The 57,671-nt window shown below is 70.3% G+C and carries 54 protein-coding genes (1 of these 54 running past the window's edge); 24 read left to right on the forward strand and 30 right to left on the reverse strand.

Annotated elements, in window-relative coordinates; genetic code table 11:
• Positions 1-151 precede the first annotated feature (151 nt).
• Together NR111_RS08945 and NR111_RS08950 are read right to left on the reverse strand one after the other, a co-directional pair.
• The gene (locus NR111_RS08945; RefSeq protein ID WP_256820617.1) at positions 152-3,223 is read right to left on the reverse strand and encodes a leucine--tRNA ligase; all 3,072 of its coding nucleotides are present in this window, start codon (positions 3,221-3,223) and stop codon (positions 152-154) included.
• A gap of 122 nt (positions 3,224-3,345) precedes the next feature.
• A complete protein-coding gene (locus NR111_RS08950) occupies positions 3,346-3,861 on the reverse strand; it encodes a DoxX family protein (protein WP_206473921.1) in 516 nt (171 codons plus the stop codon).
• Positions 3,862-3,943: 82 nt separating this feature from the next.
• On the opposite strand from NR111_RS08950, the gene NR111_RS08955 reads away from it, so the two are divergent.
• From NR111_RS08955 to NR111_RS08965, 3 genes are all read left to right on the forward strand, one after another.
• A complete protein-coding gene (locus NR111_RS08955; RefSeq protein WP_096906394.1) occupies positions 3,944-4,459 on the forward strand; it encodes a MarR family winged helix-turn-helix transcriptional regulator in 516 nt (171 codons plus the stop codon).
• Complete coding sequence (locus NR111_RS08960) at positions 4,456-5,049, forward strand: SdpI family protein (RefSeq protein ID WP_256820618.1); 594 nt, start codon at positions 4,456-4,458, stop codon at positions 5,047-5,049. Before NR111_RS08955 ends, NR111_RS08960 begins: the two co-directional genes overlap by 4 nt.
• Positions 5,050-5,165: 116 nt before the next feature.
• On the forward strand, positions 5,166-5,735 hold the full coding sequence (locus NR111_RS08965) for a hemerythrin domain-containing protein (RefSeq protein ID WP_159147710.1): 570 nt from the start codon (positions 5,166-5,168) through the stop codon (positions 5,733-5,735).
• Positions 5,736-5,795: 60 nt separating this feature from the next.
• On the opposite strand, the gene NR111_RS08970 is transcribed toward NR111_RS08965, so the two are convergent.
• Both NR111_RS08970 and NR111_RS08975 read right to left on the reverse strand, forming a co-directional pair.
• Entirely contained in the window at positions 5,796-6,167 is a 372-nt protein-coding gene (locus tag NR111_RS08970; RefSeq protein WP_256820619.1) for a hypothetical protein, read from the reverse strand.
• The gene (locus NR111_RS08975) at positions 6,164-6,574 is read right to left on the reverse strand and encodes a YidH family protein (protein ID WP_154831006.1); all 411 of its coding nucleotides are present in this window, start codon (positions 6,572-6,574) and stop codon (positions 6,164-6,166) included. Before NR111_RS08975 ends, NR111_RS08970 begins: the two co-directional genes overlap by 4 nt.
• A gap of 68 nt (positions 6,575-6,642) precedes the next feature.
• Between NR111_RS08975 and NR111_RS08980 the strand changes: the two genes are divergently transcribed.
• Positions 6,643-7,641 (forward strand): bile acid:sodium symporter family protein, encoded by a 999-nt coding sequence (locus NR111_RS08980; RefSeq protein ID WP_154831007.1) that lies wholly within the window; start codon positions 6,643-6,645, stop codon positions 7,639-7,641.
• A gap of 33 nt (positions 7,642-7,674) precedes the next feature.
• On the opposite strand, the gene NR111_RS08985 is transcribed toward NR111_RS08980, so the two are convergent.
• The 4 genes from NR111_RS08985 to NR111_RS08995 all read right to left on the reverse strand — a co-directional run bounded on the left by NR111_RS08985 (position 7,675) and on the right by NR111_RS08995 (position 9,706).
• Positions 7,675-8,247 carry a VanZ family protein gene (locus NR111_RS08985; RefSeq protein ID WP_256820620.1) on the reverse strand — a complete coding sequence of 191 codons (573 nt, stop codon included), beginning with the start codon at positions 8,245-8,247 and terminating at the stop codon, positions 7,675-7,677.
• A gap of 84 nt (positions 8,248-8,331) precedes the next feature.
• The gene (locus NR111_RS08990) at positions 8,332-8,688 is read right to left on the reverse strand and encodes an alpha/beta fold hydrolase (RefSeq protein WP_206473916.1); all 357 of its coding nucleotides are present in this window, start codon (positions 8,686-8,688) and stop codon (positions 8,332-8,334) included.
• Entirely contained in the window at positions 8,616-8,855 is a 240-nt protein-coding gene (locus NR111_RS18825; protein ID WP_244294415.1) for a hypothetical protein, read from the reverse strand. Before NR111_RS18825 ends, NR111_RS08990 begins: the two co-directional genes overlap by 73 nt.
• Before the next feature lie 152 nt (positions 8,856-9,007).
• Positions 9,008-9,706 carry a type 1 glutamine amidotransferase domain-containing protein gene (locus NR111_RS08995; protein ID WP_154831009.1) on the reverse strand — a complete coding sequence of 233 codons (699 nt, stop codon included), beginning with the start codon at positions 9,704-9,706 and terminating at the stop codon, positions 9,008-9,010.
• A gap of 902 nt (positions 9,707-10,608) precedes the next feature.
• On the opposite strand from NR111_RS08995, the gene NR111_RS09000 reads away from it, so the two are divergent.
• Positions 10,609-10,938 carry a hypothetical protein gene (locus NR111_RS09000; protein WP_163376692.1) on the forward strand — a complete coding sequence of 110 codons (330 nt, stop codon included), beginning with the start codon at positions 10,609-10,611 and terminating at the stop codon, positions 10,936-10,938.
• A 120-nt stretch (positions 10,939-11,058) separates the two neighbouring features.
• Positions 11,059-11,616 (forward strand): GNAT family N-acetyltransferase, encoded by a 558-nt coding sequence (locus NR111_RS09005; RefSeq protein ID WP_096906401.1) that lies wholly within the window; start codon positions 11,059-11,061, stop codon positions 11,614-11,616.
• A 36-nt stretch (positions 11,617-11,652) separates the two neighbouring features.
• Here the strand turns inward: NR111_RS09005 and NR111_RS09010 are convergent, their stop codons facing one another.
• Entirely contained in the window at positions 11,653-12,105 is a 453-nt protein-coding gene (locus NR111_RS09010; protein WP_244294417.1) for a MarR family winged helix-turn-helix transcriptional regulator, read from the reverse strand.
• A gap of 72 nt (positions 12,106-12,177) precedes the next feature.
• On the opposite strand from NR111_RS09010, the gene NR111_RS09015 reads away from it, so the two are divergent.
• Positions 12,178-13,422 carry a cytochrome P450 gene (locus NR111_RS09015; RefSeq protein ID WP_154831011.1) on the forward strand — a complete coding sequence of 415 codons (1,245 nt, stop codon included), beginning with the start codon at positions 12,178-12,180 and terminating at the stop codon, positions 13,420-13,422.
• Positions 13,423-13,444: 22 nt separating this feature from the next.
• On the opposite strand, the gene NR111_RS09020 is transcribed toward NR111_RS09015, so the two are convergent.
• Complete coding sequence (locus NR111_RS09020; protein WP_067720244.1) at positions 13,445-13,729, reverse strand: branched-chain amino acid transporter permease; 285 nt, start codon at positions 13,727-13,729, stop codon at positions 13,445-13,447.
• 47 nt (positions 13,730-13,776) lie between these two features.
• Positions 13,777-14,481, reverse strand: a complete 705-nt coding sequence (locus tag NR111_RS09025) for an AzlC family ABC transporter permease (protein WP_256820621.1) — start codon at positions 14,479-14,481, stop codon at positions 13,777-13,779.
• A gap of 84 nt (positions 14,482-14,565) precedes the next feature.
• Between NR111_RS09025 and NR111_RS09030 the strand changes: the two genes are divergently transcribed.
• Positions 14,566-14,997, forward strand: coding sequence for a VOC family protein (locus NR111_RS09030; protein WP_256820622.1), 432 nt, complete (start codon positions 14,566-14,568; stop codon positions 14,995-14,997).
• 43 nt (positions 14,998-15,040) lie between these two features.
• Here the strand turns inward: NR111_RS09030 and NR111_RS09035 are convergent, their stop codons facing one another.
• The gene (locus tag NR111_RS09035) at positions 15,041-16,297 is read right to left on the reverse strand and encodes an MFS transporter (RefSeq protein ID WP_256820623.1); all 1,257 of its coding nucleotides are present in this window, start codon (positions 16,295-16,297) and stop codon (positions 15,041-15,043) included.
• A gap of 76 nt (positions 16,298-16,373) precedes the next feature.
• A complete protein-coding gene (locus NR111_RS09040) occupies positions 16,374-17,006 on the reverse strand; it encodes a YqgE/AlgH family protein (protein ID WP_256820624.1) in 633 nt (210 codons plus the stop codon).
• Between the two features lie 97 nt (positions 17,007-17,103).
• Here NR111_RS09040 and NR111_RS09045 point away from each other — a divergent pair, with 97 nt between their 5' ends.
• Positions 17,104-18,516 (forward strand): MFS transporter, encoded by a 1,413-nt coding sequence (locus tag NR111_RS09045; RefSeq protein WP_256820659.1) that lies wholly within the window; start codon positions 17,104-17,106, stop codon positions 18,514-18,516.
• On the opposite strand, the gene NR111_RS09050 is transcribed toward NR111_RS09045, so the two are convergent.
• From NR111_RS09050 to NR111_RS09065, 4 genes are all read right to left on the reverse strand, one after another.
• The gene (locus NR111_RS09050) at positions 18,451-19,749 is read right to left on the reverse strand and encodes a hypothetical protein (protein WP_256820625.1); all 1,299 of its coding nucleotides are present in this window, start codon (positions 19,747-19,749) and stop codon (positions 18,451-18,453) included. The two genes, NR111_RS09045 and NR111_RS09050, sit on opposite strands and share 66 nt — an antisense overlap.
• Positions 19,750-19,784: 35 nt before the next feature.
• A complete protein-coding gene (locus tag NR111_RS09055) occupies positions 19,785-21,068 on the reverse strand; it encodes a glycosyltransferase 87 family protein (RefSeq protein WP_206473908.1) in 1,284 nt (427 codons plus the stop codon).
• Positions 21,065-22,588: a CCA tRNA nucleotidyltransferase gene (locus tag NR111_RS09060; protein WP_374210707.1), complete on the reverse strand. Its 1,524-nt coding sequence runs from the start codon at positions 22,586-22,588 to the stop codon at positions 21,065-21,067. Before NR111_RS09060 ends, NR111_RS09055 begins: the two co-directional genes overlap by 4 nt.
• Positions 22,589-22,995: 407 nt before the next feature.
• Positions 22,996-23,328, reverse strand: a complete 333-nt coding sequence (locus NR111_RS09065; RefSeq protein WP_206473907.1) for a putative quinol monooxygenase — start codon at positions 23,326-23,328, stop codon at positions 22,996-22,998.
• A gap of 228 nt (positions 23,329-23,556) precedes the next feature.
• Between NR111_RS09065 and NR111_RS18695 the strand changes: the two genes are divergently transcribed.
• The 8 genes from NR111_RS18695 to NR111_RS09105 all read left to right on the forward strand — a co-directional run bounded on the left by NR111_RS18695 (position 23,557) and on the right by NR111_RS09105 (position 34,665).
• Entirely contained in the window at positions 23,557-24,882 is a 1,326-nt protein-coding gene (locus NR111_RS18695; protein WP_256820626.1) for an NUDIX hydrolase, read from the forward strand.
• On the forward strand, positions 24,879-27,506 hold the full coding sequence (locus NR111_RS09075) for a hypothetical protein (protein WP_256820627.1): 2,628 nt from the start codon (positions 24,879-24,881) through the stop codon (positions 27,504-27,506). Before NR111_RS18695 ends, NR111_RS09075 begins: the two co-directional genes overlap by 4 nt.
• Positions 27,503-29,362: a murein biosynthesis integral membrane protein MurJ gene (locus tag NR111_RS09080; protein WP_256820628.1), complete on the forward strand. Its 1,860-nt coding sequence runs from the start codon at positions 27,503-27,505 to the stop codon at positions 29,360-29,362. The genes NR111_RS09075 and NR111_RS09080 overlap by 4 nt, the downstream gene beginning before the upstream one ends.
• A gap of 89 nt (positions 29,363-29,451) precedes the next feature.
• Positions 29,452-31,131, forward strand: a complete 1,680-nt coding sequence (locus NR111_RS09085; protein ID WP_256820629.1) for a protein kinase family protein — start codon at positions 29,452-29,454, stop codon at positions 31,129-31,131.
• A 42-nt stretch (positions 31,132-31,173) separates the two neighbouring features.
• Positions 31,174-31,845: an RNA polymerase sigma factor SigM gene (sigM, locus tag NR111_RS09090; RefSeq protein ID WP_374210705.1), complete on the forward strand. Its 672-nt coding sequence runs from the start codon at positions 31,174-31,176 to the stop codon at positions 31,843-31,845.
• 138 nt (positions 31,846-31,983) lie between these two features.
• Positions 31,984-32,916 (forward strand): thioredoxin-disulfide reductase, encoded by a 933-nt coding sequence (gene trxB, locus NR111_RS09095; RefSeq protein ID WP_069389400.1) that lies wholly within the window; start codon positions 31,984-31,986, stop codon positions 32,914-32,916.
• A 57-nt stretch (positions 32,917-32,973) separates the two neighbouring features.
• A complete protein-coding gene (gene trxA / locus NR111_RS09100) occupies positions 32,974-33,318 on the forward strand; it encodes a thioredoxin (RefSeq protein WP_067720180.1) in 345 nt (114 codons plus the stop codon).
• A 156-nt stretch (positions 33,319-33,474) separates the two neighbouring features.
• Positions 33,475-34,665: an N-acetylmuramoyl-L-alanine amidase gene (locus tag NR111_RS09105; RefSeq protein WP_120285658.1), complete on the forward strand. Its 1,191-nt coding sequence runs from the start codon at positions 33,475-33,477 to the stop codon at positions 34,663-34,665.
• Between the two features lie 89 nt (positions 34,666-34,754).
• Here the strand turns inward: NR111_RS09105 and NR111_RS09110 are convergent, their stop codons facing one another.
• From NR111_RS09110 to rpmH, 9 genes are all read right to left on the reverse strand, one after another.
• Positions 34,755-35,423, reverse strand: coding sequence for a hypothetical protein (locus NR111_RS09110; RefSeq protein ID WP_067720183.1), 669 nt, complete (start codon positions 35,421-35,423; stop codon positions 34,755-34,757).
• The gene (locus NR111_RS09115; RefSeq protein WP_206473903.1) at positions 35,420-36,538 is read right to left on the reverse strand and encodes a ParB/RepB/Spo0J family partition protein; all 1,119 of its coding nucleotides are present in this window, start codon (positions 36,536-36,538) and stop codon (positions 35,420-35,422) included. The genes NR111_RS09110 and NR111_RS09115 overlap by 4 nt, the downstream gene beginning before the upstream one ends.
• Positions 36,538-37,479, reverse strand: coding sequence for a ParA family protein (locus NR111_RS09120; protein ID WP_256820630.1), 942 nt, complete (start codon positions 37,477-37,479; stop codon positions 36,538-36,540). Before NR111_RS09120 ends, NR111_RS09115 begins: the two co-directional genes overlap by 1 nt.
• A 100-nt stretch (positions 37,480-37,579) precedes the next feature.
• Positions 37,580-38,296, reverse strand: a complete 717-nt coding sequence (rsmG, locus tag NR111_RS09125) for a 16S rRNA (guanine(527)-N(7))-methyltransferase RsmG (RefSeq protein ID WP_206473979.1) — start codon at positions 38,294-38,296, stop codon at positions 37,580-37,582.
• Between the two features lie 207 nt (positions 38,297-38,503).
• Entirely contained in the window at positions 38,504-38,992 is a 489-nt protein-coding gene (locus NR111_RS09130) for a R3H domain-containing nucleic acid-binding protein (protein ID WP_206473902.1), read from the reverse strand.
• 129 nt (positions 38,993-39,121) lie between these two features.
• Complete coding sequence (yidC, locus tag NR111_RS09135; RefSeq protein WP_206473901.1) at positions 39,122-40,312, reverse strand: membrane protein insertase YidC; 1,191 nt, start codon at positions 40,310-40,312, stop codon at positions 39,122-39,124.
• 17 nt (positions 40,313-40,329) lie between these two features.
• A complete protein-coding gene (gene yidD / locus NR111_RS09140; RefSeq protein ID WP_187353839.1) occupies positions 40,330-40,581 on the reverse strand; it encodes a membrane protein insertion efficiency factor YidD in 252 nt (83 codons plus the stop codon).
• A 41-nt stretch (positions 40,582-40,622) separates the two neighbouring features.
• Positions 40,623-40,985 carry a ribonuclease P protein component gene (gene rnpA, locus NR111_RS09145; RefSeq protein WP_206473900.1) on the reverse strand — a complete coding sequence of 121 codons (363 nt, stop codon included), beginning with the start codon at positions 40,983-40,985 and terminating at the stop codon, positions 40,623-40,625.
• Between the two features lie 18 nt (positions 40,986-41,003).
• Positions 41,004-41,147, reverse strand: a complete 144-nt coding sequence (gene rpmH / locus NR111_RS09150; RefSeq protein WP_007629603.1) for a 50S ribosomal protein L34 — start codon at positions 41,145-41,147, stop codon at positions 41,004-41,006.
• A 538-nt stretch (positions 41,148-41,685) separates the two neighbouring features.
• Here rpmH and dnaA point away from each other — a divergent pair.
• The 6 genes from dnaA (at position 41,686) to NR111_RS09180 (ending at position 50,378) form a co-directional block, all read left to right on the forward strand.
• Positions 41,686-43,191, forward strand: coding sequence for a chromosomal replication initiator protein DnaA (gene dnaA, locus NR111_RS09155; protein ID WP_159148842.1), 1,506 nt, complete (start codon positions 41,686-41,688; stop codon positions 43,189-43,191).
• A gap of 875 nt (positions 43,192-44,066) precedes the next feature.
• On the forward strand, positions 44,067-45,242 hold the full coding sequence (gene dnaN, locus NR111_RS09160) for a DNA polymerase III subunit beta (RefSeq protein WP_256820631.1): 1,176 nt from the start codon (positions 44,067-44,069) through the stop codon (positions 45,240-45,242).
• A gap of 25 nt (positions 45,243-45,267) precedes the next feature.
• Positions 45,268-46,557, forward strand: coding sequence for a DNA replication/repair protein RecF (recF, locus tag NR111_RS09165; protein ID WP_256820632.1), 1,290 nt, complete (start codon positions 45,268-45,270; stop codon positions 46,555-46,557).
• Entirely contained in the window at positions 46,554-47,108 is a 555-nt protein-coding gene (locus NR111_RS09170) for a DciA family protein (RefSeq protein WP_120285664.1), read from the forward strand. Before recF ends, NR111_RS09170 begins: the two co-directional genes overlap by 4 nt.
• An 86-nt stretch (positions 47,109-47,194) precedes the next feature.
• Positions 47,195-49,324 (forward strand): DNA topoisomerase (ATP-hydrolyzing) subunit B, encoded by a 2,130-nt coding sequence (gyrB, locus tag NR111_RS09175; protein ID WP_256820633.1) that lies wholly within the window; start codon positions 47,195-47,197, stop codon positions 49,322-49,324.
• A gap of 121 nt (positions 49,325-49,445) precedes the next feature.
• On the forward strand, positions 49,446-50,378 hold the full coding sequence (locus NR111_RS09180; RefSeq protein ID WP_256820634.1) for an endo alpha-1,4 polygalactosaminidase: 933 nt from the start codon (positions 49,446-49,448) through the stop codon (positions 50,376-50,378).
• On the opposite strand, the gene NR111_RS09185 is transcribed toward NR111_RS09180, so the two are convergent.
• From NR111_RS09185 to NR111_RS09200, 4 genes are read right to left on the reverse strand one after another with little or no spacing between them, the layout of a single operon-like run.
• Positions 50,362-51,111: a spherulation-specific family 4 protein gene (locus NR111_RS09185; protein ID WP_256820635.1), complete on the reverse strand. Its 750-nt coding sequence runs from the start codon at positions 51,109-51,111 to the stop codon at positions 50,362-50,364. The genes NR111_RS09180 and NR111_RS09185 overlap by 17 nt on opposite strands.
• Complete coding sequence (locus NR111_RS09190) at positions 51,108-52,496, reverse strand: hypothetical protein (protein ID WP_256820636.1); 1,389 nt, start codon at positions 52,494-52,496, stop codon at positions 51,108-51,110. The genes NR111_RS09185 and NR111_RS09190 overlap by 4 nt, the downstream gene beginning before the upstream one ends.
• Positions 52,493-54,010, reverse strand: a complete 1,518-nt coding sequence (pelF, locus tag NR111_RS09195) for a GT4 family glycosyltransferase PelF (RefSeq protein ID WP_256820637.1) — start codon at positions 54,008-54,010, stop codon at positions 52,493-52,495. The genes NR111_RS09190 and pelF overlap by 4 nt, the downstream gene beginning before the upstream one ends.
• Positions 54,011-54,014: 4 nt before the next feature.
• Positions 54,015-56,231: a hypothetical protein gene (locus tag NR111_RS09200; protein WP_256820638.1), complete on the reverse strand. Its 2,217-nt coding sequence runs from the start codon at positions 56,229-56,231 to the stop codon at positions 54,015-54,017.
• Positions 56,232-56,902: 671 nt separating this feature from the next.
• Here NR111_RS09200 and gyrA point away from each other — a divergent pair.
• Positions 56,903-57,671, forward strand: the 5' end (the start) of a protein-coding gene (gene gyrA, locus NR111_RS09205) for a DNA gyrase subunit A (RefSeq protein ID WP_256820639.1). 1,760 nt of this gene lie beyond the right edge of the window; the window shows 769 of its 2,529 coding nt (coding positions 1-769); the start codon lies at positions 56,903-56,905; its stop codon lies beyond the right edge, outside the window.

The following is a 57,671-nucleotide window of genomic DNA, read 5'->3' on the forward strand; positions in this document are numbered from 1 at the left end:
ATCGCGGCAACCCTCATCGCCGCCTGAATGACTCACAACAGGTTGACAATCACCGGGCTACCCGCACGGGAGTAGCGGATCCGGAATCCGGATAGCGGATCCGGGGCCGGGCCGGGGCCAGGTCGGACAAGCCAGCCGCATCGCCCAGCCCTCAGGGGACGATGTTGACCATCTTGCCCGGCACCACGATGACCTTCCTGGGCGCCGCGCCACCGAGGTTCTCCTGCACCTTCGCGTCGGCCAGAGCCGCCGCCTCGACGTCGGCGGGCGAGGCGTCGGCGGGGACCGTGATGCGCGAGCGCACCTTGCCCTTGATCTGCACCGGGTACTCGACGGAGTCCTCGACCAGGTAGGACTCGTCGTGCTCGGGGAACGGCCCGTGGGCCAGCGACCCGGTGTGCCCGAGGCGCGACCACAGTTCCTCGGCCAGGTGCGGGGCGACCGGCGCCACCATGAGCACCAGCGGCTCGACGACCGAGCGTGGGGCGCCCGGCCCCTCGGTCGGGTACGTCTTGGTCAGGGTGTTGACGTACTCGATGAGCTTGGCGATCGCGGTGTTGTCGCGCAGGCCCGCGAAGTCGTCGCGGACCCCGGCGATGGTCTTGTGCAGCGCCTTGAGCACGTCCTCGCCCGGCGCGCCGCCCGCCCACTCGGTGTCGGTGACGCGGACCTCGCCGGTGTTCTCGTCGATCACCACGCGCCACAGCCGCTGCAGGAAGCGGTGCGCGCCCACGACGTCCTTGGTGGCCCAGGGCCGGGAGGTGTCGAGCGGGCCCATGGACATCTCGTACACACGCAGGGTGTCGGCGCCGTAGGAGTCGCAGATCTCGTCCGGGGAGACGGAGTTCTTGAGCGACTTGCCCATCTTCCCGTACTCCTGGGTGACCTCGATCTCGGCGGCGTCGGCGCCGGCGGAGGTGTCGGTCCAGTAGAACTTCCCGTCGCGCTCGGTCACCTCGGCCGCCGGCACGTAGACGCCACGGGCGTCGGTGTAGGCGAAGGCCTGGATGTAGCCCTGGTTGTACAGGCGTCGGTAGGGCTCCTCGCTGGTGACGTGGCCCAGGTCGAACAGCACCTTGTGCCAGAAGCGGGAGTAGAGCAGGTGCAGCACGGCGTGCTCGACGCCGCCCACGTAGAGGTCGACGCCGCCCGGGTCGTCCGCGCCGTGGGTCTCGGGCCGGGGCCCGGTCCAGTAGCGCTCGTTCTCCAGTGCGCACAGCTGCTCGGAGTTGGTGGGGTCGATGTAGCGCAGCTGGTACCAGCTCGAGCCGGCCCAGTTGGGCATGACGTTGGCGTCGCGGGTGTAGGTCTGCAGGCCGTCGCCCAGGTCGAGTTCGACGGTCATCCAGTCGGTGGCCTTGGCCAGCGGCGGGGAGGGCACGGAGTCGGCGTCGTCGGGGTCGAACGAGACGGGCTTGTAGTCCTCGACCTCGGGCAGCTCGACGGGCAGCATCTCGTCGGGCAGGGCGTGGGGCACGCCGTCGGAGTCGTAGACCACCGGGAACGGCTCGCCCCAGTAGCGCTGGCGGGCGAACAGCCAGTCGCGCAGCTTGTACTGGATGGTGCCCTCGCCGGTGCCCTGGCCCTCGAGCCAGTCGATGGTGGCGGCCTTTGCCTCGTCCACGGCCAGCCCGTCGAGCACCAGCCCGCCGGAGTTGGTGGAGTTCACGGCGACGCCGTCGCCGGTGAAGGCCTCGGCCTGCACGTCGATCCCGGCACCGTCCGCCGGCGCCACGACCTGCACGATGGGCAGGCCGAAGGCTCCTGCGAACTCGTGGTCGCGGGCGTCGTGGCCGGGCACGGCCATGATCGCGCCGGTGCCGTAGCCCATGAGCACGTAGTCGGCGACGAACACGGGGATCTGCTCGCCGTTGACCGGGTTGATGGCGTGGGCGCCGAGGAAGACGCCGGTCTTCTCCTTGTTCTCCTGGCGTTCCAGGTCGGTCTTCTGCGCTGCGCGCCGGCGGTACTCCATCACGGCCTCGGCGGGCGAGGAGTGGCCGCCGGTCCAGCGCTCGTCGAGCCCGCCCCCGGCGCCCGCACCGCCCGCACCGGCCGCGCCGGTCGCGCCGGTCGCGCCGGCCGCGCCGGTCTCCGGCCAGAACGGGCCGGCCAGCTCGTCGACCAGCGGGTGCTCGGGCGACAGGACCATGTAGGTGGCGCCGAAGAGAGTGTCGGGGCGGGTGGTGAACACCTCGATGGACTGGTCCGCCACGGCGAAGCGGACGCGGGCGCCCTGGGAGCGGCCGATCCAGTTGCGCTGCATGGACTTGACCTTGTCGGTCCAGTCGAGGCGGTCGAGATCGTCGACGAGCCGGTCGGCGTAGGCGGTGATCCGCATCATCCACTGGCTCAGGTTCTTGCGGAAGACGGGGAAGTTGCCTCGCTCGGAGCGGCCCTCGGCGGTGACCTCCTCGTTGGCCAGGACGGTGCCCAGCCCGGGGCACCAGTTGACTGTGGAGTCGGAGAGGTACACCAGCCGGTGGGCGTCGAGGACCTTCTCCTGCTCGGCGCGTGAGAGCTCGGCCCAGTCGCGGCCGGCGTGCACGCCCGGCAGGGGGCGGGAACCGGAGACGAACTGCTCGACCAGCTCGGCGATGGGCCGGGCGCGGCCGGTGCGGGTGGGGTGCTCGCCGCCGTCGATCGCGCGGGCGGGGGCCTCGGGGTCGTACCAGGAGCCGTGGATCTGCAGGAAGATCCACTGGGTCCAGCGGTAGAAGTCGGTGTCGGTGGTGGCGAACACGCGGCGGCGGTCGTGGCCCAGGCCGAGGCGGCCGAGCTGGCGCTCCATGTTGGCGATGTTGGCCTCGGTGGTCACGCGCGGGTGCTGACCGGTCTGGACGGCGTACTGCTCGGCGGGCAGGCCGAAGGCGTCGTAGCCCAGGGTGTGCAGGACGTTGGTGCCGAGCATGCGGTTGTAGCGGGCGAAGACGTCCGTGGCGATGTAGCCGAGCGGGTGGCCGACGTGCAGCCCGGCGCCCGACGGGTAGGGGAACATGTCCTGGACGAAGAGCTTGTCCTCGGGCGGGGCGGCGCCGTCCGGGTCGGCGAGGGGGCCGACGGGGTTCGGGGCCTCGAATGTGCCGCGCTCGGCCCATTCGGTCTGCCAGCGCGACTCGATCTCCCCGGCCAACCCGGCTCCGTAGCGGTGGGCCGGTCCGGTGTCGGACTGCGGTCCGGTCTCGGACTGCACGCCGGTGACGGTCTGGTCGCTGCTGCTCACGGTTGTCTGCTCTCCCTGGTATCGCCGGTGCCCACACGCAGGCGGTGTCCAGCCTAAACCCTGGGGCGGGTCGGGCCGCGTCAGCGTGTGGGCACCGCCCCGTCGGCCGAGGGCGGGGTTGATCAGCCCCTGGCGGCGCGACGCCCGGCGATGAGGGCGTCGAGGCTGTAGCGCCCGGTGCCGACCAGACCGAACACGGCGACGGCCAGGCCGATCACGGCGACGAGCTCCCAGCCACCGTCGGCGGCGTAGATGCCGGCGGTCTTGTGGACGTAGGCGTAGGCACCGACCATGACGACGACGACGAGGACGGCCACCGCCTGGGTGAGCAGACCCAGGACGAGCAGGATGCCGCCGACGAGTTCCACGGCACCGGCGAACGCGGCCGCGGCCTGGGCCGCGGGGACGCCGACCGACTCGAAGAAGGCGCCGGTGCCGTCCACGCCGTTGACGAAGAGCTTCTGCCCGCCGTGGACGATCAGCACGGCGCCCAGCAGGACACGGGCGAGGAGCAGGCCGATATCGCGGACGATCGCCGGCACGGGCAGCAGGCGGGTCTCGACGGGGGCCGGGGGCGCAGTGGCCGGCCGCGCGGCGGTGGTGGTGTCGGCGGTCGTGGTGGCGGTGTTGGCGGTCATGCGACTCCCTCAGTAGATGATGTGACACACATTCCTAACCGGGCCCTATGTGCTGTGTCAACTAACCGGGTACGCTGGGTGCATGGCTGAACAGGTTCCGGGTCAGGACGTGCGATGGTTGGACGACGAGGAAAAGGCCCTGTGGCGTGACTACCTCGCGATCCAGGGGCGCCTGCATCTGGAGATCCAGCGCGACCTCAAGACCTCGTCGAGCCTCACGGAGCCCGAGTTCGAGGTGCTGGTCTACCTCAGCGAGGCCGACGGTCCGCTGCGGATGACCGCGCTCGCCGACGCGTTGCAGTGGGAACGCAGCCGCCTGTCCCACCAGGTCACCCGGATGGTCAAGCGCGGACTCGTGGAGCGCACCAGCTGCCCCGACGACGGCCGCGGGGCGTTCGTTTCCACCACCGACGAGGGCATGGCCGAGATCGAGAAAGCCGCGCCCGATCACGTCGCCACGGTGCGGCGGGAGTTCCTCGACCGCCTCAGCGCGAAGGACAAGCGCGAACTCGCCCGGTTGCTCGCCCAGGTCCGGGGTCCCGGCGGGGCTGAGTCGAATCGGAGATCCGACGTCGCGGGCGTACCCTCGGTGGCGTGAACGCAGTGCTCGTGGTGGTCATGGTGCTCCTCGTGGGGCTCGCCCTCGTGCTCGCGGGCACGGGTGTCGCGGCGCTGGTCGGGAGACTGCCCGGCAACGGCGTGCTGGGCGTACGCACCCCGGAGACCCGCCGCTCCCCCGAGGCCTGGGAACTCGCCAACCGCGCCGCCGCACCCTCGTTCCTCGGCGCCGGTCTCGTGCTGCTGCTCGGTGCGCTCGCCCTGGGACTGATCGGCGGATGGGTCGGCGGCCTCGTCGTCGTCGTCTCCCTCGTCGCCTCCCTCGCCCTGCTCAGCGTCGCCGGCCTGGGCGGGGCACGCGCGGCGGCCAGGTGGGACGCCACATCCGGTGACCAGGGCGGCTGTGGCTGCGGCCCCGACGGCTGCGGCGGCCACTCCGCCGGCGCGACCGACCCCGCCGCCTCCGACGCCTCCACCTGCGGTGACGCGGGCTCCTCCACCGACGGCGCCGCCTCCTGCTCCCCCGCCGGCTCCACTCCCGGCGACCCCGCCGCGGACTGCGGCGTGACCGGCGGCTGCGGCACCTGCGTCCTGCAGGGCATGTGCGAGACGGAGAGCACGCGCCCCTGAACCGGCCACCGAGCAGGTCCCCGGCTCCTCCGGTGGCCGTCGGTCCGGTGGCCGACGCGCACGGTCGCCTCTACGGTCGAGAGGTCCACCCGTCTCACACCGCGAAGGAGAGCCTCATGGCCGACACCGCAGCCGCCGGGGACGTCGTCGACATCCTCACCGCCGACCACCGCGAGATGGTCGGCCTGCTCGAGATGATCGAGAACACCGCCGACGCCGAGGAACGCCGCTCGCTGGCCGACTCCGCCATCGCCGAGGTCGTGCGCCACTCCGTGGCCGAGGAACTGTTCGTCTACCCCGTCTACGAGCGCGAGGTCCCGGGCGGCACCGACGAGGTCGAACACGACAAGGAAGAGCACCAGGAACTCGAAGAGGTGATGAAGGAGCTCGAGGGCCTGGACGCCGGGAGCGCCGAGTTCATCGCCACCGTGAAGCGGTTCAAGGAACTCCTCGACCACCACGCCGACGACGAGGAGGCGGACCAGTTCCCCAAGATGCGGAAGCACATCTCCGCCGAGGACCTGGTCGACCTGGGCCGCAAGGTCGAGGCCGCCAAGAAGATCGCCCCCACCCGGCCGCACCCCGGCTCACCGCACTCCGAGCTGTTCCACATGACCCTGGGACCCGGCGTCGGCATGGTCGACCGCCTCCGCGACGCCCTGAGCGGGCGGGCCAAGAACACCTGACACCTCCGCTCCCGGCCCCGGCGACCACCCGCGCGGGGCCGGGCCGCGCGCTCTCAGCTGCTAGTTCGACAGGCTGACCAGCACGGCGACCAGGCCGCAGGTGGCCATCACGACGACCAACACCACCAGACCGACGTTGTGGTCCGCCCGAGTCTGCGGCACCTCGGCCCCGCGGACGAAGCGCCCGACCCGCCGCTCGTGGTGACGCTGCACCCGGAGCAGCGCCAGCAGCGGGACCACGGTGAGCAACGAGTACACCGACGCCCAGAACACCGACGTCTCCGCCACCAGCTTGGCGATGAGGATGATGTTCACGCCCACCACGGCCCACGTCCGCGCCCACGACAGGCTGGTGCGCTCGGCGGCCAATCCCGCGTCGGGCGGCACCGCCCGCGGTTCCACCCCGATCCGCCGCTGCCGGGGCGTGCTCATGCGAAGGTGCCGCCCAGGATCGCCACGATGAGCAGGACCGCGCCGATCGAGATCCCCAACACCAACAGGATGGATGCCTGCGGCATGGGCAGCGGCCGCTGGTGACGCATCGAGGCCTCGATCCGGATCCACCGCCGGAACGCCACGATCGCGAGGACCGCCGCCAGCACCAGCAGGATGCAGGCCAGCGGCGTGCGGACGATCTCGGGGATCTCGTCCCCAGCGAAGGCCTCCATCGCCACGGCGCCCGCCGTCAACCCGAGGCTGGTGCGGATCCAGGCCAGGAAGGTGCGCTCGTTGGCGAGCGTGAACCGGGGGTCCGGTTCCTCGCCGTCCCGCAACGCCCTGGGCCGCCACCCCTCCGGGGCCTGTCCGGTCTGTCCGGCCTGTCCGGCCTGTCCGGTCATCGCCTGCGCTCCGTCATGGTGCCGAGCCTATCGGTCGGCCCCCGCCGCCCTGGTGGTGGAATAGGCGGATGGGCATTCTGCGTCGTCTCCGGATCGAGCCGTTCATCCTGGCGATCCTGGCCGCGGTGGTGGTCGCCGCGTTCCTGCCCGCCACCGGTGGCGCGGCCGACGCGCTCGACTGGGTGACGACGATCGGCATCGCCGTGCTGTTCTTCCTCTACGGCGCGCGCCTCGAGCCCCGGGAACTGGTGGTCGGTCTCACGCACTGGCGGCTCCACTCGGTCGTGCTCGCCTCGACGTATCTCCTGTTCCCGCTCCTCGGCCTGCTCGGCCAGTGGCTCCTCACGCCCGTGCTCGGCGCCTCCCTGGCCGCCGGGTTCCTGTTCCTCACGCTGGTCCCGTCGACCGTCCAGTCGTCCATCACCTTCGTGGCGATCGCCCGCGGGCACGTCAGCGCGGCGGTGGTGTCGGCGTCGGTGTCCAACCTGCTGGGTGTCGTGATCACTCCCCTGCTGGTCTTCGCCCTGATGACCACCGACGGGTCCGTGGTCATCACGTGGGACTCGGTCGGCACGATCGCCCTGCAGCTGCTCCTGCCGTTCGTGGTGGGCCAGCTCCTGCGGACCTGGGTCCTGCCGGTCATCCGCAGGATCAAGCGGATCGCCCTGTTCGACAAGACCGTCATCGTGCTGGTGGTCTACGCGGCGTTCTCCGACGGGGTCGCCGACGGGATCTGGTCGACGATTGGCGCCGCCGAGCTGGCCTGGCTGATCGTCGCGTGCTGCGTGCTGCTCGCGGTGGTGCTGGGTCTGACCGAACTCGCCTCCCGGGCCCTGGGTTTCGAGGACCGGGACAAGCGCGTCGTGCAGTTCTGCGGGTCCAAGAAGTCGCTGGCCACGGGGTTGCCGATGGCGGCCGTGCTGTTCGTCGGCCAGCCGATCGGGCTCCTGGTCCTGCCGCTGATGCTGTTCCACCAGATCCAGTTGATCGTGTGCGCGTGGCTGGCCGGCCGGTACGGGCGGGCCGCAGACACTGGCACCGACACCGACCGCGGCGCGGGAGCGTAGGAGGCTCCGGGGGCGTGACGAGCCCGCCGCGGGTCACCGCGCCGGCGGCCTGTCCGTCCCCAGCTCCACCACTGCGGCGGGGTCGCCCAGGCGCGGACCGAGGACGACCAGGACGGCGAACACCGCAGCGGTGGTGAGCGCGAGACCGATCCACAGTGGGTGGAGGCGCGGGCCGCAGGCGCGCGCTATGAGGGCGCCGACCAGCGCCCCGGCTGTGTTGAACAGCAGGTCCGTGACGTCGGAGTGTCCCAGGGCGAGGACGTACTGGAGGACCTCGACCGTCGCGCTGATCGCCGATCCGGTGACGACGACGACGAGGACCGCCCTGGCCCGGCCCTCCAGCAGGATGTACAGGAGCACCCCGAGCGGCAAGAAGAAGGCCAGGTTGCCGAGCGCGTCGAACACCGGGCCGAACCAGGTCTGGGCGTCCCGGAACTGGGCGAACGGTACCCATTCGACCGAGCGGCCGCGCTGGGATTCCGGTCGCCACAGCAGCCCGATCACGAAGAAGGCCTTGAGCATGGTCAGCGCCACCACCACGGCGCCGTAGGCGACCACGGCGAGCGCGGCCCAGCCTCGGACCTTCGACTCTGACGGTTGCGTCACGGGCACAATCCTCACACGGGCCCCGGCAACGGAGGCGGTGCCAGGTCTGGCCGGGATCTCGGGCCCGGAGCGCCGTGGGCCCCGTCAGCCCCGGTGGGCATCGAGGAATGCCCGGAGTGCCGCGGCGACCTCGGCCGGGCGTTCCTCCGGCGCGAAGCGGCCACAGTTCTCGATGAGATGCAGTTCGCTGCCGGGGATCGCGGCGGAGTCGAAGCTCGCCGGGTCGCTGTGCGTGGACAGCAGCCAGTCGCGGAAGTGCGCCCGGTGTTCGGCGTCCGGCGTACGGGCCAGCTCGTCGAGCCCGTCGGCCATCTGTTGCCGGGTGCGCTCGGAGGGGTAGCTGTCGAAGCTCACCACGTCGATGAGGGTCAGGGAACGCACGCGCCCGGTCGACTGCACGCCGAAGCGTTGCGCGATCCCGCCGTCGATGTCGTGGGCCACCAGGTGGAACGTGTCGAGTCCCCACCCCCCAACAGTCCCTCCAGGACGGCGACCTGCCCGGTGATCGACGTGTCGACGTCGGGGTCCCGCGGCCGCTCCGACAGCCCGTATCCGAGGAGGTCGAAGGCGTGGACGCGGTACCCGGCCCCGGTGAGGACGGGAACCACGTCGCGCCGGATGTACGACGACGAGGGCGTTCCGTGACGAGGGCGTTCCGTGGAGAAAGACCACGGGTTCGCCCTCGCCGTGTACGCCGAACGAGATCCGGTGGCCGTCGATGACGGCGTGGCGGTCAACGATATGGCTCACCGGCACGGAGTCATCCCAGGTCGGAGACCATCCGCTTGGCCAGTTCCTCGGAGGACTGGGGGTTCTGACCCGTGTAGACGTTGCGGTCCACCACCACGTGCGTTCCCCACGGCTCGGCGGCCGAGGAGTACTCGGCGCCGAGCTCGACGAGCTTGTCCTCGAGCAGCCACGGCGCGTTCTCGGCCAGGCCGACCTGCTCCTCCTCGACGTTGGAGAACCCGGTCATCTTGTATCCCGCGAAGGGAGACGACCCCGCGTCATCGGTCGCCGCGAGGACGGCCGCCGGGGCGTGGCACAGCAGCGCAACGGGCTTCTCCGCGCGGACGCGTTCGGTGAGGATCGCGCCCGAGGTCGCGTCCGTGGCGAGATCTTCCATCGGGCCGTGGCCGCCCGGGTAGAACACGATGTCGAACTGGTTGTGATCGACGGAGGCCAGGTCGGCCGGCGAGTTCAGAACGGGCGCGAGCCGGTCGAGCGAGGCCTTGACCTTGTCGAGGGTCTCCGGGTCGCCGGCGCCTTCGCCGAGGCTTGCCTGGTCGACGGTGGGAGCACGCCCTCCAGGGGTCGCGACGGTGACGGACCAGCCAGCGTCGGTGAACACCTCGTACGGGGCCACGAACTCTTCGGCCCAGAAACCGGTGGGATGCTCCGACCCGTCCTTGAGGGTCCAATGGTCGGCTGCGGACATGATCATCAGAACGTTAGCCATACCGCGACAGTACGGATCTCGGGACAACTCGCAACTGGTCGCTCCATATCAGTGCGGGTCGCATTCGACTGTGATCCCGATCACTAATCAGTGTCTTTTCACAGATTCGCTATGTCACCGCGATTCACTTGCTGATCGCCGTTACCTGCGGGTTCGCTTCATTCTCCGGTTTTGGCGACATATCAGCAGGTCACAGGATTATTCGCCGGCCGGTCTCGTTAGTGAGGAAAACGTTGAGGCACCGCCGACACAGTCTTAATGTTCACGCCGCATGTGCTGAGGGGTTCAGCATCCGCCCGGACGAATGGCGCACGGGCATATGACTCAAGGAGGGGTGCCCATGCGTTCGACAAGCCCGCCACTCGCTCGCTCCATGTCGCTCATGGTTCTCGCCGGATTGGTCCTGCTCGGGTTCTCGGCAGGAGCGGGAGCGGCCTGGCTCTCCGGGGGGACGGCGACAGCCACAGCGGCTGGGCCGGTGGCGTCCTCGGTGCAGCAGTCCGGCCTCACATCAGCCGCACCCTCCACTACCTCGACGCAACCTTCGTCCTCCACCTCCTCGACCTCGACCGCGCCGGCAAGTAGCGAACGACTGCCTTCGCCGAAACGCGAGTCGTCGCCGGCCCGCCCGGCCGCCGCGCACGCGCCGGTCGCGCCAGCCCGGCCGCCGGCCGTCCGGGTGCCGGTGTTCCCCGCGCAGCCGGCCGCTCCGGCCCCGTACCGGCCCGCTCCGGCGCCCGCGCCAGCGCCTGCACCAGCGCCACCGGTCCCCGAAACCATCACCATCGACCTCGGCGGACGCGGGGAGATCATCCCCCAACCACCGATCGCGCCCAGACAACTCAATATCCCCTGACGCAGAACCAGTCAGGCCCATCCCACCAAGAGAAAGAGGATCACTCATGCTCGCAGCAGCCACCGCCATCTCCGGACTGATCATTTCCGCCCTGGCGTCTCTCGGCCCCATCGCAGCACCTGTGGTTGGCGCCGCGTTGGCAGCCGGCCCAGTCGCGACCGCTGGCACCGCAATCGCTGGCATCGCCGGCACTGGCGCTGCAGCAGGCGGTTCAGCCGCCCTGGGTGCAGGTGCGGGCGCCATCGGAGCCAGTCCCCACGCAGCAGTCGGAGTGCAGAACGGAGTCACCGATGCGCTCAACCAGGCGAAGGACGCCGCTGCCGGGTCCGTCAACAACCTGAACCTCCCGGGCGTTCCGCACATCTCGTTCAACTGAGTCGGTACGACAAGCGGTCAGCCGAATAGCGCAGGCTCCGCACCCCGCGTGGCTGATCATCTCGCCGCCCTCCCCCCGCGAATGTTGGGTCTGGGAGGGCGGCGGTGCTTCAATAACCCGATGACCAGCGTGACCTACTTCCAGCAGACCGACGCGGACCACCTGCGTCCCGCTGGCCGTGCGGAGCTGACCATCTCCCGCGTCTTCCCCGCCGAGCCGTCGTTCAACTCGCGGATGTACCGCGAGATCGGCGGCGACTGGAACTGGATCGATCGGTTGGAGTGGGCAGAGGGCGACTGGGCTTCGTACTGCTCCGACCCGTGCGTCAGCACGTTGCGAGCGACCCGGGGCGGCGAGGTCGTCGGGTTCGCCGAACTCCGCATGAGCCCCTGCGACGAGACCACCGGCCCAGTCTTCAACAACTCCGGCGGCGTCGGGGACGACGGCGTTGACGTGGAGATCGTCTACTTCGGCCTGCTCCCCCGATTCGCCGGCCGCGGCCTGGGCGGATGGTTCCTCTCCGAGGTCTGCCGCATCGCCTGGAACGTGCCCGGGTGCCGCCGGGTGTGGCTGCACACCTGCGACGACGACTCCCCCGCCGCCGTCCCCAACTACCTCTCCCGCGGGTTCGTCGAATACGCCCGCGCGGACACCGGCTGCGCTACCTGCTCCGCCTGATTCAACGGCCGGCGTGACCCAACGGCCGAGCTCGACTCACTGCTCGGGAAGGCGGCTCAGCGCCCGCCCGCTCATCCGGGAGACCAGCTTCTCGGACACCTCGCCGAACGCCTGCAGCTCGTCGTCGCCGAATCCTTCGAACAACCACTCGGCGAGTCCGACGCGCGCGGTCACCACCTCATCCACGATCCGGCGTGACTTCTCCGTCAGGTTGACCAGCCGCACCCGCCGGTCGTCCGGCGGCATCGTGCGCTCGACGTGCCCGCTGGCCACGAGGCCGTCCACCAGCGCGGTCACCTGGCGCGGCGAGCAGTCGAGATACGTGGCGAGTTCCACCTGCTTGCACTCGCCCTGCAGACCCAGGACGAACAACAGCTCGAGCCGCGGCACCGTCAGGTCGTAGTTCGCCGCCGCGCGCGCGATCGATCCCGACATCTGCTCCGCCAACATCAGAGCGCGGTCGAGAATCTCACTCGAAGATAGTGCCACGTGTATATAGTTACCACTATTCACGGTTTCATCCCCGCCAGACCCGGCGGGCGACCAGCCCCAGGAGACACCATGGACGTCACCATCCCGGCAGGCTTCGACTTCACCGACCCTGACCTGTTCGAGAAGCGGCTCCCCCACGACGAGTGGCGCCAGCTCCGGCAGTCCGAACCGATCCACCGCGTCGACAAGCGCGCGGGCTCCGACGGGTTCGACGACGACCACTACTGGCTGGTCACCAAACACGCCGACGTCAAAGAGATCTCGCGCCTGACCGGGGAGGTGTTCTCCGCCGGCGAGAACACCATGATCCCGCGGTTCGCCGAGGGAACCGACCGATCGATCATCGAGGCCCAGCGGTCGATGCTCGTCAACGAGGACGGCGAGATCCACAAGAAGCACCGGCGGATCATCTCCCGCGGGTTCACCCCCCGGGGCGTGGCCGGGATGCGCGACGAGCTCGCCGACCGGGCACGCAAGATCGTCACCGCCGCCGCCGAGTCGAACGCCGACGACTTCGTCACCGCCATCGCCTCCGAGTTGCCGCTCCAGGCGATCGCCGACCTGCTGGGTGTGCCGCAGGAGGACCGCCACAAGATCTTCGAGTGGTCCAACATCATGACCAGCTACGACGCCGGCGGCGACCCCGACGCTCCCGCCATCGCGTCCATGGAGCTCATCGGGTACGCGAACGCCATGGCCGAGGACCGCGCCGCCAACCCGCGCGACGACATCGTGACCAAGCTCGTCCAGGCCGACGTCGACGGCGAACATCTCTCCGCCGAGGAGTTCGGTTGGTTCGTCACCCTCCTGGCCGTGGCCGGCAACGAGACCACCCGCAACGCCACCACCCACGGCATGGTCGCCATGCTCGAGCACCCCGAGCAGTGGGAACTGTTCAAGCGCGAGCGGCCCGAGACCGCCTACGACGAGATCCTGCGGTGGGCCTCGCCGATCACCCAGTTCCAGCGCACCGCCATGGAGGACACCGAGATCGGAGGCGTGTCGATCGCGAAGGGCGACCGCGTCCTGATCTGCTACGGCTCCGCGAACTTCGACGAGGAGGTCTTCGACGACCCCTTCAGCTTCAACATCCTGCGCGATCCGAACCCCCACGTCACCTTCGGCGGCCAGGGCCCGCACTACTGCCTCGGCGCCAACCTCGCGAAGATGCAGCTCGAGCTGATCTTCAACGCCGTCGCCGACTACTTCCCGGATCTGACCGCGCTCGGCGACCCCACGCGGCTCCGGTCGGGGTGGCTCAACGGCCTGACCGAGTGGAAGGTCGACCTGGGTAAGTGCCCGGTGGTCCACTGAGCGGCAGGCGGGGCTGGCAGGCTCACACCAGCAGGGTCTGCAGCAGCATGTAGGTCGCGGTCCCCAGCACGATGCTCGCCGCGGCCCGTCGAAACGCCAGGTGCACAGCCAGAGTGAGCCCCAACGCGACGGCCGCCGGCACCCACGAGCCGAGCTCGGTGGTCGTGTCCCGCAGGGTGTAGACCACCAGCACGACCATCACGCCAGCGGGCATCGTGCGGCCCAGATAGCGGACGACGCCGGAATCGCGCAGCCGGGTCAGCGCCAGGAACGGTGCGGCCCGCAGCGCGAGCGTCACGAGGAACATCACGCCCAGCCCGGCGAGCAGGTAGGCGGTCCCGGGCACCGCGGCGGTCACGCGGCATCCCGTCCGGTACGCACGGCCCAGACGTAGCGCAGCAACAGCACTACGACGAACGCGCACAGGCCCACGATGAGCATCTGCCCGGGCGCGACCACCGCTGCGACCAGGCCGCAGATCAGGCCGATCACCGGCGCCGGCAGGTCTCCCGAGGACCGCCACGCGTCCACCGCCAGCACGGCGAACAGGGCGGTCAGCGCGAACTGCAGCCCGTCCAGTCCTTCCGGCAGCGCGGATCCCACGAGCGCTCCGACGATGCCCGGCACCACCCACAGCGACTGGCAGGTGATCGCGATGGTCATCGTCCGGGCACCGGTCATCTCCACGCGCCGCTTGGTGGCGGTGATCGCGTACACCTCGTCGGTGAGGGCGTAGACGGCGTAGAGCCGGCCGAGCCGCGAGCGGATGGCCTCGATCGGGAAGCTCAGCCCGTAGAAGACGTGTCGGAAGTTCACCAGGAACGCCGCGGCGGCCAGCGAATACAGGGGAGTGACCGCGGTGAGCAGGCCGATCGCGAGGAACTCCATGGAGCCGGCGTAGATGACGATCGAGAACACCGGCGCCCACCACCAGTCGAACCCCGCCTGCGTCATCAGCACCCCGAACGCCAGACCGAGCGGGACGAGTCCCAGGCCGACGGTCGAGCAGTCGGCAAGACCCTTGCGGATCTCTGCGCTGGTGGAGGGGGCGTGCGGCACGCCGGGCAGTCTAGCCAGCCACGATTTGGCATCACCCCCGTCGGAGCCCTTCCGCCCTCGCGCCCGTCGGCGCAGACTCTGAGCATGAGCGCACACCAGCCCGGGACCCCGCCCGCCCCCACCGTGTGGCACTGCTTCAGGTGCTCGGACGCGCGCGCCGTCATCGACTGGTTGGTCGAGGCCCTGGGATTCGTCGAGACCGTCTCCCATGCCGAGGACGGCCGCATCGTGCACGCCGAACTGCTGTGGCCCGAGGGTGGCGGCATCATGCTCGGTGACCAACGGCCGGGGCCGGATGATCCCCATGCGATGCCGCCGGGAACCGGGTTGGCCTATGTGGTCACCGCCGACGCGGATGTCGTCTACGAGCGCGCCCGGGCGGCGGGCGCCGAGATCGTCATGGAGCTCCACGACACCGACTACGGGGATCACACCTTTCCCGCCCGCGACCCGGAGGGCAACGTGTGGTCGGTGGGGCAGTACCGAGGCGAACCCCTGCCGGCCGGGACGTCCTGACCAGCGGCCGTCGGGGCAGGCCCGGCCCGCGGCCAGCCCCTCGTCAGACCCGCACGACGTCTGCGCGCGGCACCAGCGGGATCGCCACCGCGGCGACCACCGCCGCGCCCGCGAACACCGGCCAGTAGCCGACCGCCTCGATCACCGCGGCGACCAGGGGAGTGGACGCCGCGATCGCCACGAACTGCGCGGTGTTCTGCACGCCCAGCGCGCGCCCGCTCCACCGCGGGCCGGCGTATTCGGCGACGGCGGTGAACGCCAGGCCGTTGTCGGACACCGAGAGCACGGTCGCGACCACGCCGAGCGTCACGGCGATCACCCCGGGGGCTCCCAGCGCCTCGGCCACAGCGAGGGCCGCCAGGCCGCCGGTGACCGAGATCGCCACAGCGCGAAGGGGTCTCATCCGCGATCCGACCCGGTCGGACACCGCCCCGGCCACGATCCTGGCGACCGCCCCGAGCACCTGACTCACCGTCACCACGATTCCCGCGGAGACCGCCGACCAGCCGTGCCCCAGCACGAGCCACGCCAGCAGGAACGCCTGCAGCATGCCCTGCGGCAGGACGAGGAGCACCGACGCGCCGTGCACCCGGGCCAGGTAGTCCGAGCCGCGGTACGGCGACCCGTCCGCCGGGGGACGGGTCGCTGACGCCGTGCCGGTCACCGTGGGAACCGCGGCGCTCGGCGCCGACGGGGGAGCAGCCAGGTGGCCAGGCGGGTCGGTGACGACGACGAGGGCCGCGACCGCCGAGACCACGGCCATGACCAGGGGTACCGCGAAGGCCGCGGCCAATCCGTACGACTGCGCGAGGAGCGGCAAGGTCATGGCCGCGACCGCGGATCCGGCAGGCTGCGACATCTGCCGGACTCCCATGGCGAGCCCGCGCCGGTGGGCCGGGAACCAGCTGACGACCAGCCGCCCGCTCGCGGAGTTCCCCGAGGCGGTGAAGGCGCCGGTGACCAGCAACAGGATCGCCAGCAACGTGAACGAGTCGACGAACAGTGCGGCTGCCAGGGCGAGCGCGGCACCGACCGAGCCGGAGACCAGGACCAGCTTCTCGCTCGTCCGGTCGACGAGCCAACCCCACGCGATCAGCGCCGTGGCCATCCCCACCAGCGGCATCGCGACCAGCACCCCGGCCCGCGAGAGTGACAGCCCTTCGACGGTCGTGAGGTGGGGGAGCAGGAAGCCCACGCCGACGACAAACGCCGAGCCCGACGCCGCGACGAACGTGGCGACCGCCAGCACCAGCCAGTGCCGCGGGGTCACCGCGGTCGACTCATGCTTCACCGTCTCCATCTGCACGAGCCTAGACTCGATCCCACAAACTAGAAACTGTATCCCATATAATGAGACTCATCCGGGGCGCCGGCCGTCAGTTGACGTCCCCGTCCTGCAGGAAGGTGGCGTACAGCGGCAGCGGCATCTCCTGCCGCCGCAGTACCGCACCCCACACGTCGACGCGGGCGGGGGCGAGCAGGTCGCTGGGCAGGCTGGGGGCGACGTACCAGTCGCCGCGGTCGAGTTCGTCCTGCAGCTGCCCGGGGGCCCAGCCGGTGTATCCGACGAACACCCGCATCCCTTCGACGTGGTCGCGCAGCAGATCGGGGTCACTGTCCAGGTCCACCACATGCACCCGACCCTCGATCTGCTGGAGCCCGACGAACCGGTCACCGTCCACGCCGGAACCGAGCACCACCAGCGCGATCCCGGTGTCGGGTTTGACCGGACCGCCGATGTGGAAGACGGACGGGGGAGCGCAGATCTCGGCCCAGGCGGGCAGGATTGACTCCACCTCGGTCTCGCCTGGGCGGGTGATGACGACGCCCAGGGAGCCCGAGTGGTCGTGCTCGATCATGTAAATGATCGCGCGCTGGAAGTTGGGATCGGGCATGTCGGGCGCCGCGATGAGCAGCGACCCGGCGACGGGATCACGCTTGTCCATCGCGGAGTAGAGGCGGTCGCCGAACAGGCCGCCACCGCCCAGATCGTCCGGTCCCGTGTCCATGTCCCCATGATGCCCCCGTCGCCGACGACCCACACGCGCGTCCCCTCGATCGGGTCCCGCCGCGATGGTCGCCGCCCGTGCGGTGAGCGCTACGGTGATGTGCGTGACCTCACTGTCCGCCGATCCGGTCGGCCCCCCGCGCGGACGACTGGCGGCCGCACTGCGGGAGTCGGACGGCCTCGGCCGGTTGTCCACGGCGCGCCTGGCCGCCCTGCTCAGTGAGGGGATCCATCAGGCCGCGCTGGGCGGAATCGTGCTGTTCAGCCCCGAGTCCGCGACGACGCCCGCCGCCATCGTCGGCGGGTTCGCCGTCATGCTGCTGCCGTACTCGGTCATCGGACCCTTCGCCGCCGCCGCGCTCGACCGGTGGGATCGTCGGGTCGTCGTCGCGGTCGCGGCGCTGGTCAGGACGGTGGCCATCGTCGCGACCATCGCGCTGGTCGCCGTCGGTGCCGTGCACACCGGGGCGGGCCTGGCGGCGTTGTTCGCGCTCTCGCTCGTGGCCATCGGTCTCGGCCGCCTCATCAACACCGGAATGACCGCGGCCATGCCCAAGGTGGTGCCCGATCGGATCCTCGCCGCCGCCAACTCGGTCCTGGTCACCGTGGGGTCGATCATCACGGCCGTCGGCGCGGTCGCGGCGTTCGCCGTCCTGGCCGTCCTCGGCGCCGGGGACGCCGCGGTGTCGTGGACCCTCGTGCCGTCCGTGGTCGCCGCGCTGGTGGGGGTGTGGGCGATCCTGGCGCTGCCGCGCCGGCACCTGGGACCCGACGACGACGAGCTCAGCGCTGATCCCGGCCGGGGCGTGGCACTAGATGCGCTGTCCCTGTTCGCCGGTGGATTGGCCGAGGGCGTCCGGGCCGCCCGGTCCACGGCCCTCGTGTGGGTGTCGCTGACCGGCGTGACGCTCGGCCGGGCGGCGTTCGGGATCACCACGATGCTGGCGATCCTGCTACTGCGCGACGCCGAGTCCGGCGGCGTGGGCGGCCCTGTCGTGGCCGGGATGGGTGGATTCGGACTGATGTCGGCGGCGGTGGCCGCAGGAATGGGCCTGGCCGCCGTCGTCACCCCCTGGGCCATCGCCCGTCGGCGGCGGATCGTCGTCGTGGCATCGGGCGCGGTGCTGTCGGGGGTCGCGCAGCTCGCGGTCGGCCCGACCCTCGAGCCGACGTCGCTGGTCGTGGGCGCGGTGGCGATCGGTCTGGGCGCCCAGGTGGTCAAGCTCGTCGCGGACAACGCCATGCAGACCGACGTCCCCGACGCCCGCCGCGGCGGGGTCTTCGCACTGCAGGACGCGCTGTTCAACTCGGCGTTCGTCGTGGGGATGGTCGCGGTCCTGCCGTTGGTGCCCGCCGACGGACGGTCGGTGTCGTTGATGCTGGTCCCGGCCGCGCTGTACGCCGCCGCCGCGGTGATCGCGGCGTTCGTCGCCGCGCGCAGGCGGTCAGGAGCCGAGCCCGAGCGAACCCGCGGCGATCGAACCGCCACCGATCGAGCCACCACCGACTGACCCTCCGCCCACGGAGCCGGCGGCCACGGAACCGCCACCCATCGAGCCTGCACCCACCGAGCCGCCGCCGACACTCCCTGCGCCGACCGAACCCGCCCCGACAGAACCCGCCCCGACACTGCCCGCGCCCATCGACCCGGCGGCAGCGGATCCCGCCGCAGCCGAGCCCGCCGCGGCGGAACCGACAGCTCCGGCGCCGCCACCGGCCGAGCCGTCGCCGAGCGCGCCACTGCCGAGCGCGCCGGCGTCGATGACCCCCACGTCGAGCGATCCCGCAGCCGAGCCCGCGTCGATGTGCGGGAGCTCGAGGTGAGGCGGCTCGAAGGGCAGCGCGGCGTCGAGCCGCCCGTCGCCGTTCATGTCCGCCACGGACAGCAACCCGCTGCCCGTGTCGACGGTGATGGAGCCGTCGTCCTCGACGACCGGTGCCGCGGGTTCGGGAACGGTCCCGCCCTGCACCGGCGCGGGTTCCGGGGCCGGAGTGTGCGCGACGGGCGGGGGCGGCGGCACCGGATCGGGTTCCGTGACCGGGGGAGTGGACCACCTTGCCGAGTCCGCTGAAGCGGCCGATCCGTGGTGGATCGCGCCGATGGCATCCGACAGCAGGGCGCCCCAGTCCGGCAGCCCGCCCAGCGCCTCCGATCCGGCGGCCAGCCCGTCCGCCCCCGCGGCCAGCGAACCGCCCATCAGCGCGCCCGCACCCTCGGCTCCTGCCAGCACCGATCCGGCCGCCAGGGAGCCGGCCCCGACGGACCCCGTGCCGAGCGAGCCGCCCCCCACCGACCCCGCGCCGACAGACCCACCGCCCGCCGAACCGGCGGCAACTGATCCACCACCCACCGAGCCACCGCCCACAGACCCGCCCGCGACAGACCCGCCGCCCACGGACCCCGCGGCGAGCGCGCCGGCTCCCCCGGCGTAGACGTTCCACACGCCGCGTCCGCCGTCATCGGCGTAGGCGGCCTGGGCGCCGGTGCCCACGTCGGTCACCACGCGGTCGGCGGCGCCGTCGAGGTCCGAGTCCCACAGGGCGTCGTCGGCGTATCCGTCGCCGTCGAAGTCCAGCCACAGCGCGTCCGCGGCACCGGTTCCGAGGGTGAGGTCGGGCTCGCCCTGCCACTGCGTCGGGTCCCCGACGCCGTCTCCGAAGAAGTAGTCCATGCCCAGAATCGTGTCCCGACCGCCCGGCCCGGGCCAGCCCCGATCCGCGATCTGTGGAGCGAGGAACCGCATTCCACAGATCGTCGTTCCGCCTTGACGGCGGGCGCTCAGCTGCTCGCGGTGGCCCTGGCGAGCAGCGCGGGTCGTTCGGGATCGCCGCCCAGGTCGGGGCGGCCGAGACGGGTGGCCCGAACACCGACGACGACGAGGAAGACCGCCGCCCAGATCAGGTAGGCGTTGCCGACGAGGTGCTCCAGCGGGCCCCAGCCGAGTTCGCGGCCCTCACTGTGCGGCACCCACCACTGCGGTGTGCCCAGGAAGATCACCACGCCGCTGCCGGCCAGGGCGAGCCAGCCGCGCTCGTCGTCGTCGTCATCTCGTCCCGCGCGGTCGGCCCACACCAGGGTGAGCACGACCGCGGGCACCGCCCACACCCAGTGGTGTCCCCATGACACGGGCGAGCAGAACAGGGCCACGTGCCCCACCGCGACCGCGGCGGCCACCTCGTGGCCGGACCGCAGCAGCCGCCACGCCACCCACGCGATCCCCAGGCCGATCGCCGCGGACACCACGAACCACGCGACCGACGCGGCGGTGTCCTCGAAGCCGAGTCGGTGCACGAACCCGTTCACCGACTGGTTGGACGTGAACGCCAGACCGCCGATCCGGGCCGGGTCGCGGATGGCGAACGTCCAGTAGCGGGCGGAGTCGTCCGGGGTGAGCAGGTGCCCGATCCCGGTGAACGCCAGCGCCGAGACGACCGCCGTGGCCAGCCCACGCCAGTCGCGCCGCAGCACGAAGTACAGCAGGAACACCGCCGGGGTGAGCTTGATGGCCATCGCCAGCCCGGTGAGGGTGCCGCCCCACCAGCGGCCGCGACCGCGGATGACGTCGACCAGCACCAGCGCCATGAGAAAGACGTTGACCTGCCCGAACCCGATCGTCTCGCGCACCGGGCCGAACCACAGTGCCACCGCCACCACGGCTGCGGTGAGCCACCACAACTCGCGCTGCGGGCGTTCGCACGTGCGCGTGAGCACCAGTTGCACGACGTAGGCCAGCACCGCGATGGTCGCCAGCGTGATCAGTGCGGACGCGACCGCCAACGGCACCAGCGTGAACAGCGAGAAGAGCTGCGCCGACAGCGGGGGATAGGTGAACGGCAGGTGGGCGCCCTGGGCGAGCTGGGGCAGCTCGCCGTAGAGGTCGCCACCGTCGCGGAACACCTGCCCGCCGACGCGGTAGACGTCGAGGTCGATGCGGTACGGCGGGATCTGTTGCAACCCCGGGATGCCCACGGTGTGCAGCAGCGTGCCGACGACGGCGAGGACGACGACGACGACCCGCGCAGCGGCCGAGCCCAGGTAGCGGTCGACCGCTCCGCCGATCATGCCGGATCGCCGTTCTGCTGCGGTTCGTTCTGCTCGGCCCACCAGCTCAGGAGCGCGGCCTCGGCCTCATCCCGGTCGAGCGGGCCGCGATCGAGGCGCAGTTCCTTGAGATGCGCCCACGCGCGACCGACGTCGGGCCCCGGCTTGAGGTCGAGCAGCGTCATGATCTCGTTGCCGTCGAGGTCGGGGCGGACCCGGGCGAGGTCCTCCTTCTCCTCGATCTCGACGATCCGCCGCTCCAGCGAGTCGTAGTTGGCCTGCAGCTTGGCCGCCCGCCGCTTGTTGCGGGTCGTGCAGTCCGCCCGGACCAGCCGGTGCAGGCGCGGGAGCAGGTGACCGGCGTCGGAGACGTAGCGGCGCACCGCGGAATCCGTCCACTGACCCTCGCCGTACCCGTGGAAGCGCAGGTGGAGGAACACCAGGCCGGAGACGTCCTCGATCATCTGCTTGGAGTACTTGAGCGCACGCATGCGCTTGCGCACCATCTTCGCGCCGACCACCTCGTGGTGGTGGAAGGTCACGCCGCCGCCGGGCTTGGGCGCCCGCGTGGCGGGCTTGCCCACGTCGTGCAGCAACGCCGCCCAGCGGAGCACGAGGTCGGGCCCCTCGGGTTCGAGGTCGATGGCCTGCTTGAGCACCGTGAGCGAGTGCCAGTACACGTCCTTGTGCTGCATGTGCTCGTCGCGCTCGAGCTTCATGCCGGGCACCTCGGGCAGCACACGATCGGCCAACCCGGCCTCGCACAGCATGTTGATGCCGTCGATCGGGTAGTCGCCGAGGATGGTCTTGTCGAGTTCGGTCCGCACCCGTTCGACTGTGATGCGGTCGATCTCCCCGGTCATCTCCGCCATCGCGCGGAACACCCGCGGCGCGAGGGTGAACCCCAGCTGGGAGACGAACCGGCAGGCCCGCAGCATGCGCAGCGGGTCGTCGGAGAACGACTGCTCCGGCGCGGCCGGGGTGTCCAGGACGCCGACGAGCAGGGCGTCCATCCCGTTCAGGGGGTCGACGAACTCCTGGCGCCCGTCCGGGTGCAGACGCACCGCCATGGCGTTGACCGTGAAGTCGCGCCGGATCAGGTCACCGTCGAGGGTGTCACCGAAGACGACCTCGGGGTTCCGGGTCACCCCGTCATAGGAGTCGGCCCGGAACGTGGTGATCTCGATCTGCTGCTCGATCCCGCCACCGTCCCTCTTGACGGCCGAGAGCGTGCCGAACTCGATCCCGGTGTCCCACACCGCGTCCGCGTAGTCGTCGAGGATGGCCCGCACCGTCTCGGGCCGGGCGTCGGTGGTGAAGTCCAGGTCGGTGCCCAGTCGGCCGAGCACGGCGTCGCGGACACTGCCGCCGACCAGGTAGAGCTCGTGCCCGGCGTCACCGAATGCCGTCGCGAGCGGGGCCAGCACGTCGGCCAGGTCGTTCATCGTGGTCTGGGCGCCCGCGAGCAACCGGACCCGGCGTGCCTCGACCTCTGCCGGGTCGGGCCGGGAACCCGGTCCGTCCTGCAGAGCCGAGAACACCGCGGCGTCGTGTCGATCGGAGGCGGCTCGATCGGCGGCGGCGCTGCTGTCGGCGGCACTGCGGTCGGGGGTCGGTCTGCGGGCTGTCACGGGCCCGACTTTACCGAGTGGACCCGACAATCCCTGACCCGCGCGCTCGGGGCCGGGCGGGATCAGCCCCGGGGGCCGGATGGGCCCGGTGTGAGCCGGGTCGACGGGCGGGCCGGACCGCGCCGGCGGGCGGGCGGGGGCACCGCCGGCACACGCAGCCCCGGGTACGCCGCCTCGCCGACCTCCGCTGCCGGAATGTACGCCGATCACCGGGTTGTGCTGCGGGAATGGACCATTCGGGGCGCGCTAGTCGACAGGGCAGCGCATCCTGGCCGGATGCGCTGCCGGAATGCCCGGCGGGGCTCACTCGGCGGGGCTCACTCGCCGGGCGCGACCGCCTTCGACCACAGTGGATCCACGGCCTCGACCTCGGGCGGGCCGCTCAGCAGCGGGCTCGACTCCTCCAGGTATCGCAGGTAGGCGGGGTTGCCGAGGAACTCCTGGGCGGCCGCGGCGTCCCGGTAGTGCTGGAACACCACCAACACGTCCGGGTCCACGTGGGACGCGCACAACACATAGGCCCGGTGTCCGGCGTTGGCCTGGACGGCCTCCGGCATGTGCCGGCGCCACACCTCGATCAACTGGTCGCGACGGCCCGGCTTGGCCCGGTGTCGGAGGACCAGGGCGTGGGCGGACGGACCAGAGCTCATACTGCGGACTCTAGCCGCGCCCGCCGCCGCGGGACCGTCCCCGGCCGCCACGGCCCCGAGGCCCTGACCGCTGGGACGGCAGCGCACTGGAGTGACGGGAGTGTCTCGTCGTCGTCGTCGTCGTGACTCCCCACGCCTGCCACCCACGCGCCCGGGCACCCGCACGCGGCCGGGCCGCGGCGCGCCGTGGATTCCGGTCCACTCACCCCCGGCCGGTAGCATCGATGGGTGTCCGAAGCCGATCGTCCCGCCGAACCGCGCGCCAACGCGCCGCGGCGTCGTCGTGCGCGTCGGCCCGCCGGACCCGGCGCCGCGGGACGCGACGCCGCAGGTCAGAAGCGGGACAGCGCTGCCGCGAAGGGGTCCGACGGCCAGCGCAGCGCGCAGGGCGACAAGCAGAAACCGGCGCCCCGGGACGCCGGGGGCGGCGGCCAGAAGCCAGGTCAGAAGCCAGGTCAGAAGTCCGGCCAGGGGGGCCAGTCCGGGCCCACCGGCTCCACCGGCCCCTCCGGCGACGGTCAGTCCCGGCAGGGACGGCGTCGCCGCCGCGGCGGACGCGGTCGGCGCGGCGGTCGGGGACAGGGCCGCGCACCCGAGAACCAGAATCAGCCGTCGAGCCCCGACGCCACCCACACGGTGAAAACCGGCGACGGCACCGCCGGCGCCACCTCCCGCCAGGCCCCCCGTCACCCGCGTCAGCCCGGCCGGTCCAAGTCGGGCGGCGGTGGCCAGGCGAGCTCCACCAACACCACCCGCACGTCCGGGCCCGCGAAGGCCGGCGGCGGCACCGGGTCCAAGACCGGCTCCAAGGCCGGTGGCAAGGGCGGGTCCAAGGCCGCGGCCAAGACCACCAAGCCCGGCACCCACCAGGGCGGCAAGGCCGGCGCCAAGAACGCCCGCGGCGGTCGCGGGGGCGCGCGGCATCCCCGCGGTGGCCAGCGACTCAAGACGGTGCTGGAGACCTCGGCCGGCGGCCTGGTGGTCCGGAACCTCGCGCAGGCGGGGAAGGGACCCGAGCCCGACCTGTCCCGGCTGGAGGTCGCCCTCATCGGTCGGCTGGACCGCCGAGGCCGCATGCTGTGGTCCATGCCGAAGGGGCACATCGAGCCGGGGGAGACCGTCGCGGAGACGGCCCGGCGCGAGGTGCTCGAGGAGACCGGCGTCGACGGCACCGTCCTGGCCCCGCTGGGCACCATCGACTACTGGTTCGTCGCCGAGGGCCGGCGCATCCACAAGACCGTCCACCACCACCTCGTCCGCTACGACCACGGCGAGTTGTGCGACGAGGACCCGGAGATCACCGAGGTCGCCTGGTTCGCGTTCGACGACCTGCCCCGGCGCCTCGCGTACCCGGACGAGCGGCGACTGGTCGAGTCCGCCCGCACCCTCCTCCCGGACTTCGCGCGCGCCGAACTGGCCGGCGACAATCCCCCGCCCGCCGACGCGCAGATGGTGGACCCGTCCCGCCGGGCGGACGGCCCCGAGCCGGTCCGCCGCACCGGGGCGCACGGCGTCACCCCTCGCGACCACGCGCCGGAGGAGTCCGGGCCGTGACCGGGCGGCCGGTTGGGCGCGCAGTCCGGGCGGTCGTCCCGACGGCACTGTGTGCGGCGCTGGCCCTCGGCCCGCTGTGGGGTGTCCAGCCGGCCGGGGCCATCACCCCCGCGGAGGCCGCGGCGGCCGGGTACATCCCCAACCCGGCGCCGACACTGGCCCGGATCACCATCGACGAGCTCTCCCCGACCGTCCTCGACGGGGCGGGTGGCCCGGGCGGGGCGGGTGGCGGGGGCCGGGTCGCGGTCGGCACCGAGTCCGGGGTCCCGGTCGTCACGGTGTCCGGCACCATCACCAACGTCGGCGACATCCCCCTCGAGTCGGTCGACGTCCGGCTCCAGCGCGGGCCCCGCGCCGCCGACGCGGAGGCGGTGCGCGAACCGCTGGTGTGGTCCGAGCCGTCGTTCGCGGTCCGCGGCGAGTTCCTGCGGGTGGCCGAGACCGTGGCGCCGGGGCAGTCCGTGCCGTACCGCGTGTCCATGCCGGCCCGGGAGATCCCCGGCGACCCGGCCCCTGACCTGCAGCTGACCGAACCCGGCATCTATCCGCTCCTCGTCAACGTCAACGGCACCCCGGAGGGCGGGTCGCCCGCGCGACTCGACGACGCCCGCACCCAGTTGCCCGTGCTCGAGGCGCCGCGACCGGCGGCCCTACCGGGGGTCGACGACGACGAGGTGGTCGCACCCGGGCCGGCGGACGGGCGGGGCCCGGCGCCGGTCCCGCTGACCATGATGTGGCCGCTGGCGGCGGCACCCACGCGGATCGCGACGGTGCCCGGAGCGGAGGGCCCGGACCCGGTGGTCGCGTTGACCGACGACTCGCTCCTGCGCGAGCTGTCCGAGGACGGTCGGCTCACCGGGCTGGTCCGGGCGGCCGACGACGCGTTCGACGGGCCCGGCGGGCAGGACCTGCGACGGGCGGTCTGCCTGGGCGTGGACCCGGAGTTGCTGGGGACCGTGTCCGAGATCGCCGACGGCCGCGCCGTGCTCATCGGGAACGGCACCGGCGGCGACGACGGGGGTTCCTCCGGGCGGAACCGGGGCGGCCGGGGGGACCCGGAGCGGTCCGCCCCCGCCGATCCCGGGGCGGTGGAAGCGGACGCCGAACGCTGGCTGGACGAGCTGCGGGCGTTGGCCGAGGGCACCTGCGTGGTGACGCTGCCGGCAGCCCAGGCCGGCCTCGAGGCGGTCGGGGCGGTGGGGTCCACCGAGCTCACCCGGGCCGCGCTGGACAGCGACGATTCAGTGGAGCGGATCCTCGGGGTGTCCCCGATCCCCGACGTGCTGGTACCCGCCTCCGGGACCCTGCTGCCCGGCACCGCCGAGGCGCTGGGGGAGCCCGGCGCCACCGCCGTGGTGGCGGCCGCGTCGACGCGGACCGACACGGGTCTCGTCCCGCCCCCCGGGATGGTGGGGTTGGCCGGCACCGACGGCGGACGCGCACTGACGTATTCGGCGCCGATCGGGGCGGCCCTCGCCGCGACCGGGTCCGCACCCGAGAACCCGCGCTATTCCGACCCCGACACCCGGTATTGGCTGACCGCCGACTCCACGGCGGCCCGCCTCCAGGACGCGAGGGCCGCGCTCCTCGCGCCGGTCGTGGACGCCATCGACGCCGGACCCGCCCCCATCGCCCCGCTCGAGGCCGCCGGCGCGGCCGGCGCCGGGCCTTCCGCGGGCACCGGTCCCGCTGCCGACACCGGCCCCTCGGGCCCGTCCGACGATCAGGGGGTCCTGGCCGTGCCGCCGCAGGTGTGGAGCGTCGACGGCGAGGCCGCCGGCTCGCTGCTGGAGACCCTCGGCGCCCAACTGGCGGCGGGGAGGATGCGCGCGGTGCCGCTCACCGAGCGCCTGGCCGGACCGGTCACCGTCCCGGACGGGTCCCTGGCGGACGACTCCACGGGCGCCGTCGACCCGGGGGCCGTGGACCTGGCCGGGGTGGACCGTCGCGTCTCCGACGCCCTGCGGGGGATCGGCACGCTGCGGTCACTGGTCGACGCCGCCGATCCCACGTCGTCGGACGCCGAGGGCCACCTCGACCCGATGGTGACCGAGGCCCTCCGGGCCCTGTCGGAGACCGGCCGGCGCGCGGGGGGAGACGGCACGTCGCCCGGGTCCGGTACCGGGGCTGACGCCCGCGCCGGGACCGCCGAGCGTCTCGACCGCCTCGAGCAGACGGTCTCCCGCTCGCTCGGCAGGGTGGACCTGCTGCCGCCCGGCAGCGTGTTCACCATGGCCAGCCCCAACAGCCCACTGCTGCTGGTGACCCGGAACGCGTTGCCCTTCCCGGTGCGGGTCGGCGTCACCGTCACCGCGCCGGACGACATCACGGTGGAGCCGGTGGGGGTCGTCCAGATCCCGGCCTCGGGCTCGCGGACCCTGCAGGTGCCCACCCAGTCCGATGCCGAGGGCGGCGTACGCCACACCGTGGCGTTCGTCCTCGAGGGTCCCGACGGGCGCCCGCTGTCGGAGCCGGTGGAGCTGTCCGTCCAGACCGGTGGATACCCGGTCGCCCAGGCGTTCGCGTTGGCCGCGGCCGCCCTCGCCCTCGTCCTCGGGGGCCGGCGGTACCTGCGCTACCGTCGGGGCATCCTCGACCCCGCGGACGAAGGGCACCGACCGTGAACGACGAGCAGGGGTCCCCCGGACCCGAACTGCGCAGACCGGATCCCGGACTCCGCGGCCGACGCCGTGAGCCGGGCAGTTGCGTGCTGCCGGGCCCGGCCTCCCCGCCGCCGGTCGCCGACTCGTTCATCCCGGACGCCGCGCCCGCGCCGTCGATCGCGCGGCCGATCGCCCCGACCCCGGAGCGGTCCGCAGCGCGGCCGGCGACGCCCGGCGGGGGGACCGGGGCACGGACCCGCGACTCCTCCGACGCGTCGGTGATGCGCTCGACGGGATCGATGGCCGTGGCCAACCTCGCGAGCCGCATCACCGGGTTCGTCCGGATGATCCTCATCCTCACGGTGCTCGGCCCCGCCGTGGCATCCGCCTTCAACACCGCCAACACGCTGCCCAACATGATCACCGAGCTCGTCCTGGGCTCGGTGCTCACCGCGATGTTCATGCCGCTGCTGGCCAAGGCCGCTCAGGAGGACGAGGACGGGGGCGTGTCCTTCATCCGGCGCCTGCTCACCGTGACCTCGGTCCTGGCACTGGGGGCGACCGTCGTGGCGGTGGCGTGCGCGCCGCTGCTCACCGAGCTCAACCTGGGCGACGGCGAGGTCAACACCAACCTGGCCACCGCGTTCGCGTTCCTGCTGCTGCCGCAGATCTTCTTCTACGGCGTGTTCTCGGTGATGCTCGCGATCCTCAACTACAACGGTGTCTTCCGTCCCGGGGCGTGGGCGCCGGTGTGGAACAACCTGGTGGCCATCGCGACACTGGTGCTGTTCGCGGTGGTCGGCAGCGGCATCGACCCGGCCGCGCCGGTCAACCTGCTCAGCGCGCCCATCCTGCTGCTGGGCCTGGGCACCACCCTGGGCGTGGTGCTGCAGGCGGCGGTGCTGGTGCCGGCCCTGCGCCGCGCGGGCGTGGACCTGCGCCCCCAGTGGGGTCTGGACCCCCGCATCAAGCAGTTCGGCGGGCACGCCCTGGCCGGTGTGACCTACGTACTCATCTCGCAGGTCGGTCTGGTCATGACCAACCGCATCGGTTCGGCGGCGGACGAGGCCGCCATCGCCATCTACCAGACCTACTGGCTCCTGCTGCAGGTCCCGTACGGGATCATCGGCGTCACCCTGCTCACCGCCATCAACCCTCGCCTGGCGGACAACGGGGTGGCCGGCCGCAACGACGCGGTGGTGCGGGACATCTCGTTGGGGACGCGGCTGTCGCTGTTCGGGCTGCTGCCGATCATCGCGTTCATGACCGCGTTCGGCCCGACGATAGCCACCGGCCTGTTCCGCTACGGGAACTTCGACGCCGAGAGCGCCCAGGTGCTCGGCCTGACCCTGACCTTCGGCGCTTTCACGCTGGTGCCCTACGCCGTGGTCCTGCTGCAGCAGCGGGTGTTCTACGCCCGCGAGGACTACTGGACGCCGACGGCGATGATCCTCGCGATCACCGTGGTCCGCGTGGTCCTGTCGCTCCTCGTCCCCGTGGTCGCCGAAGAGCGGTCCCACGTGGTGATCGGCCTGGCCCTGGCCAACGGCATCGGCTGGGTCGTCGGCGCCGTCGCCGGGTTCATCCTGCTGCGGTCGAAACTGGGGTCCCTGCGTGGTCGCGAGACCCTCCGGTCGGCCTCGTGGACCCTCGGCGCGTCGATCGCCGGCGCCCTGGTCGCGCTCGCCGTGGACACGATCCTGCCGATGGACGCCCTCACCGACGCGGTCGGCAGCATCGGGTTCGTCCTGCGTGCCGGTGTCGCCGCCGTCATCACCCTCGCGGTGACCGGTCTGATCCTGTCCCGGTCCCGGTTGCCGGAACTAGACTCGATCACCCCCGTTCTCCGCGGACTCGTGGGGCGTCTGAGGAGATAGTCGAATCCACGCGGGGCCGGTACGTACACTCAGGGATCACGAGCGGCGCCTCCTGACGGGCTGCCGCACCAGGCGAGGAGGGTCAACGGGTGGGTGAACAGACTGGAGCCCCGGCACCGGACACCGCCTCGTCGCCACCGCGTCTGACCGTCGGAGGCCTGGTCTCCGGCGGCAGGTACGAACTCCTCGAACCGTGCGGTGGTGTCGCCGGCCAGTCCTTCTGGAAGGCCCGCGACCGGCGCCTGGGGAGGTTCGTCGCCCTGACCTTCGTCGACCCGCTCCCCGGCGAGCAGCCCCCGGGTTCGGCGACGGGGGTGCTCGACCGTACCGTCGCGCTCACCACGGTCTACGCGGACGGGTTGGCGCGCGTGCTCGACGTCATCCGCGGCCGCGCGGGCGGCATCGTGGTCTCGGAGTGGATCCCCGGACGCAGTCTCGCCGCGGCCGTGGCCGAGCCGGATCCCGACTCCGCCGTGGGTGCGGTGTGGGGTCTGGCGGACGCCGCGACCCGTGCCGAGGAGGTGGGCCTGACCCTGGGCCTCGACTCGCCGGACCGGATCCGTCTCACCGAGGACGGGCGCGCCGTCCTGGCCTTCCCCGGGGTCCGCGAGGGGGACGACGCCCGGTCCGACGTGCGGGGCCTGGGCGCTACCCTCTATGCGCTGCTCACCGGAGCGTGGCCGCTCCCGCTGCCCGGGGGTTCCGATCTGTACGAACCGACCGACGGTCGGCCCGGTCCCGCCCGGAGGGACGACGACGACGAGGTCCTCGACCCCACGGTGGCCGGTACCGGGGTGGCGCCGGAATCCGCGGTGCTGGCCATGCGGTCTCTCGACGGGTCGTCGGTCAGCTCGGCGGCCACCGTGAGGGCGATGGTGACCGATCGCGTCGGCGGGCCGCGGCGCGCCGCCCCCGGGGCCTCTTCCCGGGTCGCCTACCCGGCGGACGCCGCGGCGACGGGATGGACGTCGGGGGAGTGGTCGTCGGCGGAGGGATCGCCGGCGGAGTGGTCCTCGGCGGAGGCGGGTCCCGAACCCGCGCCGTACAGCGAGCCGGACCCGGAGGTCCAGAAGCGCCGATGGCAGATCATGGCCGGGACCGGCGCCGCCGCGGTCGTGGTGATCGCGTTGCTGTTCACGTGGATGCTCGGGGGGTTCGGCGGCACCCGCAACGACACCCCGCTCTCACAGCAGCTCGACGCGATCGAACGGGCCGCCCAGGCCAGTCGCGCCGCCCAGACCGCCGAGCCCGCGGCCGATGACCCCGCCGCAAGCGACACCGGAGACGAGGCGGAGGAGGCCACCCCGACCACCCCGGTCTCCGTGTCGACCGTCACCACCTGGCAGCCCTCGTCCTCGAACGGCGTCGCGGAGAACTCGGCGGATGCCCCCAACGTGGTCGACGGTGACCGGTCCACCTCGTGGTCCAGTGATGCCTACCGGTCCCAGATCGGCGACGGCCCGTCGGCTTACAAGCCGGGTATCGGGTTGATGCTCGCACTGGACGGTGAGCAGGAGGTCCGCCGGGTGGTGCTCCGCTCGGGGGACGACGGCGTGCGCTTCGAGGTGCGGTCCGCGCCCGGTGCCTCTCCGGCGTCACTCGACGAGACCACCCGTCTCGGAGCGGGCACCGTCCGCGACGGGTCGGCCACCGTGACGATCGATGACCCGCGGGAGTCCGGGTACGTCCTGGTGTGGATCACCCGCCTGGGTACCTCCGGTGCCCAGTCCTACGAGGCCACGATCAGCGAGGTCGAACTGACCCGCTGACCGGCCGGGAGACGTCCCCACGGGGGGCCCGGCCGGGTTACGGTGACGGCCGTGAACACCGGTACCGCCGTCCCGACAGCGGCGGGTTGCCCTGCCCCGCCCGCAGGCGCGGAATCCCCGCTCGGCGCCCAGTCCGCTCCCAGGGCCCAGTCCGTACTGACAGCCGAGTCGCCGCTGTCCGACGCCGAACTGCTGGACGCGCACGTCGCCGGCGACCCCGACGCCTTCTCCGCCCTCGTCCGGCGGCACTACGACTACCTCTGGCGGTTGGCCATCCGCACGTCGTTCAACCGCGACGACGCCGCCGAGGCCCTGCAGGAGGCTCTCGTCTCCGCGTACCGGAAGGCGGACACCTTCCGCCACGCCTGCCCGGTGCAGGGGTGGCTCTACCGCATCGTGGTCAACGCCTGCCTGGACAAGATGCGGGCGCAGCGCCTGCGCACCCACACCCAGCTCACCCCGTCGCTGCACGAACAGGTCACGCTCCGGGACCACTTCCACCAGGACCCGGCGTACGCGATCATCGTGGCCGAGGCGTTGGCGGAACTGCCCGACGATCAGCGGGACGCCGTCGTCGTCGTCGACATGCTGCGGTGCACCGTCGCCGAGGCGAGCCACCTGCTCAACATCCCCCCGGGCACCGTGAAGAGCCGGTGCTCCCGCGGCCGCGCGAAGCTCGCCGCCCTGCTCGAGGGGGTCACCCTCACCGTGTGATGGTGTTCCTCCCGTCACCCGGTGGGCGGGCGCGGGAACAAGGCAGCCCCCCGGGGTGTTGTGGCCACTAGAAGACCCGGCACCTGATGCCGGTTCCGACTCACGAGCCACCAACCGCCCGAGGAGCCCCGAGAACTCATGAGCGACACCGTCCACGACGTCATCATCGTCGGATCCGGCCCGGCCGGGTACACCGCCGCCATCTACTCCGCGCGGGCCGAGCTCAAGCCCGTCGTCTTCGAGGGCTCCCAGTTCGGTGGTGCGCTCATGACCACGACCGAGGTCGAGAACTTCCCCGGCTTCGCCGAGGGCATGATGGGCCCCGATCTCATGATGCAGATGCGTGAGCAGGCCGAGCGGTTCGGGGCCGACCTCCGGATGGAGGACGTGACGTCCATGGACCTCGCCGGGGACATCAAGACCGTCCGGGTCGGCGAGGAGGAACACCGCGCCCGCGCCGTGATCCTCGCGATGGGTGCCGCGGCCCGCTACCTCGGGGTCCCGGGGGAGCAGGAGTTCCTCGGCCGGGGCGTGAGCTCGTGCGCCACGTGTGACGGATTCTTCTTCCGCGACAAGCCGATCGTCGTGGTCGGCGGCGGCGACTCCGCCATGGAGGAGGCCACCTTCCTCACCAAGTTCGGTTCCTCCGTGACGATCGTGCACCGCCGTGAGGAGTTCCGCGCCTCCAAGATCATGCTCGAGCGGGCACGGGAGAACGAGAAGATCTCGTTTGTCCTCAACACGGCCGTGGACGAGGTGCTGGCCGGCGCGACCGGCTCGGTCGAGAAACTCCGTCTGCGCGACACCGTCACCGGTGAGACCAGTGAGCTCGAGACCGCCGCCATGTTCGTCGCGATCGGCCACGATCCCCGTTCCGAGCTGGCCCGCGACCAGGTCGAGGTCGACGAGGACGGCTACGTCCTCACCGGTCAGACCACCGCCACCTCCCTTCCCGGGGTGTTCGCCTGTGGCGACCTCGTCGACAAGCGCTACCGCCAGGCCATCACCGCCGCCGGTTCGGGGTGCGCCGCCTCGATCGACGCCGAGCGCTGGCTCGCCGAGCAGGCCTGAACCCGCACCGGGCCCGGAACAACCGGGCCCCGTCCACCCACCCGAAAGGACCACCTCATGGCCGACACCCCCAACATCATCGACGTCACCGAGGCCGACTTCGCCGACGCCGTGCTCACCGCCAGCGGCTCCAAGCCCGTTCTCGTGGACTTCTGGGCCACATGGTGCCGCCCGTGCACCATGATGGCGCCGGTCCTCGACGAGCTGGCGGGCTCGGAGGCGGACAAGCTGACCGTGGCCAAGGTCGACGTCGAAGCCAACCAGGAACTCGCCGCCGAGTACCAGATCACCGCGATCCCCGCGATGCTGTTGTTCTCGGAGGGACAGCCGGTCAAGCGCATCACGGGCGCCAAGTCCAAGTCGGCGCTCCGAGCCGAGCTGGGCGACGTTCTCGGCGCCTGACACACACGCCGGCGGCACCGGGTCGCTACCCTGTGTCGCCACCCTGTGGCGCTCCCCCGTGGCGTTCCCCCACCGCCCGGCGCGGACGGGGCATGTCCGCGTGTGAGGCGGTAAGTTCATCCGGGTACCCAACACTAGGAGAGCGGGAGGAGACCCATGGCGTGGAGGCGTGGTGACCGTGGGCCCGAGGTGGCCGCCATCCGGGCCACCCTCGCGGGCATGGGTCTGCTGCACAACATCGAGTCGGTCGGGGTCACCGAGCCCGAGACCGGGTCAGTGCTCGCGCGTACCGACGCCGTCTTCGACGCCGACCTGGAGAAGGCCGTTCTGGCCTTCCAGCAGGCGCGTGCGCTGATCTCCGACGGAATCGTGGGTCCGGCCACCCAGGCCGCGCTCCACGACGCCAGCCACGTGCTGGGGACCCGGGACCTGAGCTATATCGTCTCCAGGCCGATGGCGGGGGACGATATCGCCCAACTGCAGCGCCGACTCGGCGAGCTCGGGTTCTACGCCGGCCTGGTGGACGGGACCTTCGGCCCCCTCACGCACGCGGCCGTCACCGACTTCCAGCGCGACTGCGCGCTCCCCGCGGACGGTGTGGTCGGTGCCGAGACCCTCGACACCCTGAGCCGGTTCTCGACCCTGTTCAAGGGCGGGGACGTCGCCTCTCTCGTCGAGAAGGAGCGGGCCCGCACCTCCGGTCCCATGCTCGCCGGTAAACGGATCGTCCTCGATCCCGGCCCCAGTGGGTCCGAGAACCCGATCCGGATCGACACCCCCTACGGGACCATCACCGACGCGGAACTGCTCTGGGACATCACCCGGCGGCTCTCCGAGCGGATGAACCAGGCCGGCGTGGAGGTCTTCCTCTCCCGGCCCGAGGCGATGATCCCGACCGATCCCGAGCGTGCCGAGATAGCAAACGCGTTCAACGCCGATCTCATCATCTCGCTCCGCCTGGACCGCCACCCGAATCCGGTGGGCAACGGGGTCGCGACGTTCTACTTCGGAAACTCGCTCGGCGCGGAGTCCATGCTCGGTGAGGCCCTGTCCGGCTTCATCCAGCGGGAGATCGTCAGCCGCACCACTCTTCGCGACTGCCGGACCCATGGCCGGAGCTGGCCGTTGCTGCGAATGACCCGCATGCCGTCCGTGCAGATCTACCTGGGCTACGCGTACAACCCGCAGGATCTCGAGATCCTCGGCGATCGTGCCGCCCAGGACACCATCATCGACTCGATCCTCGTGGGCGTGAAACGTCTCTACCTCCTCGACGAGGACGATCATCCCACCGGGTCGATGTCCGTCGACGCCCTCATCGACTACGAGCAGCGCCAGCGAGACTGATCGCGCCTCCGGCCACCCCGGGGGAGTCGGGGTCCGGGGTGTCGTGAGTCCCGGGTGTCAGAATCCCCGGGCGTCAGAGTCTCCGAGTGTCAGAGTCCCCGGGCGACGGCGCTCGCCGACGCGCCCGACAGCACCCCGAGCCGCCGGGTGGCGAATCCGTGTTCGGCGAAGAGCTGATCGAGGGCGCGCTCCACGTCCGCCTTCCACAAGTGCTCGCTCTCGATATCGAGCCGGAGGCGTGGGTGGGTCTCGTGGGGTGCCACCACCGTGAAACCGTGCTCGACGAGAAAGCTCATCCCCGGCACACACGAGTCCGCGCCGCACCCGTCACGTGACGTAACATGCCCGGGGTCCTCGGACGTGACCCCGAAGGCCTCGATGGCCTTGATTCCGCGGCTTCGGACATTGACGACGACGGCGTCGAGCAACGCGGTCAGTACCCCTGCCGGTGCGCCGTGCTCGACACTCATGCCGGCGAGCAGCACAGCGTCAGCGCCGACGGGCGAGGTCGGGAAGCACGTCGCCCGAGGCACCATCCCCGGGGGGGCGTAGAAGGCGGCAGCCGTCGATCGGTCCCCGTAGGTGGCGAGCTGGCCGCAAACACCCCATTCCAGGGATACGTGTGAGATCCACGCTTCCTTCTCGAACTCCGGATCTCCCGGGGACTGCTCACCGTCGGTCTGCCAATAAACGCAACGCCGGGCGCGAGGACCCAACTGGTCCACCGCCGACAGGTCCAGCGGGCGGAGGGAGATCATCGCGGCGCTGCGGTCGACCCGCCCTCGAGAAGTGCGAGTACCCGGGCCAGATCATCGGTGTCACCGACGTCGATGGTGATACGTCCCTTGCGGCGCCCCATCGTCACCGACACCGACGTCTCGAAACGGTCGGACAGCCGACCCGCCACCGCCTCCAGCTCGGGGTTACGCTGGCGTCCGCGGGGCGCGGGCTTGGGCTTGTCCGTGGTGTCCCCGGGATCGCGGTTGGCGAGGGTGACGAGCTCTTCGGTCGCCCGCACCGACAGGCCCTCGGCGACGATCCGGGCGGCGAGTTCGTCCTGTGCCGGCGCCCCCGCCTCGAGGCCCAAAAGTGCGCGCGCATGTCCCGCTGACAACACACCTGCTGCGACCCGCCGCTGTACGGCTGTCGGCAGCTGGAGCAGGCGGATGCTGTTGGTGATCGCGGGGCGGGACCGGCCGATGCGCGTCGCGAGTTCTGACTGGGTCACGTCGAACTCTTCCAGCAGCTGCTGGTAGGCGGCGGCTTCTTCGAGCGGGTTGAGCTGTACCCGGTGGATGTTCTCGAGGAGAGCGTCCCGCAGCAGATCCTCGTCGTCGGTCTGCCGGACGATCGCCGGGATCGTCTCGAGCTTCGCGCGCTGACTCGCCCGCCAGCGTCGCTCACCCATGATGAGCTGATAGCGCCCACCGGACATCTCACGAACGACAATGGGCTGGAGGAGTCCGAATTCCTTGACGGAATGAGCGAGCTCGGCCAACGCCTCCTCGTCGAAGTGGGTGCGGGGCTGTTTCGGGTTGGGGTCGATCTCGGCCGGGGAGATCTCCCGGTAGACGGCGCCGGGGTCCACCAACTCGGTTGTTTCACGTGAAACCGGCGCGCCATCGTCGGCATGCGAGCCAGCGTCGGCCCCGCGAGCCGTCGATGACGCAGTACCGGCGAGCTCCATATCCGCCGGACCCCGATTCCCAGCCCCGGACGAGCGCGGACGTGGGGGAGTGGTGCGCGGACCGCCACCACGCGGCCCCAGGATCAGGTCGGCGGCGTCGTTACCGAGCCGAGGCCCTTCGTCGGGGCCGGTGGGGATGAGGGCGGCGAGACCCCGCCCGAGACCACCCTTACGCTGCTGGCTCATCAGTTCTCCTCCGGGCGGTCGACGCCCTCAGCTTCACTCGCGGTGGGCGTGGATACGAGGTCTCCCGGACCGGCCGGCCCTCCCCGTGCATTGATCTCGCGGGCGGCGTCCAGGTAGGCCAGCGCCCCGCGCGACCCGGCGTCGTACTGGAGGATGGTCATCCCGTACCCCGGTGCCTCGGACACCTTGACGCTTCGCGGGATCACCGTCCGCAACACTGTGTCGCCGAAGTGCTTCCGGACCTCACTGGCGACCTGCTCGGCGAGCTTGGTGCGCCCGTCGTACATCGTCAGCATGATGGTCGAGATCTCCAGATCCGTATTGAGATGCTGCTGGATGAGCTCGACGTTACGGAGAAGCTGACCCACTCCCTCGAGGGCGTAGTACTCACACTGGATCGGAATGAGGACCTCGCGAGCAGCGACCATCGCATTGACGGTGAGCAGGCCGAGCGAGGGCGGACAGTCGAGAAAGACATAGTCGATACCAAGCGATTGCAGGTCCTCCGGCAGGAGGACCTCGGCGAGACGTCGTTCCCGCTGGGGGAGCCCGACCAGCTCGATCTCCGATCCCGCCAGGTCGATGGTCGCCGGCACGCAGAACAACCGCTCGGCATGGGGACTCTTCTGCATCAGCTCGTCGACGGACGCCTCCCACATCAGAAGGTCGTAGCTCGACGGTGTGCCCTCGCGGTGATCGACACCGAGCGCTGTGCTCGCGTTGCCCTGCGGATCCATGTCGATCACGAGCACCCCGAGCCCACCCAGGGCGAGAGCGGCGGCAAGGTTGACGGTGGACGTGGTCTTGCCCACCCCGCCCTTCTGGTTGGCGATCGTGACGATCCGCGGAGACTCGGGACGGGGGAGTGCCGGTGCATCCCCGTGGAGGACCTCGTTCGCTTGCCGCGCGGCCGCGAAGATCGGGGTCTCGTCGTAGGACATCCGTCACCTTTCGAGTTGCATCGTGAGCGCGGCGAACCTGCCGCCGTGTCGGTGTCATTGTTTCACGTGAAACCGACACTGAACACGTCCCCGTCAGGCCTCAGTGAGACCGACGCCCGCGTCCGCGGGATCGAGAGCCACGGCCCCCCATCCTAGTCGCCAAGGTGCCGATCACCAGCCTCGTCGGTTCGGCATCCGGCGCAGCGACAGTCTCGACGCGAACGTCATCGAACCCCAGTTTGCGGAGCGCCGCACGATCACGCTCCACCTCGTCGACTGCCGACTCGCCCTTGAGGGCGACCATACGGCCACCCACCCTCAGCAGCGGAGCAGACCACCCCGCGAGTTTCGCCAGCGGGGCCACTGCCCGGGACGTCACGACATCCGCCTCCCCCGCCTCGATGATGATGGGCTTCTCCTCGGCGCGACCCCGAATGACCCGGACATCGATGCCGAGCTCGCCGATGATCTCCTCGAGAAAGGTGACCCGACGGAGGAGTGGCTCGACCAGAGTGATCGTCAGATCTGGGCGCGCGAGCGCCAGGGGGATACCAGGGAGACCTGCGCCGCTCCCGATATCGACGACGGACTCGCCCTGCGCCAACTGCGACTCAGCAGCCGCGCTGTTGAGGACGTGCCGATCCCACAGCCGAGGGCGCTCACGCGGACCCATCAGCCCACGCTCGAGCCCGGCCGTCGCGAGGAAGTCGACGTACCGAGACGCGAGACCCAGCCGATCCCCGAACACCTCGGCTGCAGCGGGCGGCGCAGAGGGGAGCTCACCGGAGTCAGATGTCGAGTCCCGCGAGGCCGGCATCTCGCTCGCAGCCCCGTCGGCTCCCTCGCTGTCACGTGACGCTTCGTCGCCCGTGTGTCCGTTCATGGTCTCGCGCTCCTTCTCGCGGCCGCAAAGCCGCTGTTTCACGTGAAACACCGTCGGTGAATCACATCGATGTCATTAGATCCTCGGACACAGAACAGGGGTGCGAGCCAGACGACTCGCACCCCTGCCCCGAGCCGCCCGTCACCCGGGCAGGACCACCACCCGGCGGTTGGGCTCGACGCCGGTCGAGTCCGAGGTGACACCATCGAGCTCCGCGATCGCGTCGTGGATGATCTTGCGTTCGAACGGCGTCATGGGCTCGAGTTCCTCCGACTCACCTGACTCGAGAACCCGCTGCGCTGCCACGCGGCCGGATTCGGTCAGAGCTTCGCGCTTCGCCTCACGCCAGCCGGCGATGTCGAGCATCAACCGACTCCGATCGCCGAGTTCCTGTTGCACCGCGAGACGCGTCAACTCCTGGATAGCGTCCAACACCGACCCGTCCGAGCCGACCAACGTATCCAGGTCGTCGCCACCCACGATGCTCACCACGGCTCGATCACCCTCGACGTCCAGATCGATGTCCCCGTCGAAATCGAGGATGTCGAGGAACTGCTCGAGATAGTCGCCAGCGACCTCGCCCTCCTCGACCAATCGTTCCTCGGACACCTCGATGTTCCTCTTGGACATGGACCTGCCTCCGTCGTGACCGCCGATCGCCGAACCCCGAGAGTACGACGAATATCTACCCCAAGTATGGGACAAGGTCCCCGACGCCGGAGCATCGGGGACCTTGTCCACTCACGTTTCCCTAGCGGGTCAACGCTTCTTTTTCTTCTTCTTGTTCTTGGGACGCGAACCCGATCCCTTCTGGGCCGGCCTACTGCGCTGCCCGCCGGGAGCCTGAGGCCGTTGACCCGGGCGTGGAGCGGATGCCGGAGCGACCGCAGGCCCCGGGTCGGAGTCGATCACCTCGTCGTCGTCCACCGTCGCGGTACCCACTTCCACGGCCGGATCCGACACCACGCCGGTTCCCGTCGCGGCGGCGCGGTTCTTCTTGGGCTTGGTGGGCTTCACACCCACCCGCGGAGCGAGCGCCTTCTGCTCCTCGCGCCGCAGGAGAGCCGCGGCGTCGTCCTCCTTGGCCATCTTCTCGTACAGGAAGTACTGCTGGCCGAGGGTCCAGAGGTTATTCGTGACCATGTACACGAGGATCGCCATCGGCCAGAACGCACCGGTCACCAGGATGCCGATGGGGAAGGCCCACAGCATGAGCTGGTTCATGATCTTGGCCTGCGGGTTGGCCGCGGCCTCAGGCGACTGGCGGGACAGGGAGATCCGCGCGTTGAAGTGGGTCGTGACCGCCGAGACGATCATCAGCGGGAGGGCGACGAGAATGATGTTCCACCGGGCGAAGTCGAGCATCGCGCCCGGCTCCACGAAGGCCTGGAACTGTTCGACCGGCTGGGAGATGAAGGACGAGAGCGGAGCACCGAACAGGCGGGCGTCGAGGAAGCTCTGCACCTCGTCCGCGTTGAACACGTAGTTGCCCGTGTTGCGCGTCTCCTCGGCGCTCATCCCGAGCGCGCCGAACTGCGAGCCCATCCGGTTGAACGACCGCAGCACGTGGAACAGACCCAGGAAGACAGGGATCTGGATCAGCATCGGTAAGCAACCCAGGAGGGGGTTGAACCCCTCCTGCTTCTGCAGCTTCCGGGTCTCGACCGCCAACTTCTCGCGGTCGTTCTTGTACCGCTTCTGCAGCTCCTTCATCTTGGGCTGCATCTCCTGCATCTTGCGGGAGAAGCGGATCTGTTTTGCCGCCGGCCAGAACAGCATCGCGCGGAGGGTGAAGACGAGGAAGATCACCGACAGGGCCCAGATGACCCCGTTGGAATCCGGCGCCTCCACCCAGGGGAGCAGACCGCCGAGGAACGCGAAGATCTTGTGCCAGAACCAGAGGATGCCGGAGATCGGGTAATAGACCAACGGGTTGGTGATGAACGACATGGGTGGTGGAGTCCTAGCTACGTTCGAGAATTGTCGGTGTGCTCGTGGGGCTCGTGGCCCGGTGGATCAGGTGCACGGGGCCGGGGGACCGGATCCCACCCGCCCGGTGTCCACGGCCCACAGCGCAGGAGACGCCACACCGAGAGCCAGGTGCCGTACCAGGCTCCGTGGACGCGTACCGCCTCGACAGCGTAACTACTGCACGTGGGTTCGAACCGGCAGCTCGGTGGGGTCCAGGGCGAGATGCCCTTCTGGTAGAAGTCGAGCATCCACAACAGGATCCGCGCGATGGGACCCGGGCGCCCCGTGCTCACGACGTGCCCCTGGCGCGAGCGGCGGCAGCGGCGAGCCCCGCGCGCATGTCCCGCACGAGGTCGTCGTGCGACGCACCCGCGGAGGCCGGGTTGGCCCGGATCACCACCATGAGATCGTCGCCGGCCTCGTCCAGCAGGCCGCCCGCGATATGACGAAGCCGTCGGCTGACGCGGTGACGAGTCACCGAGTCCCCGACGGCTTTGCTGACGACCAGCCCGAAACGCGGACCGCCCACGCGGACATCCGAGGAGTCCACGTGGGCGTGTACGACCATGGTGCGGCGGCCCTTCCTGGCACCCTTGCGCACCACCGTCGCGAAGTCAGCGGAACGGTGGAGCCGGTGCGACCTGGGGAGCACCCGCCACCCCGGCCGGAATCAGGCCGTCAGCGACGCGCGGCCCTTACGCCGGCGGGCGCCGACGATGCCGCGACCGGCGCGGGTGCGCATGCGCAGACGGAAGCCGTGCACCTTGGCACGACGACGGTTGTTCGGCTGGAAGGTCCGCTTGCCCTTGGCCATGGTTGGCTCCTCACGTGAAGTCGGCGCCGTGTCCAGCGCCCGATCGAGTTCGAGACGTCGTCGAATCACCGAAGGACGGCGGCACCACGACGCGCCGGGCGCCCACGGGCGCACGACAGACTGCTCAAGATTACGCGCCCGAGGCGTCGGCCGCCAAACCGTGTAATCCCATTCGTCTCACTGATACCAGTTTCCTGGCCACAACGACACGCCCACGGCCGCGATGCTTGACATCCGCCCTCCAGTCTATCTTGAGGGTTGCCCCCCGGATCACCATGTTGTTACCGTCATTCCTCAGGCGAGCCCCACCAGGGCTGCAAGACGCGACGTGAATCCGAACAAGCACCTCCGACCCCTCCCCACCGATGACCTACCCGCGAACCGACGGGAGGGGTCTGTCTTCCCACAGCTGTGGACAACCATGTGGATACCTCGGTGGACCTGGGTCGGAGCCTGTGGATAGAGTGTGGTTCCCGGTCCCGCCGGCAACCCGGACCACCAGCAACGCCCGACACCCGACGAGAGGAGACCGCCCACCGTGTCTCCTGAACTCGAACACGTGTGGAGTGCCGTCCTCGACAAGCTGACCGATCCGGAACTGGCCAGTGACGACAATCCGGCCCTGTCGCGCCAGCAGCAGGCGTGGCTCCGGCTCGTCCAGCCGATCGCCGTGGTCAACGGTTTCGCGATGCTCGCCGCCCCGTCGGCCTTCGCCCGCGACAACATCGAGTCCATCCTCCGCGGTCCCATCACGCGCGCACTGAGCTCGCAGCTCGGGGAGCCGATCGATCTGGCCGTCAAGGTGGACACGTCACTCGCCGGGGCTCAACTACCGACGGACGACGCCGACCACCCGGCCATCGACGCGGAGGACATCCACGGCCCCGGTGCGGAGGACGAGCATCCGCCCGCCACGACCCGCCCCCGGCGGATGACCGAGGAGCAGATCGCCGCCGAGCGACTCCTCCACGGCAGCGACCGCGACGAGGCGTTGTCTGCCGCGACCGCGCCCGGGTTGAACGAGCGCTACACGTTCAGCGCTTTCGTCCAGGGCAATTCGAACCGTTTCGCCCGGGCCGCTGCACTGGCGGTCGCCGAGGCACCGGCCCGTGCGTACAACCCGCTGTTCATCTGGGGCGAGTCCGGTCTGGGCAAGACCCACCTGCTCCACGCGATCGGGCACTACTCCCTTCGGATGTACTCCGAGCAGAAGGTCAAGTACGTCTCGACCGAGGAGTTCACCAACGACTTCATCAACTCCGTCCGCGACGGCCGCCAGAACATGTTCAAGAAGCGGTACCGCGAGGCGGACATTCTCCTGGTGGACGACATCCAGTTCCTCATCGGCAAGGAACAGGTCCAGGAGGAGTTCTTCCACACCTTCAACACGATCCACAACGCGCAGAAGCAGATCGTGATCTCGTCCGACCGGCCGCCCAAGCAACTGCAGCCACTGGAGGACCGCCTGCGCACCCGGTTCGAGTGGGGTCTGATCACCGATATCCAGCCACCCGAGCTGGAGACGCGTATCGCGATCATCGACAAGAAGGCCAAGTCCGAGAACTACGTGGTCCCGAGGGACGTCCTCGAGCTCATCGCGACGCGGGTCCAGCGCAACATCCGTGAGCTCGAAGGAGCTCTCATCCGGGTGGTGGCGTTCGCCTCCCTCAACGGCCACGAGATCGATGTGCCGCTCGCGGAGGTAGTGCTCCGTGATGTCGTCTCGGACGACGACTCCCTACAGATCTCGGCCGCGACCATCATGGCGGTGACCGCGGAGTTCTTCTCCACGAGCATCGACGAACTGTGCGGCACCTCCAAGACCCGGTCGTTGTCGCGGGCCCGCCAGATCGCCATGTACCTGTGTCGCGAGCTGACCGATCTGTCGCTTCCCAAGATCGGCGTCACCTTCGGTGGCAAGGACCACACGACGGTCATGTACGCCCAGCGCAAGATCCTCAAGGAGATCAAGGACGACCGGCGCACGTACGACCAGATCCAGGAGCTGACGGCCCGGATCAAGGAGCGTTCGCGGTCCCTCTGAGCTCCACGCCGGAACTCACCCACGCTGTGCGCTCGCGCCGCCTCATGTGCCCGCCGCCGCTTGTGCCCGGCCCCGCGGACGTCCATCGACGCCCCGCGTCTCCGGCCGGCCCTCTGCCGACACCGAACGCGACGCAGATGACGGTCGGCGACGGCGACAGCGACAGCAACAGATCGACGCCCGACGGCGTCCGCACGCCCGAGTGCGCGGACCCAGGACCGCTGCGAGAGGCCGTAACAGGCCCTGTGCGACCCTCTGCCGAGTCCGGCGTCCCGCCCCGAACGGATACCCGCCCCGATTCGCGAGAAAGACCCCGCCCGACGGAAGACGAACCGTGGGACTCCCGGGTCTCGCTGTCGAGTCGCGCACACTTCGCCCGATTCGAGGACCTCATCACGGGTCATTCCGCACACATCAGGACACGCCGTACGACACATCCGGGACCCCCACACACCCTTTGTCACACCCTTCACAGCTGTGGACAACCCTGTGGAGTCTTGTGGACCGACGGTGGACAGACGGTGGACGGACTCTTGTGATTCCACCGGGGTCGGGAGGCAAATCACAAGATCGCACGACTGCGTCCACACCACGAAATCGGCACAGACCTGTGATTACAGGCCTCGGCTCACAATTTCACAGGACCTACTACTACCTCTTATCTCTCTAGATAGTTCTTGTTAGAAGTAGGGATGTGGAACGGCGAGCCTGCTTGACCGGGTTACGCCGAGTCCGTGTGTCCGCTGTCGGTCCGAGCGGTTACTCTCATGGAGACGCTCCGCCCCCGGCGGCGGAAACGTGCAATACGAGCTTGAACCGACCAATCGTCCAGATACCGGATCCCGGTATCCACCCCCGCCTGAAAGAGGTCATCGATGGAGATCACGGATCCGACGTTCCGCGTCACCCGCGAGGACTTCGCGGATTCCGTGGCCTGGGTGGCACGTACGCTGCCCTCGCGTCCCTCGGTCCCGATCCTCGGCGGGGTGCTGCTCGAGGCCGATTCGGGACTGACGATCTCCGGGTTCGACTACGAGACCTCGGCGCAGGTATCCGTGCCGGCCGAGGTGTCCGAGCCCGGCAGCACGCTGGTGTCCGGCCGACTCCTGGCGGACATCGCCCGCGCCCTGCCGGACCGTCCGGTCGAGGTCGTCGTCACCGCGCAGAAGATGTACATCTCCTGCGGTACCGCGAAGTTCACGCTCCCGACCATGCCGGTCGAGGATTACCCGCAGCTGCCGGCGATGCCGGAGGTCACCGGATCCGCCGAGGTCGACGCGTTCTCCGAGGCCGTGTCCCAGGTCGTCGTCGCGGCGGGCAAGGACGACACCCTGCCGATGCTCACCGGCATCCGGATGGAGATCGAGGGCACCCGCGTCACGCTCATCGCGACCGACCGGTTCCGTCTCGCCATCCGGGAGTTCGACTGGGAGCCGGCCCGCGAGGATGTCGCGGTCGAGGTGCTCATCCCGGCCAAGGCACTGTCCGAGGTCACCCGTTCCGCCGGCCACGGCGGTCGCGTGGATCTGAGCCTGGGAGCCGGCTCCGATGTGGGCGCCGAGGGAATCCTGGGTGTGCTGGTGTCCGGTCAGCGGACCACCACCCGCCTTCTCGACGCGGAATTCCCCAAGGTCCGCCAGCTGCTCCCGCCGCAGCACACCTCACTCGCGATCGTCGAGGTGGACTCGCTCGTCCAGGCGATCAAGCGGGTCGCGCTCGTCGCCGACCGCGGCGTGCAGGTGCGCATGGCGTTCTCTGATGGTGAGCTCGCACTGTCGGCCGGAGGCGATGACGCCGCCCAGGCCAACGAGACCCTTCCGGTGGACTTCGTCGGCGAGCCGCTGACCATCGCGTTCAACCCCGGCTACCTACTCGACGGTCTCGGCAGTGTCCACGCAGGCCGCGTCGCCTTCGGTTTCACCCAGCCCAGCCGCCCGGCCGTGCTGCGTCCGGCACCCGAGACCCTCCCGGAGCCCGGCGCGGACGGCGCGATCCAGCCGGTGGATTCCGACCACACCTACCTGCTCATGCCCGTGCGCCTGCCGGGCTGAGGCCCCGCCCCGGAACCGATCCGGTATGCACCTGCGTCACCTCAGGCTCCTCGATTTCCGCTCCTGGCCCCTGCTCGAACTCGAGCTCGAGCCCGGGGTCACCACCCTGGTCGGACGCAACGGGCACGGTAAGACCAACGTTCTCGAGGCGGTCGGGGTCCTCGCCAGCCTGCGGTCCCACCGCGTGGCGACCGACGCGCCGATGATCAGGACCGGTGCCGGAACCGCACTGGTGGGCGCACTCGCACACAACGCCGGCCGTGAGCTGACCGTCGAACTCGCGCTCAACTCCGGCAAGGCCAACCGGGCGCGACTCAACACCTCTCCCTGCCGACGACTGTCCGACGTCCTCGGGGTGGTCCAGTCGGTGCTGTTCGCGCCGGAGGACCTGGCGCTCGTCCGTGGCGAGCCGGCCGAGCGTCGCCGGCTTCTCGATGAGCTCATGATCCAGCGGCGCCCCGCACTGGGTGGTGACCTCAGCGAGTACTCCTCGGTGCTGCGCCAGCGGACCGCCCTGCTCAAATCGGCCTCCGGTGCACTGCGGCGTGGGAGGCCCGAGGATTCCGCGGCCGTGCTGGACACCCTCGACGTGTGGGACGGGCGGTTGGCCGAGCTCGGAGCACGAGTGGTCGCCGGTCGGATCGACCTCCTCCGGCAGTTGCGGCCCCTCGTCGTCGACGCCTATCGGGGCCTGGCCCCGGAGTCCCGCCCGGCCGATCTCACCTACCGGTTCCGCGTCACGGACGCGCCCGACGAGTCGGAGTTGACCGACCCGGGACTCGTCGAGGCGGTGTTGCTCGCCGAGCTCGGGCGGCGCCGTCGCGACGAGATCGACCGCGGGATGTCACTCGTCGGACCGCACCGCGATGACCTGATCCTGAGACTCGGCGACGAGCCGGCGAAGGGGTTCGCGAGTCACGGTGAGACGTGGTCGTTCGCCCTGGCGCTGCGACTGGGATCGCTCGAGCTGTTCCGTGCCGACGGGGCGGAACCGGTCCTCCTCCTGGACGACGTCTTCGCCGAACTCGACCGGCACCGCCGGGCCGCCCTGGCCGATGTCGCGTCCGGCGTCGAACAGGTTCTCATCACGGCGGCGGTGGGCGAGGACGTCCCGGGCACACTGCGCGGGGTCCGTCATGACGTCGTGATGACGGGCGAGGGAGCGGATCGTCACTCGGCGATGACGGTGTCACGACGTCAGCATGACGGTGCTGACGCGGGCGAGCGCGCCGGCGGGGATGATGGGGTCAGCGACGCGGACAGTGGTGGGGATGACGACGACAACACCGATACCGGAAGCAGGGCAACACCGTGACGGACCGAACCGGCAAGGATTCCGTAACACCGTCTGACCCGCCACAACGCGGTTATGACATCGCCAAGCAGGCCCTCGAGGAGGCCCGCGCCCGAGCCCGGGCGGAGGGCAAGCAGGTCGGCCGGGGACGGACCGGCCCGGTGGGGGCGGGCAAGCGGCTGCGCAAGCGCGGGTGGACCGGATCCGGTGCCGACCCGTGGGACCCACAGCCCCTCGGCAAACTCGTGGGCCAGGTCGCCAAGAAACGGGGCTGGGACGACAAGGTCACCACCGGGCGTCTGTTCGCGGAGTGGGACCGGATCGTCGGGGAGGACGTCTCGGCGCACGCCACCCCGGAGCGCCTCGAAGAGGGAATCCTGTACGTCCGTGCGGCGAGTACCGCATGGGCGACTCAGCTGCGGCTCATGTCCGCCGACATCCTCCGCAAGATCGCGGCCGCCATGGGGCCGGGTCACGTCCGTCGTCTCAAGGTGGAGGGGCCCGAGAAACCGAGCTGGCGCAAGGGGCCCCTGCACGTGTCCGGTCGCGGCCCCCGTGACACATACGGGTGAGGGCCGGGCGTGCCCGTGGCCCCCGTGACGGTTATCGCAGGTAGACTGGGCCGGTCCCAGACCCCCGAGACGCGAGGAGTTCGCACGTGGCGGACGCCAAGAGCAAGGCCAACAACAGCGGGCCCAAGGAATACGGTGCATCATCGATCACCGTTCTCGAAGGGCTTGAGGCCGTCCGGATGCGGCCGGGTATGTACATCGGCTCCACCGGACCGCGGGGACTGCACCACCTGATCTGGGAGGTCGTCGACAACTCCATCGACGAGGCGATGGCGGGTCACGCGACCGGCGTCAAGGTCACGTTGCTGGAGGACGGCGGCGTCGAGGTCATCGACGACGGCCGAGGCATCCCCGTGGAGATGCACGAGCAGGGCATGCCCACCGTCCAGGTCGTCATGACCCAGCTGCACGCGGGCGGCAAGTTCGACTCGGACTCCTACGCGGTGTCCGGTGGTCTGCACGGTGTGGGCATCTCCGTGGTCAACGCCCTGTCCACCCGGGTCGAGGTCCAGATCAAGCGCGACGGACGCCTGTGGAAGCAGGACTTCGACATGGCGGTCCCGGCCGAGCTGGTCGACGCCGGCCCCGCCGAGGGCACCGGGACCAGGGTCCGGTTCTGGGCGGATCCGACGATCTTCGAGAGCACGGAGTACGACTTCGACGTGGTGGCACGCCGCCTCCAGGAGATGGCGTTCCTCAACAAGGGACTCACCATCACGCTCACGGACCGGCGGCCGCGTGCCGAGAAGGCCGCCGAGCTGGACGCGATCGCGGACAGCGAGGGCAGTGGCGCGGAGGCGGCGCCCGGTTCCGACGAGGGGTCGGATCTCGCCCACGCGGTGGATGCCGAGCAGGCGTTCGCCGAGGGCGCGCAGGCTTCCGACGCCGTCGAGGCGACGCACGTCGAGCCGGTCAAGGTCCGCGAGCGCAAGCGCACCTTCCACTACCCGGACGGTCTCAAGGACTACGTCACGGCGATCAACAAGTCCAAGACCTCGATCCACCCCACGATCCTCTACTTCGAGGGCAAGGGGCCCGGCCACGAGGTCGAGGTCGCGATGCAGTGGAACTCCGGTTACTCCGAGTCCGTCCACACCTTCGCCAACACCATCAACACCCATGAGGGCGGCACCCACGAGGAGGGCTTCCGCGCCGCGCTGACCTCCCTGGTCAACAAGTACGCGCGCGAGAAGAAGCTCATCAAGGAGAAGGACCCCAACCTCACGGGAGATGACATCCGCGAGGGCCTGGCCGCCGTGCTCTCCGCGAAGATCTCGGATCCGCAGTTCGAGGGTCAGACCAAGACCAAGCTCGGCAACACCGAGGTCAAGGGTTTCGTTCAGCGACAGGTGTCGGAGCACGTCGGACACTGGTTCGAGGCCAATCCCGCCGAGGCCAAGGTCATCATCAACAAGGCGATCGCCTCGAGCCAGGCCCGCGTCGCAGCACGCAAGGCCCGCGAGATGGTGCGGCGCAAGTCGGCCACCGACATCGGCGGCCTGCCCGGCAAGCTCGCCGATTGCCGCTCCAAGGATCCGGCGAAGTCCGAGCTGTACATCGTGGAGGGCGACTCCGCCGGTGGCTCGGCCAAGTCGGGTCGGGACTCGATGTTCCAGGCGATCCTGCCGCTGCGCGGGAAGATCATCAACGTCGAGAAGTCGCGGATCGACAAGGTTCTCAAGAACGCCGAGGTCCAGGCCATCATCACGGCGCTGGGAACCGGCATCCACGAGGAATTCGACATCGACAAGCTGCGGTATCACAAGATCGTGCTGATGGCGGATGCCGACGTCGATGGTCAGCACATCTCCACGCTGCTGCTGACACTCATCTTCCGGTTCATGAAGCCGCTGGTGGAGAACGGGTACGTCTACCTGGCGCAGCCGCCGCTCTACAAGCTCAAGTGGGGCAAGGGTGAGCCCGACTTCGCGTACACGGACCGCGAGCGGGACGAACTGCTCAAGATCGGCCTTGAGAACAAGCGCAAGATCAACGTCGACGACGGCATCCAGCGCTACAAGGGCCTCGGCGAGATGAACCCCAAGGAGCTGTGGGAGACCACGATGGATCCCGCGGTCCGCACGCTCCGCCAGGTCACCCTCGACGACGCCGCCGCGGCGGACGAGCTGTTCTCGATCCTCATGGGAGAGGACGTGGACGCGCGCCGCAACTTCATCACCCGCAATGCACGCGATGTGAGGTTCCTCGACGTCTGATGGCGTGCCGGGGAGGCACGAGAAACGAACGGGCACAGAGAAGCGGGAATGCTGGCCGTGACCACGGGGATCCGGCCGGATCCCGGGTGTCCCGGGCCCTCGGGGGTGGCATGATCATCTGGTGACACACGCCGCTCTCATCGTCCTCCGCCGTTCCGCGGTGATCCTCTCGTGCACGGCGGCGATGGTACTGACCGGCTGCGGCGACGACGTCTCGGGACAGGGGTCCCTGGACACCGAGCCGGACGCGACCGCGGGTATGCCGTACGTGGGGGCCGAACCGGGTGGAGGGACACCGGTCGAGGGAGTCGCGCCGCCGCCGGCGGGCGTAGTCGTCGACTACCAGATCGGCGGCTCCTACCCTCCCGCGTCGGACGTCGACGTGGTGATCCGCGACCGTTCGGGCCAGCCGGCGGACGGCGTCTATTCGATCTGTTACGTCAACGCCTTCCAGGCCCAGCCCCACGAGGCGTCGTTCTGGGAGGAGCGCCATCCGGATCTGATCCTCAGAGCCGGGGACGGGGTCGGGGACGCTGTCGAGGACGAGGACTGGGGCGAACCCTTGCTGGACATCTCCACGGACGCGAAGAGGGCACGGCTGGTCGAGATCGTGGACGGGTGGCTGGCGGGCTGCGCCGAGCGCGGTTTCCGGGCCGTGGAGCCCGACAACCTCGACTCGTGGACGCGGTCCTCCGGGCTCCTGAAGAGGGATGATGCGGTCGAGTACGCGCGCCTCGTGGTGGAGCGGGCCCACGCCCGTGGTCTGGCCGTGGCGCAGAAGAACGCGGCCGAACTGACCGATGACGAGATCCGCCGGATCGGCTTCGACTTCGCGATCGCCGAGGACTGCCAGAGGTACTCCTGGGGACGATTGTCGGAATGCGACCGCTACCTGTCCGTCTACGGCGACCGCGTGATCGAGATCGAGTACACCGACGGCTCAGGGGAGTTCGACGCCGCGTGCCGGGCCCGGGGTGACAGGATCTCGATCCTCCTGCGCGACCGGGACGTCGTACCGCGGGGCGAGCCCGGGTACGTCAGCCGGCACTGCTGATCGTGGGCCGGTCGGCGTTGAGGTACTCGACCGACCCCCACGGGTGGGGCAACCCGTCCGCAGCGAGACCCACGAAGCCGGCGCCGAGTTCGGCAGACCTCTCCACGGCATCCCGGACCCGCTCCGGAGGGCAGTCATAGATGAGATGCCAGAGTCTCGCGGGATCGACGTCGGGCACCGGGGGCGCGGGTGCCGTCAGATGGGTCTCGAGGTCGGTCTCCCGCACGCAGGTCACATCGAGCAACCGGAGGACCCTCGGATGCGGGACCGTCCCCGGGTTGCCGGCGAGCATCGCCACACCGTCACGGCGCAGCGCGTTCGCCAGGTCGGTGAAGAAGAGGAGCGCGTCGACGTCGACGCGCCCGTCGGGCCCGGTGCCGGAGATCACCTGGTCGAGGAAGACGGAGGTGACGCCGTAACGGTCACGCCACAGTCGCGCCTCCGCCCGGACGTCGTGCACGTCACGACGTCCGTAATCGGTGTCGACGTAGCCGAGGAGCGTCGCGGGAGCACTGTGGTCGCGGGCATTGTCGTGGCGGGCATTGTCGTCGCGGGCACTGTGGTCGCGGGCGTGAAGGGCCTCGGCGAAGACCGGGTCGGGTGCGTGGCCCGGGCCGGAGTCGACGTTGACGACGACGAGGTCGGCGGCGCCTGGACGGAGCACCCGCTCCCAGAGTGCGGAATCCACCACGGGATGGACGTAGAGCGGGACCGCGGCCCGTGGAGCGCTCACCAGCTGTGGGGGTGGAGCGCGGCGGTGACGGCGTGGTACACGGCGAGCAGGCAGGCTCCGCAGAGCATGGCGACGCCGACGGGGACGGGGAACCCGAACCTGAGGGTGGCGAAACCCAGGCACGCCAGCCCCGAGATCCACACGGCCTCGGCGACGCGACCGGCCCTGAGGACGATCGCGGAGCCGAAGGCGAACACAGCGAAGACCGGCGCCACCACCACCAGCACGACGACGTCGGGAACGAGCCCGGACGCGGGGTCGTCGGCGACCCCGAGGATCCGGTCGACGATCCAGGTCGCGGCTATCGTCGCCGCCGCGATGGCGGCGAGGTACATCAGTGTTCTGACGAGGACACCGTTGAGGACGGACCGCCAGCGGCCGGAGCGGTAGGACAGCGACTTCAGCCTGATGCCCAGGTCCTCGATCGCCGGATCGCACAGGGCGGCGGCGAGGATGACCGCGATGGACAGCGGGATGCGGTCATCGGAGTCCGCGAGGTTGAGGGCCATGAGGAGGGCACTCGACATGAGGATCGCCTGGCTGGCTCCGTCGAATGCCGCGCGGGCGTCCTCACGGGAGGGCAGTGTCGGTGGGTCGACGGTCGTGGCCCTGTAGGTGCGGGCGGCGAGCAGGGCCCCTCCGATGGAGAGGACGCCGAGTGCGATGACCGGCACCAGGGCGGCACCCAGGAGTGAGGCGGCGACCGCGACGGTGGCACACGCGCCGGCGAGTGCCGTGAGCAATCGGAGTCCGCCGAGCACGGACACGATGGTCAGGGACGCGGCGTACAGGGTCCAGGCGGAGCACAGCGCCGCCGTGGGGATCAGTGGTGCGTTCCCGAAATGGGCCGTCGCGAGGGTCACCCCGGCGACGAGAGGAGTAGCCACGAGCAGGGCGACCCCGACTGATACCCGTGCGGCCCCGGGAAGGTCACCCAGGCCCGATCTTCGCCACGTGACGAATCCGAGTAGCTGTCCGAGGATCCAGCCGGAGAGCCCGGTGGCGACGATCGCGAGCGACAGATCCGGTCCCGTTCCCACTGCCGCGGGAGCACAGAGTGCCATGACGACGGCGCCGGCGAGAAGGAGGATGGCGCGGATCCATCCCTGGCGGTGGGCCCGTGGTCGCAGGCTCACCGTCCCGGATGCCCCGGGAGCGAGAGTGGGCAGCGTGCGGGCGTACTCGTAGACGTCCCGCGCCCCGTGACGGCGGGCGAGGGCGTCGCCGAATCCCGATGCCTCCAGGTGGGCGGCGACGTCGAACCGGTCGACCGCGCGGCCGACCAGGTCGTGGTGGTCGTCGAGCGGGACCGGGGCGACCACCAGCGGCCTCGAGGGCAGTGGCGACCGTGCGACGGTGCCGGGTGCGGCGAATGACTCACTCATGACGCCATGCCGGCCACGTAGGCGAGGTCATCGCTGGTCGAGGGGGCGACGTGCAGATCGACGGCGATCTCGTACCACTCCCGGAAGGCGTCGATACAGCTGTCCAGCGCGAACGACTGCAGGGCGTGCTCGCGGGCTCGTCTGCCGGTCTCCTCGCGCAACGCGTCGTCGGTGAGGAAGCGCAGGCATTCCTGTGCGAACGCGTCCGGGTCCCGTGGTGGCACCAAGCCGCCGAGCCGGCCGTCGCTGCCAACGGCCTCGGAGACCCCGCCGACGTCGGTGTTCACGGTGACCCGGCCACACATCATGGCCTCGATCGTGGTGAACGGGAGTCCCTCGGACACGGAGGACAGGGCGACGACGCTCCCCGCTTCGACCGCGGGTCGCGGGCCCGCGGTCGGCCCCTCCCAGGTGACCCCGTCGCCGATTCCCAGTTCGTCGATGGTCGCCTCGATCTCCTGCTTGTAGCCGGCGTTGCCGGCGGGGCAGGGACCGAAGATCCGCAGGCGGGTCTCCGGTAGGGCCGCCCTCACGACGGCGTACGCGCGGACGAGCGTCTCCAGGTCCTTGAGCGGGTCGATGCGTCCGACGAAGCTGATCGTGGGGATTTCGGGTTCGGGTCCGACGGGGGTCATGGTGGAGGTGTCGACCCCGTTTCGAACGGTGTGGATCCGGGCCGGGTCCGCTCCCAGGCGAACCGCCCATCTCGCGTTGAAATCGCTGACCGGAAGGAGTAGATCCGCCTCGTCGTAGACGAGCACACACAGGGCCCGCAGGGCCGTGCACACGGCGTAGCGGGCCGACCACCCCAGCTGGGTGCCGGCGAGCGCAAGATAGCGTTCCCGCAGGTACACCCCGTGCTCTGTGAGGACCAGGGGCACACCGTCCCGCCACTTCCGGGCGAGTCCGACCAGCGCGGCGCTACCGTTCGAGGAGGCGTGGACGAGGTCCACCTCTCCGAACTTGACGTCGGTGGCGCATAACGCGCGGTCGACGAGCGTCGCGGCCTCCACCGCGTCCCCCACGCTGAGCCGGGCGGACCGGTCCAGCGCGGGGGAGTGGGCCCACCACGCGTCGAGCAGGGCCTCGGCCGAGCTCTCCGTTCCCAGGAGACGGAAGAGATCGCCCCGGCCGGCGTCGATGAGCTCGCGGAGAGCCGCCGACAGCCGGCCGGGATCGTGGTGGACGGTTCCGTCGGTGACGGCGATCGTCCCCGCGGGCGGCAGGATGGCCGCCCACATCTCCCGGAGGGCGGACCGCACCCGGGCCCGTCGCCGCCTGGCCAGGAGCTGGCCCTCCGGGAGACCCGCCCGGACCGGAGCCCACACGGGATACAGCGTCGTGGCTCGCACCTGGGCCGGGACCTCCCAGGTGATCGGGGTGCGGCTGGCTCCGGTAAGGGTGACGACCTCCCAGGTGTGGTCCGGCATCCCCTTGATCATCTGGTCGCACCAGGTACTGACGCCCCCCGTGTTGACCGGGTAGGTGCCTTCGTTGAGCAGAGCGATTCGCATGTTCTCAACCGATCGCGGACGGGCCCTCGCCCATGGCGCCGACCCTGGTGGCGTCGTTGACAGGCGGGATCACGACGGAGACGTCAGCGGGAGCGGATGCGACACCGACCCTGTCCGTCTGCGGGAGCATGCGCGCCGCGACGCCCGGCTCGGACTCGTCTCCGGTGGGGGTGAGGAATCCGGCGTCTGCCCCGAGGTCGATGGTCACCGACCCGCCGGGGGCCACCCTGACCCATCCGGACTTCGCTCCGGCGTAGTCGGAACCGGTCAGGTTCGACCCGACAGGTGCCGTCACCGGGACCTCCACGGCGGCGCCGCCGGCATTGGTGATGACCAGCGTGCGGCCGCTCACCGTGGCGGTGACCTCGTCGACGGACTCGGCCCATGCCGCGCGGCGCTGCATCTCGAGCCCGAGCTCCGCGTGCGACGGGTTCTCCAACGGAGTGGAGTCGGCGAACAGATCCCGGTAGTCACGGACGAGTGTGTCCAGCACCGGGTAGAGGATCTGGTCGCCGGTGAGATTGGACTGGTGGACGTAGTGCGGACGCGGGTCCATCCCGAGGGCGTGGCCCAGGGCGTGGCGGGCCTCCTGCGGCGCGATGTAGGAGTCGAACCCGGTCGCCGGGTCGAGCGGTTCGATGCAGGTGGCGGCATCGTTGTCCTCGCAGATCCCGGACCCGCCGTCGGCGCGCGTGGTGTAGATCCAGTTGTACTCGTCGGCCGCGTTGTACTTGGTCGAGGTGTTGTAAAAGATGTTCATCGGGTGACGGGGGACCGTGAGTGCGGTCCCGACCCGGCGCTGGGCGGGCTGGACGGAGGCGTCGGCGCCGACCCAGGTCACGCCGGTGGTCTCCATCGCCGCCGCGAGCGCGGGGTTGTCGACTCTGGCCGGGCCGGATGCGAGCCCTGAGTGCTCACCGGTGACCAGTTCGGACGGGTCCACCTGCACGTCGTTGTCCCGAGCCCAGTCGAGGTTCTTCTGGATCTGCTCGGTGATCTGGGCCTCGTTCAGGTTGTCGAGGTTGGTGTGGTCCCAGGTGTGGTTGATCCAGCGGAACTCGTCCCTGGCCGCGAGCAGCGCGTCCGTGAGCGCGTCGCCGTCCCGGGCGCCGAAGGCGTTGAACGTCATGTCGAGTTCGATACCGTTGGCGTCCTCCCAGGTCCGGGCGGTCTGCACGTCGTCCTCGGTCATGCGGGAGCTCGCCAGGTCGCCGGGTCCGGGCTCGACGTTGCAGCCCGCCCCGAACGTGCAGTCGCCCTCGGGGTTCCACTCGTCGTCGGCGAGGAAGACGTCGTCGATCTGGACGTTGAAGGTGTTGCGGTACATCGAGGTCGACACTCCGCGGGTCAGCCACGAGATCATCCCGTGCGAGAGCACCTTGAACTGCTCCTGGTACCTGTTCATCGCGACGGTGATGATGAGGCGCTCGCGGGGGCCCTGGGTGTGGACGCCCATGATGGTGCCCTCGGTACCGCCGCCGGCAATGGTGAGCAGGGGTCGGAAGGTCGATTCCGGGCCGTCTGCCGCCGGCGAGCTGGGCACGGCCCACGACTCGGGAATCTCCGCGTCGAGGTCGTCGAACTCGACCGGTCCGTCGAGGTAGGACCACTCATCGCCGAGGGCCGCGGAGGTCAGGGTGGGGCTCGTGCCGTCCAGCGCCAGGCCGTTCGTCGCCGAGATCATACCGACGGCTTCGTTCGGGGAGGTGAATGCCACCATCTCGCGGATCCCGTAGTCGGCGGTGAAGGCGTCGATCACGGCGTTCTCGTCGGGAGTGAGCCCGGGGCGATCGGCCGACACGGACACGATCCCCATGTAGTTCGCGGTCGTCGTCGCGTCGTCCGCCAGCATCTCCCTGCTGATCTGCGGACGCCCCGGCTGCGTCACCGGGAACCGTTCGACCTCGACGCCCTCCGCGGCGAGCCGCTCGGCCATCGCCTCCGCCGAATAGGAACCGTCGTCCAGCACGAGGACGCGGAGCTCGACTGTCGATTCCTGCGCGGTGGGCGGTGGCGTCGTCGTCGGAGCCGTGCTCGACGTCGGCGGAACGGAGCCGCCCGAGCCGGACGATCCGAGTGAGCCCGTCTGGGCGGCGGCGATGCCGACCAGCGGGGCGGTGATCGCCCCGGTGAAGGCGAGGGCGGCGACGGTGCGGAAGCTCGTGCGCTGAAGGGGCGAGAGCCCCCGGCCCGAGCCACCGCCATGGGTGGTGATGGACATGTAATTCCCCGTTGTAAGTGCCGCCACTCCCGATCCCCCTCGGGAGTGGCGGCGTCCCCCGAAGATCGGGCTCATCACCCGATCTCCTCGCACGGTGATCCGTGCGACAAAGGAAGTGTGCGCGTGAGCAGGGGCTCATACAACACCTGAGATAGAAAAGTTGCCCTAGAAAATCCGTTCACTATAAGACAAATATTATTTGGCTGGCGGCGGTCGTCTGGGCGGGGACCACGTGGCAATGGTGGACGTGTCAATGGCCAATGATGGGCGGTCAACCAGTGTGAGCACGATGTTCACGGCGTTCCGGGCAACGCCCGGCGTCGTACGTTCTCATGAGCAAAAATGAGGAAATCATTACGAAGGGACATGCTGGACGCTCGACCATTAAGAACACGTCGCGGGCGGCCGACGGGCCGGGGGCGAACGCGCCGGGCATGGCTTCCCCCCGATCGGGTCACTCGTCCGGCAGCCGGCCGGCCGGGTGGAGCCGACGGAGTCGACCGCGGCGCCGGGTCCTCCGGGGCCCGCGAGGCGGGTGCGCGGGCCTCGGGAGGCCCCCGAGTCGCCGACCCCCCGCGCGCCCGTGCCGGTGTTTTCGCTGGACCTATAGACTGGCCGGGTCGGAGCGTGCCCTCGTGGTGCCGCTTCGAGCGCGAGACGAAGAGGAGCCCATGACGGACACGACGTTGCCGCCCGAAGCCGGGGGTCACGACCGGATCGAGCCGGTCGACATCCAGGCGGAGATGCAGAGAAGCTACATCGACTATTCGATGAGCGTCATCGTCGGACGAGCGCTACCTGACGTCCGGGACGGGCTCAAGCCCGTCCACCGCCGGATCCTCTACGCGATGTGGGACAACGGGTACCGGCCGGAGCGCAGCTACGTGAAGTCGGCCAAGCCCGTGGCCGACACCATGGGTAACTACCACCCCCACGGTGACTCGGCGATCTACGACACCCTGGTGCGCCTCGCCCAGCCGTGGGCGATGCGCTACCCGATGGTCGACGGCCAGGGGAACTTCGGCTCGCGCGGCAACGACGGCGCCGCCGCCATGCGCTACACCGAGTGCAAGATGACCCCGCTGGCCATGGAGATGGTCCGGGACATCGACAAGAACACGGTCGATTTCCAGCCCAACTACGACGGCAAGACGTCCGAACCGGTCGTCCTCCCGTCGCGCATCCCCAATCTGTTGGTCAACGGCTCCAGCGGCATCGCGGTCGGTATGGCCACCAAGATGCCGCCGCACAACCTGCGCGAGGTCGCCGAGGCGATCTACTGGTGTCTGGACAACCCTGACGCCGACGAGGAGGAGACCCTCGCGGCGTGCATGGATCGGATCAAGGGTCCCGACTTCCCCACCCACGGCTTCATCGTGGGCGAGCAGGGGATCAGGGACGCCTACACGACCGGCCGCGGTTCGATCCGCATGCGGGGCA

Source organism: Dietzia sp. Die43 (assembly GCF_024519835.1).
In the GTDB taxonomy this organism is placed as follows: domain Bacteria; phylum Actinomycetota; class Actinomycetes; order Mycobacteriales; family Mycobacteriaceae; genus Dietzia; species Dietzia kunjamensis.

Coding starts and splice junctions, on each gene's coding strand:
- NR111_RS08950 (WP_206473921.1), bottom strand. CDS start 3,861: ATGACCGCCAACACCGCCACCACGACCGCCGACACCACCACCGCCGCG.
- NR111_RS08955 (WP_096906394.1), top strand. CDS start 3,944: ATGGCTGAACAGGTTCCGGGTCAGGACGTGCGATGGTTGGACGACGAG.
- NR111_RS08965 (WP_159147710.1), top strand. CDS start 5,166: ATGGCCGACACCGCAGCCGCCGGGGACGTCGTCGACATCCTCACCGCC.
- NR111_RS08970 (WP_256820619.1), bottom strand. CDS start 6,167: ATGAGCACGCCCCGGCAGCGGCGGATCGGGGTGGAACCGCGGGCGGTG.
- NR111_RS08975 (WP_154831006.1), bottom strand. CDS start 6,574: ATGACCGGACAGGCCGGACAGGCCGGACAGACCGGACAGGCCCCGGAG.
- NR111_RS08980 (WP_154831007.1), top strand. CDS start 6,643: ATGGGCATTCTGCGTCGTCTCCGGATCGAGCCGTTCATCCTGGCGATC.
- NR111_RS08995 (WP_154831009.1), bottom strand. CDS start 9,706: ATGGCTAACGTTCTGATGATCATGTCCGCAGCCGACCATTGGACCCTC.
- NR111_RS09000 (WP_163376692.1), top strand. CDS start 10,609: ATGCTCGCAGCAGCCACCGCCATCTCCGGACTGATCATTTCCGCCCTG.
- NR111_RS09005 (WP_096906401.1), top strand. CDS start 11,059: ATGACCAGCGTGACCTACTTCCAGCAGACCGACGCGGACCACCTGCGT.
- NR111_RS09015 (WP_154831011.1), top strand. CDS start 12,178: ATGGACGTCACCATCCCGGCAGGCTTCGACTTCACCGACCCTGACCTG.
- NR111_RS09020 (WP_067720244.1), bottom strand. CDS start 13,729: ATGTTCCTCGTGACGCTCGCGCTGCGGGCCGCACCGTTCCTGGCGCTG.
- NR111_RS09030 (WP_256820622.1), top strand. CDS start 14,566: ATGAGCGCACACCAGCCCGGGACCCCGCCCGCCCCCACCGTGTGGCAC.
- NR111_RS09035 (WP_256820623.1), bottom strand. CDS start 16,297: ATGGAGACGGTGAAGCATGAGTCGACCGCGGTGACCCCGCGGCACTGG.
- NR111_RS09040 (WP_256820624.1), bottom strand. CDS start 17,006: ATGGACACGGGACCGGACGATCTGGGCGGTGGCGGCCTGTTCGGCGAC.
- NR111_RS09045 (WP_256820659.1), top strand. CDS start 17,104: ATGTGCGTGACCTCACTGTCCGCCGATCCGGTCGGCCCCCCGCGCGGA.
- NR111_RS09050 (WP_256820625.1), bottom strand. CDS start 19,749: ATGCGGTTCCTCGCTCCACAGATCGCGGATCGGGGCTGGCCCGGGCCG.
- NR111_RS09055 (WP_206473908.1), bottom strand. CDS start 21,068: ATGATCGGCGGAGCGGTCGACCGCTACCTGGGCTCGGCCGCTGCGCGG.
- NR111_RS09065 (WP_206473907.1), bottom strand. CDS start 23,328: ATGAGCTCTGGTCCGTCCGCCCACGCCCTGGTCCTCCGACACCGGGCC.
- trxB (WP_069389400.1), top strand. CDS start 31,984: ATGAGCGACACCGTCCACGACGTCATCATCGTCGGATCCGGCCCGGCC.
- trxA (WP_067720180.1), top strand. CDS start 32,974: ATGGCCGACACCCCCAACATCATCGACGTCACCGAGGCCGACTTCGCC.
- NR111_RS09105 (WP_120285658.1), top strand. CDS start 33,475: ATGGCGTGGAGGCGTGGTGACCGTGGGCCCGAGGTGGCCGCCATCCGG.
- NR111_RS09110 (WP_067720183.1), bottom strand. CDS start 35,423: ATGATCTCCCTCCGCCCGCTGGACCTGTCGGCGGTGGACCAGTTGGGT.
- NR111_RS09115 (WP_206473903.1), bottom strand. CDS start 36,538: ATGAGCCAGCAGCGTAAGGGTGGTCTCGGGCGGGGTCTCGCCGCCCTC.
- NR111_RS09120 (WP_256820630.1), bottom strand. CDS start 37,479: ATGTCCTACGACGAGACCCCGATCTTCGCGGCCGCGCGGCAAGCGAAC.
- rsmG (WP_206473979.1), bottom strand. CDS start 38,296: ATGCCGGCCTCGCGGGACTCGACATCTGACTCCGGTGAGCTCCCCTCT.
- NR111_RS09130 (WP_206473902.1), bottom strand. CDS start 38,992: ATGTCCAAGAGGAACATCGAGGTGTCCGAGGAACGATTGGTCGAGGAG.
- yidC (WP_206473901.1), bottom strand. CDS start 40,312: ATGTCGTTCATCACCAACCCGTTGGTCTATTACCCGATCTCCGGCATC.
- yidD (WP_187353839.1), bottom strand. CDS start 40,581: ATGCTCGACTTCTACCAGAAGGGCATCTCGCCCTGGACCCCACCGAGC.
- rpmH (WP_007629603.1), bottom strand. CDS start 41,147: ATGGCCAAGGGCAAGCGGACCTTCCAGCCGAACAACCGTCGTCGTGCC.
- dnaN (WP_256820631.1), top strand. CDS start 44,067: ATGGAGATCACGGATCCGACGTTCCGCGTCACCCGCGAGGACTTCGCG.
- recF (WP_256820632.1), top strand. CDS start 45,268: ATGCACCTGCGTCACCTCAGGCTCCTCGATTTCCGCTCCTGGCCCCTG.
- NR111_RS09190 (WP_256820636.1), bottom strand. CDS start 52,496: ATGAGTGAGTCATTCGCCGCACCCGGCACCGTCGCACGGTCGCCACTG.
- pelF (WP_256820637.1), bottom strand. CDS start 54,010: ATGCGAATCGCTCTGCTCAACGAAGGCACCTACCCGGTCAACACGGGG.
- NR111_RS09200 (WP_256820638.1), bottom strand. CDS start 56,231: ATGTCCATCACCACCCATGGCGGTGGCTCGGGCCGGGGGCTCTCGCCC.